We start from the raw sequence: 57671 nt of genomic DNA on the forward strand, positions 1-57671 counted from the left end.
GACTGGCTACGCTGGATCGAGGAAATCGGCTTCTTCGAGACGAAGAACTACGTCCAGCGCGTGATCGAGAACGCGGTGGTTTACGAACAGCTCTACCCAGAGCGCGCCACGACCGGTCGTAGCCGCAATGTGACTGAATTCCTGCGGTGATCCGCAGGTTTTTCGGGGCGACGCTTTCGCTTGCGGCAGCTTCCGCGCTGGCAGCATGCGAGGGCGGCGCGCCCGAAGGACGGAATTCGCAATCCCAGCACCTCATCTATCTCCACGGTCGGATCGTGGAAGATGGTCTGCCCGCCGTTAGCGAGCGATATGGCGAATATCGGTTTGACGATATTGTCTCGACCTTTCGCGATGAGGGGTTCGAGGTCACCGCGCCTTTGCGCGAGGCTGATGCTGATCCTTACGCGCATGCCGACGAGATCAGCGAGCTAGTCCTCGAATTTCTCGATCGCGGCGTGCCGCCTGAAAACATTACGATAATCGGCGCATCGAAGGGCGCATTTATCGCCAGCCTCGTGTCCGACACGATGGTCGGCCCGCAATTGCGCTACGTCTTGCTCGCAGGATGCTCATCCGGGGTGAATGAGACTTTCTTGAGTGACGGCCGTGAGTTCAATGGCCATGTGCTCTCCATTCGCGACAGCAGCGATACAAGGCTGGCCGGGACTTGCGCCCCAGTGGCCGAGCAGTCCGAGCGGCTCGCATCCTTTGAAGAGATTGTGACCGAAACAGGCCTCGAGCACGGATTGATCTTCACCCCGCATGAGGCCTGGGTCCAGCCCAGCCTCGATTGGGCCAACCGCCCCATTTGATCTGCATCAATGTAGCCCGGCATCCTTTCGCGCATTACGCTGGTGGGAGGATTGCACAATGCACGAGACCGGCGCGGGGCCAGCTGTCCGAATAGCTAAGGACCTCAGCTTTTCTGACTTGCACGCAGCACTCGTTGCGGGATGGCGCGATTTTGCTGCAGCGCCTCTTTTCGGGCTGTTCTTTGCTGCGATCTATGTCGCAACTGGCGTGTTCCTGTACCTCGCGGTGTATAGCGAAGGTGAAGTCGTTTGGTGGATCGCGGCGATTGCGGGCTTTCCTCTCGTGGCGCCGTTTACCGCCGTGGGCCTTTACGAAGTCAGCCGCCGCCGAGAACAATCCCTGCCCATGCGCTGGAGCGCCGTGCTTGGCGCGCTCAACGGAAGAGGCGATCAGCAATTGTTGCTGATGGGCGGGATATTGTTCGTCGCCTTCAGTTTCTGGGTCATCATCGCGCATGGGATTTTCGCAATCTTCATGGCCGAGAGCGGAATGGGCGGGGAAAGCCTGACCGCACTAGCGACACCGGTGGGACTGGCGATGCTGGCGGTCGGAAGCGTGGTCGGCGCACTCATCTGCCTGTTCTTCTACGTCATCACCGTCATCAGCCTACCCATGCTGGTAGACCGGGATGTCGATTTCATCAGTGCGATCATCGCGAGCATGACTGCGTTCAGGGACAATCGCACCGTACTGATCGGCTGGGCGATCACTATTGCGGGCCTGTTGTTTCTGGCGATGGTGCCCGCTTTCCTCGGCCTGTTTATCGCCCTGCCTGTGCTGGGGTATGCAACATGGCACCTCTATCGCCGGACGGTAAGCTGAGCTAATCGCTGCGGGATATGTCCCAAGGCACTAATCCCATAACTCCCGCCGGTCTCGCAGCACTGAAGGCGCGCTACGATCACCTCCTCGGCACCGAACGGCCAGAAATCACCGAGATTGTCAGCTGGGCGGCGGGCAATGGCGATCGCAGCGAAAACGGCGATTACCTCTATGGCCGCAAGCGCATGCGCGAAATCGACCGGGAGCTGTCCTTCCTCGCCAAGGTCATGAAGCACGCCAAGGTCGTCGATCCTCGCCAGCAGCCGGACAAGAGCCGCGTCTTCTTCGGCGCGACGGTGACAATCGCCGACGAGGACGATGAAGAGCGTAACGTCACACTGGTGGGCGATCACGAACAGGATGCAGGCGAAGGCAAGCTTGGCTGGTCCAGCCCCATGGCGAAGGCCCTGCGCGGTGCGGAAGTGGGGGATTTGCGCACGGTAAGGCTTCCCGGCGGATCAAAAGAATGGGAAGTTATCGCAATCACTTATCCGGAGGAATGATGCGCTTCTACCTGCTTTTTTTGCTGGCCGCCCTTTGTGCCGCCCCTGCCTCTGCACAGATGCAAGTGATGGAACGACTGGGCGGCGAACCCCGTCCCCATGCCACGATTTCCGTAGAGCCCGATGGCGAAGATCTGCTGGTGACCATGCAGCTTTCGCGCGAAGTTGACACTCTGCGTCTCCTCGATCCTACTGTCGTCGAGACGGGAGCGTTGCAGGTGCTTACACAAGGCGTGCGCTTCACACGTGGCGCTTTGGCAAGTGACCAGCCGTTCAGCGAAGTACGCTTCCGATTAGTGCAGATCCCCCCTGTGGCGGCGTTTCAACACCAGTTCTATTTCCGTCTGGGCGAAGGCCGCATGCTGTTTGCTCCTGCAATTTATCCAGACATGCGGGCCTGGGACGCGTCACTCGAGTTCGCGGGAGAGTCTTCCGACTGGGCACGCTTGCCCACGCGAGAGTTGCCTCGCGGCTATCTCTTTATCGGCCCTCCAGAGATGATCATCGAGCAAAACGGCGTGCGGTTTGCGCGTGATCCGGAGATCAACCCCGAACTCGATGCGTTTATTCTCGATGCGGCTGCGCGATCATTCGAGTGGCTCGACCAGACTCTTGGTCCGGCAGATGATCTGGTGCGGAGCGAACCTTTCTATGTTGCGAGCAGGCATGGCGAACAGGACCAACAGCTACTTGCAAATGTGACCGCTGACGGGATGGTGTCGCTTCGTTTTTCCAATGCTCAATTCGATCCTGCCGCGCCCGGCGCGGCCTCCTACACGCGTTCCCTGGTCCTGCATGAAGGGGTGCATTTCTGGCAAAGCGGCATTGTTCAACCCGGACCCAATACGCCGATCTGGTTTTATGAGGGTGGCGCCGAATATCTGGGCGCTATTGGGGCGCTTGAGCTCGGCTGGACGGATCAGGAAGAATTCGGACTGCGACTGACCGACTGGCTCAACCGATGCCGCGCGTCCTTGGCTGAGGTGGGCGGAGTTGCTCTGGCCGAGCTGGCAACGCTCGACTGGTCGCAGAGGTATGATTGCGGCGCCCTGCTTCAAACCCTGACCGAGCTCTATCTTGCCGACGCGGAACGTGCCTCTTCTGTGGCCGCGGGATGGCGTGAGACGATCCGCCTGGCCGACGAAGAATATGAAGGCACTTACGACCACCAGACATTTGCGGAAGCAATTGGCATGGCCGATCTGTGGGAGCGCCCTGCCATTGCAGCGATCGTCGCCGAGAGTGGATCGCGGCGATGGACCGTCGTGATGTCGGAATTGGAGCGGATGGGTGTCGGTATCGCAGAACGCTCGACGCCCCATCTTCGCGCGCGCAGCTTGCTGATGCCGCTTCTCGATTCGGCGTGTGCGGACAGGACAAATGGCGAGCCGTTCGGCTTCTACTGGTACGGACCGATCTTCCAGTTGGATACGCCTGCAGGCTGCGGCGCGCTGGCGGGTAGTCCGCAAATCGCGGCAGTGGCGGGCCACCCGATCGCGACGCTGGATGATGCGGCATACGCGGATTTACAGGCAATCTGCACCGCTGGCGGGAATATCACCATCGGTCTGCTGGACGGGACGGAGCGGCAAATGCCCTGCGACTTCACACTGGGCGAGCCGCTGACTGAACGCGGTGTGGTATCCCTTCCACAGGTCCCCGCGTTTAATCCGCAGTAGAGAGCCCTTGGCACCATCGCTCTGCCCAGCAGAGGGAGCGTTTATTTGGCCGCTTCGCTCTCCGCGAAAATCTGCACCCCGTCCGGTCCGCGCATGCGCGCGCCGTCGGGATTGGTGCAGTCATAGGCGATAATCCCGCGATGCTCCATGTCGCGTCCCGTCCACATCGGGTGATCGAGCGAAAGCGCCATATCGGACGCGCCGCCGCTCCAGTGATCGTTCACCGTCGCGCGCGAGAATTCGTAATCCTTGGAAAAGCTTTGATGCGGCTCGCGCCGGTTGATCAAATGCATGACCCGCATGACGCCTGGCGGCTCGATCCTCGTAAGCGCGCGCAAATCCGGGTCATCGCGCAGGTCATCGGGCAGCTTCTCGCAAAGCCGCGCTGCGGCCAGTCGCAGCTCTTCCAGCTGCTGTGCAGCATCGGTGTTGTAGCGCGTGCGACTGGAATAGCGGATGTCTTTCTCCCGCTGGAGCACTTGCGATAGATCTCGCGGCAGTTCTCCGCGAGAGTGAAACAGATCGACCTGGTAGATGGTCATGTCGCAGCGTTCGGCAGTGTCGATGACGTGCTGCAGCGGCGTGTTCGAGACGAGGCCGCCGTCCCAATAGGGCTGTCCCTCGATGATCACCGGCGGAAATCCCGGAGGCAGCGCGCCGCTCGCCATGACGTGTTCCGGCTCCAGCCGCTGTTCGCGGTTGTCGAACCAGCAGAAATTGCCCGTCAGCACATTCACTGCGCCAAGGCTGACTTTCATCGGCCCGTCGTTCAGCAGGTCGAAGTCGACCAGCTCGAGTAGTGTCTCACGCAGGGGCGAGGTGTCATACATGCTGATCGTCTGCAGCAGTGCATCGGCACTCGGCGCGAAGAAATTGTGCGGCCGGAAGAACCCCGGCGCACCGATCGTTGCGACGGTACCGGCCGCAATTTCGTTGAACCAGCGGCGCGCGGGGCCATGATCGGCGGGGGCAATCCCCAGAAGTTCGGAGCTGACCTTCTCCCAGAAGGCGCGCAGCCGCTCCACGCGCTGCTCGGGAGGGTTTCCGGCGATCAGCGCGGCATTGATCGCACCGATGGATATGCCCGCAACCCAGTCAGGCTCCAGCGCCGCGCCATGCATCGCTTCATAGACGCCCGCCTGATAGGCGCCGAGCGCACCGCCGCCTTGCAGAACGAGCACTTGCCTGGATTTCGGTTCGGAGCGCCTGGTCATGGGGTCGATGTGGCCCATGCTTTGCCGCAGTGCAACAAAAAGGCCCCCGGCGCGAACCGGGGGCCTTTGCTGGATTGAGCCGAGAATAAGCTTACTCAGTCGCTTTGGCGTCCGTATCCTCAGCGTCGCCATCACCGCTTTCGGGATCGAAAAGCGAAGGCAGGTTCTCTGCATCGGTCACTTGTGCGCTCAGCTGCGTCATCGCATCCTGATCGCCCTTGGCAGCGCCTTCGACGATCTTGCCGAGCGAGGAGCCGTCGAGGCCCAGCTCTTTCATGAGCCCATCGAGAACCGGTGCCTGTGCGCGGTAGGCGAGCGCTGCTGCCACCGCATCATTGGCGAGGTTTCCCGAGCCAGCGCCCACGCCTGCGCCGCCGGTCGAGCCGGGTGCGCCAGAGCGCTGGGTGAGGCCATCGACCTGCACGATCTTGATCGAGTCGATCGCTTCCATCGGCTTGGCGCTTTCGCGGATGACTTCCGGCAGAACCTTCAGCAGGGCAAGCTTAGTCTGCAGGCTGATCTGGTCCATCGAAAGGATGTTCGCAGCTTCGTTGACGGCGCGCTGGCCCTCGGCTTCCACTTCGAACTTCACACGGTCGGCTTCGGCGCGCAGTTTCACCGCATCGGCTTCACCCTCTGCCTCGCGGCGAGCGGCTTCAGCGCGGTTGATGGCTGCATCCTTGTCGGCCTCGGCATCGACGCGGATCTTGATCGCATCACGCTCGGCCTGCTTGGCCGCTTCGATCAGCTCGATCTTCTTCTGACGCTCTGCAATCTCGCTTTCACGCGCTGTTGCGACCTGTTCTTCGGCTTGCACCGCCTTGGCACGTGCCTCGTCTGCCTCTGCCTTTGCCTGGCTTTCCTCGCGCGACTTGTTCTGGACAGCAATCTGCTGTTCCTGCCGGGCGATTTCAAGTGCGCGAACCTGGTCGATCCGTGCCTCTTCCACCAGCCGGTCAGCTTCGATCTGCTGAGCATCGACAAGTTTCTTCGCCTCGATCCGTGCCGCGTCGGCCTCACGCTGGCGCTCGGCCTGCTGGCTGGCGATTTCGGACATTTGCGATGCACGCCGGACTTCGACTTCGCGTTCCTGCTCAAGGCGCGCATATTCGGTATCACGGCTGATCTGGAAGCTGCGCTGGTCGGCTTCGAGGTTCTTGGCCTCCATCTGCACGCGCGTGTCCTGCTCGATGTCGTTACGCAGTTTCTTGCGCGCCTCGATCTGCTCGGTCAGCTTGGTGAGACCTTCGGCGTCGAAGGCGTTGTTGGCATTGAAATGCTCGATCGAGGTCTGGTCGAGACCGGTCAGCGAGACCGATTCCAGCTCAAGCCCGTTCATCGCGAGGTCGTTTGACGAGACCTGCTGCACCTTTTGCACGAAGTCGGCACGCTGCTCATGCAGCTCGTTCATCGTCATACCGGCAGCGACGGAGCGCAGCGCGTCCACGAACTTGCCTTCGACAAGGTCCTTCAGCATTTCCGGCTGCATCGTGCGCTGGCCCAGCGTCTGCGCGGCCATGGCGATGGCTTCACCATCGGGCTTCACGCGGACATAAAATTCCGCCTTCACGTCGATCCGCAAGCGGTCGAGCGTGATCAGCGCCTCGGCATCGCGGCGGATCACCGACAGCACGAGCGTGTTCATATTGACCGGCATGGTTTCGTGGAAAATCGGGAAGACAAGCGCGCCGCCATTCATGACGACTTTTTCCCCGCCGACACCGGTCCGGACAAAGGCGGTCTCCTTCGACGCCCTGCGATAAAGCTTGATGAGGAAGAGGAAGATCGCGATTACCGCAACCACCACTCCGATTATGCCGACCATTCCGGCGTCGAACAAACTATCCATTTCTTCTCCTTATTGTGAACTGGTGGACTGGCCTGAGCGTGCTCAATTCCCCATCGGGGCGAGCTTGCGCTCGGCCAGCGGCACACCGAAGAACACATTCCCCTCCCGGCGTACCAATAGAACTTCATCTCCAGCGGGGATCACGCTGGCATCCTCATGCGGCTCAACCATGACATAATGCGTCTGGCCGTGATGATCGCGCACCCGTGCGCGGGCGGCAGAGCCTTTCTCCGACGTGCCATCGGTGATGACGGCGCGCTTTCCGACCAGCGTGTTGAGGCTGACCGCGCTTGTTTCATCCTGCGGCAGCAGGCGACCGAGCGGCCGAACCAGCGTGGCGGTGACAGGGATGCTGGCACCCCCGGCAATCAGCGCGGCGAGCCAGGCAAACAGCGGCGTTCCGGTCAGGTCCGTAGCAAAGGCCTGAATGCTCATCCCGATGACGGCGAAAAGCAACAGGTAGACAATCAGCCACACGAAGAACGGCACTTTACCAAGCCCGAGCAGGGTCGTGATTGCTCCGCCAATCCCGGCAGAGGTCGGATCGGCAATTTCCCCGTCGGCGCCGGCATCGAGATCGACATCGCCGCCAAAATCGAAATCGCCCAGCCCGATCACCTGCAAAAGCGTAAGCAAAGCCATTACCCCCAGCGCGATGGCGAAGGGCAGGTTATAATCGGCAAACAGGCTCATCTCTCTCCTCGCCGCGCGGCGTTATCCCGCGGGCGTCCTTATGTTTATCGGGTTTTTAGGAGAACCCCCTCCGTCCTCATTCATATAGGGGAAATGCCGGTAAAAAGCCAGAAAAACCGGACGAATTGAGTCCGATTTTCGGGATTCACAGCCGTCGTAATATGCGCCTATATAACAGGTATGCTCCGCTGGCTTATCCCGCTCACGATTTTGGCGATTTCGCTGCCCGCAACCGCGCGCGACAGCCTTGGCGTGTTTGGCGATTGGGGCGCTTTCCGCGATCCCGAAACGCCGCGCTGTTATGCAATCGCGGCGGCAGAAGGCGGCGCGGGGCTCGACTTCGTGCCTTTCGCCAGTGTGGGCACGTGGCCTGATCGAAATGTGCGCGGGCAGGTGCATTTTCGCCTGAGCCGCGAATTGTCCGACAATCCCCGCGTGGCCCTCGCCGTGGGCGGACGGCGCTTCGTCCTCACTGCAGGCGAAGGCGATGCCTGGGCGACCGACGTGCGCGCGGATGGGGAAATCGTTTCCGCCATGCGTTCTGCCAGCCGCATGACCATCAGCGCGACAGATGCCCGCGGCAATCGGTTTACCGATCGCTACAGCCTTGATGGCGCGGCAACCGCCATGGACGCAGCACGGGTTGGCTGCGCGCAGTAGCGGCAAAGCTAGCCAAGGCGGACAAGTCGCACTATATGCGCGCCACCCATGGCAGATACGACACTCATGAGCATTCCGGGGCAGGTTGACCCCGTTCCCGTCGCGCGTGACATCACGCCGCGCGAAGATGGCCGCGTGGACCTGATCGGTCTGCCGAAGAAAGACATCGCAGCCCTGTTTGAAGGCGCCGGCCTCGATGCGCGGCAGGCGAAGCTGCGCTCCAAGCAGGTCTTCCACTGGCTCTACCATCGCGGCGTCACCGATTTCGAGGCGATGACCGATATCGCCAAGACCATGCGCCCATGGCTCACCGAACGGTTTGTGATCGGCCGGCCCGAAGTGGTCGAGGCGCAGCATTCGACCGACGGCACGCGCAAGTGGCTCCTTAAAACCGCTGATGGCCACGAATTCGAGATGGTCTTCATCCCCGATGCCGATCGCGGAACCTTGTGCGTTTCCAGCCAGGTCGGATGCACGCTCAATTGCCGCTTCTGCCACACCGGCACCATGCGCCTGGTGCGCAACCTCACGCCGGGCGAAATCGTCGGCCAGGTCATGCTCGCGCGCGATGCGCTGGGCGAATGGCCCAAGGGCAAGATGGATTTCGCCGAAGAGGAAAGCGAAGCCGAATACACCGCCGATGGCCGCCTGCTCACCAACATCGTGATGATGGGCATGGGTGAGCCGCTGTACAATTTCGACAATGTGAAAAGCGCGCTGCAGCTGGTGATGGATGGCGACGGCCTGGCCCTCTCCAAGCGCCGCATCACGCTGTCCACCAGCGGCGTTGTCCCGGCGATGGAGCGCTGCGGACAGGAGATCGGCGTGAACCTTGCCGTCTCGCTCCATGCGGTGACCAAGGACATTCGTGACGAGATCGTGCCGATCAACAAGAAATACGGCATCGAGGAATTGCTGCAGGCCTGCGCCGATTATCCGGGCGCCAGCAACGCACGCCGCATTACCTTCGAATACGTCATGCTGAAGGACAAGAACGACAGCGACGAAGATGCGCGCGAGCTTGTCCGCCTGCTGAAGGAATACAAGCTTCCCGCGAAGGTGAACCTCATTCCTTTCAACCCTTGGCCGGGTGCCGTCTACGAGTGCTCAACGCCGGAGCGGATCAAGGCCTTCTCTAACATCGTGTTCGAAGGCGGCATTAGCGCACCCGTGCGCACCCCGCGCGGACGCGATATCGATGCGGCGTGCGGCCAGCTGAAAACCGCCGCAGAGAAGAAAAGCCGTGCCCAGCGCGATCGCGAAGCGGCTGAGGATGCTCAGGCTGGCTGAGGGCGCCCTTCCGGCGGGTTCCGGATATCCGTGAACTTGCCATAGGTCAGCCCCCGCCAAAGCCATTCCAATGGCCCGAACCTGTATCGCGCCAGCCAGAGGTGGCTGAACGCTACCTGCGCAATAAAGAACAGCACGGCCGCCATAAGGGCCGTCTGCGGCTCGATGGTTCCTGCCAGCGCCATGCCGCCGTGAAAGCCGTAAAGGACAAATCCGATAAAGACGCCTTGGACCATGTAGTTGGTCAGCGCCATACGCCCAACAGGGGCGAAAGGCACCACCATGCTGCGCAGCGTTGGCGAATTGAAGAACAGGATTAGGCCGATGCCATAACCCATCGCGAGCGCATAGGAACTGCCTGCGTGCAGCAGGCCACCCAGCAGCTCGTTCTCGAAAATGTGAGCGGCATAAAGCCCTTCGAATATAAGTCCGACAAGTAGGAATACGAAGAAAGCCCTGCGCAGCTTTGGAAGCTTCTCAGGGATGTTGTCGAGCCAGCCAGACCGCACGATGCTCGCGCCGATGAGAAAGCGGCCAAGGGCGTAAAAAACCCAATTGCTGATCGCGAGGCTCTTGATGCCCCCGACCCAGAAGAGCTGCCAAGCCTCAGCAACCCATTCCGGATAGGTTCCACCCACGAACACCGCGTTACGGGCGGCAGCAGCCTCTTTCGTGAAAGCCTGTTCGCCGATAGCCTCGAACCCTCCGACCTGAGCCAGATATTCGAGCACGGGGCGCGCAAAAACCAGAAGGAGGCCAAGCCCCAACATGACCCGGAAGGGCAGATTGCGCAGCAGGAACAGCAATATCCCCGCCAAGGAATATATGAACAGGATGTCCCACGGCCAGATCAGCAGGATATTCACCAGGCCGAACGCCATCAGGATGAATAGCCGCCGCAGGTAAGTTGCCGAGAAAGCGCCACCGCGATCTTTTATCCGTTGCATCTGCACCCAGAAGCCCATGCCGAACAGAGTCGCAAAAGTGGTGTTTGCCTTGTCCGACACGAGCCAATCGACCGCAAACAGGATCGGTGCATGCACAGGATCTTCAAAAATTGCATCCATGCGCGGGACCGGCGTCGACAGTAAGACTATCGAAAACCAGAACAAGTTGGCGATCAGCACGCCGAGCAGCGCAAAGCCGCGCAGAACGTCCAATTCACCGATCCGTTCACCCGATGTGACGGGCGCGAGCCCAGCAGAATGTGATGTCATGTAAATTCCCCCCGCAGCAATCCTAAGTGCCATCTCTTGCTTTGCCCAGCCTGAAACCGCATTCACCGATTGATGACCGATCCCGCGACCATCGATTTCTACGAGAAAGCCGCTCCACGTTTCACTCTGGATCCCGGACAAGCACCAAGCCGTGATCTCGACGCCTTCCTCAGCCTGTTGGAGCCAGGCGCACGCATTCTGGAACTGGGTTGCGGAGGCGGGCGGGATGCTGCCCGGATGCTGGAGCTGGGCTTCGAGGTCGATGCGACCGATGGTGTCGCTGCCATGGTTCGCAAAGCCAACGAGCGATTTGACGTGGGTGCGCGTCTTATGCGCTTCGATGAACTCAAAGCCGAGGCCGAGTACGATGCCATCTGGGCGCATGCCTGCCTGCTGCATGTCGCACGCGCCGAGCTCCCCGATATTCTCGGCCGTATCCATCGCGCATTGCGGCCCGGCGGATGGCATTATGCGAGCTATAAACTCGGCGATGGCGAAGGACGCTGCCTGCTCGGTCGGTTGCACAATTTTCCCGATCGCGAATGGATCGTGGAACGCTATCGCGAGGCGGACTTTACGATCGCGGAGGAGCGCATCTGGGAGGGCGAAGGGGCCGATGGAACGGTGCGCGACTGGATTGCGATTACGGCACATAAGCACCACTGATCGCAGCAGAAAAACACTTCGTCTCTGAATGGAAATCCCAACGATCTGTTCATCTGCGGTTGGGTTTTACTGAACGATACATCCTTTTCACCGACACCGCACGTGTCGAATCGGAAAGGTAAATGAGGCCATGAAGAAACCATTGCTCGCTCTCGCTGCAGCCACTGCGCTGGCTCTCCCCGCAACACCCGCCATGGCGCAGGGTGGCCCGCCTGCTTGGGCCCCGGCACATGGCTATCACAACAACCACTCCGGTTATGATCGGTACGACCGCTACGACCGGTGCGACCGTTACGAGCGCCGCCGCGATCGCCGCGCCTGCCGCCGCGACCAGCGCCGGGACCGGGTGTATGACGACCGTGGACGCTATTACGAACCGCGCCGTGTGCGCCGTGGTGACCGTGTCTGGCAGGGCCGCGACGGCCGTTACTATTGCGAACGCGATAACGGCACGACCGGCCTCATCATCGGTGCCGCAGGTGGCGCCCTCATCGGCCGCGAAATCGACGGTGGGCGCGACCGCACCGTTGGCACGATCCTTGGCGCGGCTCTCGGTGGCCTGCTGGGTCGCGAGATCGACCGCGGTGAAGCACGCTGCCGTTAATTCCTAACCTCTAACGGGCCTCATGTAACAGCGCGCCCTTCCTGCGCGAAGATATGAGTGCCCCCAAAGCAACGCCGTCGCTCTCCCCCCTCCGAGCGGCGGCGTTTTGCGTTTCTAATTCCATCGACCTTGCAGAGAGTATCCTTTTCGGATACTCGCCGTCTCATGCATCTGGCAGGCCAGAAAATCCGGGCGTGGCGCGAAGCGCATGATCCGCCGCTCAGCGCGGAAGAATTCGGGCAGCGCTACGGCGAGCCGGAACCCTGGCCCAGCCGCACCGTCTATGGCTGGGAAGCCAAAGGCAAAGTGCCACGCAAACCCACACAAAAACGCCTTGCCGAGCTGGGCATATGCGAGCCTGCCGATTTTCTTGAACCTGCCGAAGACAACGCAGAAAGCGACACCGACATGAGCGAAGCCTCTTTCGACTTTCACGACATGCACGCTCATGGCTTTGTCCGTGTGGCTACCGCAACACCGCGCTGCCGGACCGCTGACGTTGCCTACAATTGTGAAGGGATCATCGAACAGGCCCGCGCCGCGCATGATCGGAATGTCGACCTGCTGCTCTATCCGGAGCTCTGCCTGTCTTCCTACGCGATAGACGATCTTCATTTGCAGGCTGCGATGCTGGAAGCGGTCGAGAAGCATATCGAGATCATTCGCGCGGCCAGCGAAACGATGACACCGGTACTGGTCATCGGTGCGCCGCTGCGCCGCAATGGCCGCATCTACAATTGCGCGGTCGTCATCGCGCATGGCGAAGTGCTCGGCGCAGTGCCCAAGAGCTACCTCCCGAACTACCGCGAATTCTACGAGAAGCGCTATTTCGCCCGGGGCAACAATTGCCGCGATCTGTGGATTCTCGTCAACGGCGCGGAAATTCCCTTCGGAACCGATGTCATTTTCTCCGCGACCAACCTGCCCGGCTTCATCTTCGGGATAGAAATCTGCGAAGATTACTGGAGCCCCAATCCGCCCGGCACCATGGCAGCGCTTGCGGGCGCGACGATCCTGCTCAACCTCTCTGCCAGCAATATCACAATCGGCAAATCGGATGAGCGCCACATGCTCTGCCGCGCCTCTTCCAGCCGCTCGGTCTGCGCCTATGCCTATTCCGCCAGCGGCTTTGGCGAGAGCACGACGGACCTCAGCTGGGATGGCCAAGGCATGGTCTATGAACTCGGCGATCTGATGGTCGAAAGCGTGCGTTTCGAGCTGGAGCCTGAGCGGTGCGTTACCGATATCGACACGCGCCGCATCCTGAATGAGCGCATGCGCATGGGCACATTCAACGATGCGGCAGAAGATGCAGGGCGGCCTGAAGACAGTTTCCGCGTGGTCGGCTTCGATCACCAATATGGGCAAGGCGATATCGGTCTGGAGCGCGCGATCCGCCGCTTCCCTTTCGTGCCCAACAGGCAGGAGAAGCTAGACGAGGATTGCTACGAAGCCTTCAATATCCAAGTCGATGCCCTCGCGCGGCGGATGAAGGCGACCAATCCCAAATCTTTGGTGATCGGCATATCGGGCGGTCTCGATTCCACCCATGCACTGATTGTGGCGGCCAAGGCATGCGACATGCTCGGCCTGCCGCGTTCCACCATCCGCGCTTACACGATGCCCGGCTTCGCCACCTCGGACGGCACCAAGTCGAACGCCTGGAAGCTGATGGAAGTCTTCGGCACCACGGCGGAGGAAATCGATATCAAGCCCGCCGCGCGGCAAATGCTCGAAGACATGAACCACCCCTTCGCCGATGGCGAGCCGGTGCATGATGTGACTTTCGAGAATGTGCAGGCGGGCCTGCGCACCGACTACCTTTTCCGCCTTGCCAATCATCACGGCGGCTTTGTGATCGGGACTGGCGATCTGTCGGAGCTGGCGCTGGGCTGGTGCACCTATGGCGTGGGCGACCAGATGAGTCATTATGCCGTGAATGCGGGCGTACCCAAGACGCTCATCCAGTATCTCATCCGCTGGTGCACGCGCACCGACCAGTTCGACAAGCAATGCGACGCGGTGCTTGAAGAGGTGCTCGGTACGGAAATCTCTCCCGAGCTTGTACCTGCTGCCGAAGACGGATCGATTCAGTCGACCGAAAGCATCATCGGGCCTTACGAACTTAACGACTTCTTCCTGCATCACACCATCCGCTGGGGCCAGAGTCCGAGCCATGTCGCATTCCTGTGCTGGCATGCGTGGAAAGATGCCAAAGCTGGCCTGTGGCCGCATGACTTCCCTGAAGCCGGAAAGAACGAATACGATTTGGGCACCATCCGCCACTGGATGGAAAACTTCGTGAAGCGCTTCTTCCAGTTCAGCCAGTTCAAGCGCAGCGCCCTACCCAACGGCCCCAAAGTAAGTGCCGGTGGTGCATTGTCCCCGCGCGGCGACTGGCGCGCCCCCAGCGACGCGGTGGCCGATGTCTGGCTGGAAGATTTGCGCAGCAAGGTGCCGGAAAGCTGATCCAAAGGTGCAGGCTTGCGCGGGCCACGCACGGCTCTAGTGTGAAGCGATGACAGCCAGATCAGTCCTCATCACCGGCGGCGCAAAACGGCTTGGAAAAGCCATGACGGAACGGTTTGCCGAGGCAGGCTGGCATGTGATCATCCACTGCAACACTTCGCGCGATGCTGCGGATGAACTCGCGGCGGATTTGCCGAGCGCCGAAGTGGTTCAATGCGATCTGTCCGACACCGATGCCGCGGTTGCGATGATCCGCGATCTGGCCGCATCGCAGGCGGATTGGCGTTGCCTGATAAACAACGCGTCAACTTTCAAAGCCGATGAAGTAACCGGATTGGATCCGGTAACGAACCATCGCAATATGATCGTCAACGCCGTCAGCCCCGCCCTTATGGCGCAAGCCTATCTCGCCAATGCGCGCAGTGCTGGTGGGCGACGCGTGATCCAATTTACCGACCAGAAGCTGGAGAATCTCAACCCCGATTTCTTCAGCTACACGATGAGCAAGGCTGCGAGTGATGTGGCGGCCAAGATGCTCGCCATGGCGAATTCGGGCGACGATCGCGTCTACACTCTTGCGCCCGGCGCAATCCTGCCGAGCCACGATCAAAGCGAAGAGGAAGCGGAACGCTCCCACACGCTCAATCTGCTGAAGCGGCGCACGCATGCGAGCGAAATCGCCGATGCCGCGCTGTTCCTTGCCGAGGGACCGCTGGCGAGCGGGCAATCCATCTTTGTAGATTCCGGGCAGCACCTGCTCGATCAGGATCGCGACGTCATTTATCTGGAGCGGGAGGGAGCTTCACAATGAGCAAGGTCAGGAAACGCCACGCGCTTAGCACGCGCATCTGGCACTGGGTGAATGCGGTCAGCGTCATCATCCTGTTCATGAGCGGGCTCAACATCTCCAACGGACATAGGCGACTATATTGGGGCGACTGGGGCTTCGCGCCTGAGCATGCCTGGCTGGAAGTGCCGCGTTTCCCCGGCTGGATGACCATCCCCGACTATTACAGCCTTGCCGCCGCGCGGGACTGGCATGTGCTTTTCTCGCTGGTTTTTGCCTTTGGTCTGCTCGCCTTCATGATTGCGGCGCTGGTGAATGGCCATCTCAAGCGGGACATTTTCGCTCGCGCGAAGGAATGGAAGCCGGCCAATATCTGGGCCGATATCACGCAGCACGCTCGCTTCAATTTCGAGCATGGCGAAGGCAAGTACAACATCCTGCAAAAGATCGCTTACGCTTCAGTCATCCTGATACTGATCCCGCTGATGATTTTTACCGGCATGGTGATGAGCCCCGGCATGGAGGCTGCATGGCCATGGATGACGGAACTGTTCGGCGGCCGTCAGAGCGCCCGCTCGCTGCATTTTATCGCCGCCTGGCTGCTCGCCGGATTTCTCGTGATGCACATCCTGCTGGTGCTCGCCGCAGGGCCGGTGAAGCACATCAGGATGATGATCACCGGTGGCCGTGAAGAGACAGGAGAGCCAGCATGAGACGCCGTAATTTCCTTGTCGCAGCAGGTTCGGCTTTTCTCGCCGGTTGCTCGAAGATCGGCGACACCGCCCTGTTTGAAAAACTCGTCGACGGTGCCGAGAACTGGCATCGCGGCCTCCACCGCGCGCTGGGCGGCGGGCGCATCACGATGGCTCCCGAGTACAGCCGCGCCGATGTGTCACCCTTCTTCCGGGGCAATGGTTCACAAACGGTCGATACGGATGAATATCGCGCGGCAGAGGCGGAAGGCTTTGCCAATTGGCAACTCGCGGTTGGTGGTCTCGTCGCCAATCCCATGAGCCTGTCGATGGAGGACATCCGTGCCCTCCCGCAGCGAACGCAAATAACCCGGCACGATTGCGTGGAAGGCTGGAGCGCAATCGGCGAATGGACCGGGCCGCAGCTCTCCGCGATCCTCGAGGCAGCGCAGCCGACCGAGGAAGCGCGTTTCATCGTGTTTCGCTGCGCGGATAGTATATCGGGCAGGGACTATTACGAAAGCTGCGACATGGATGATGCCTATCATCCGCAAACGATCATCGCTCACCAGCTCAATGGCGAAGCACTGCCCGTTCGCAATGGCGCGCCTCTACGTCTGCGACTTGAACGACAGCTCGGCTACAAACACGCCAAATACCTGACCGGGATCGAAGCGGTCGCATCGCTCGACGATATCGGCGGAGGATACGGCGGCTATTGGGAAGATCGCGGCTATCAATGGTATGCCGGAATTTGATCAGGCGGGCGGATAGACCCGGTTCATCGCATCCCAATTCACCCGGACCAGTTCTTCGAGCACGTCCAGATCAACATCGGCCAGCTTGTTGATGTATAGGCAGCTTTTGCCGCGTGAATGCTTGCCCAGCTTCGCCAGCAATTCCTCATTGCGCTTGGCCGTCACATCCTCGCAATAGCCGCCCATCAGATAGATCGAATGCTTGGCCTTGCGAGGACTGAAGCCTGTGCGCAGGAAATCGCCCTCGCGCCCGCTGTCATATTTGTAGTGATAGGTGCCATAGCCGATCATGCTCGGCCCCCACATCTGCGGCGCTTCCCCGGTTACCCGGCGAAATAGCGCATCGAGCACCTTCGCATCCTCGCGCTTGCCCGCATGGTCCACACTGTCGATGAAATCCGTAACCTCGACCTCGGTCGGTTTCGTTTTGTTATCCGCCATGCCCTCGCTCCTTCCGCAGCCCACAACTAAGGATAGCTGACAATTGACTCTGCGCAAAACGCCTCGCAAACCCGCGTTTGATCAAAACAAATTCTTTCGGGGGACTTTGAGCCTATGTGGCTGCTCGACAAATTTCTGCAAAAAGCGATCAAACGCGGCAAGATGGTCATCACGGACCATGACGGTAAGGTTTATGAATATGGCCCTGGCGTTGAAGAAGGCGTCCACGGCATGGACCGCGGCCCGGTCAAGGTTCGCCTGACGAACAAGAAGGCTGCCAATCACATCGCGCGCTATCCGCAGTGCGGCGCTGGTGAAGCATTTATGTGGGGCTGGCTCGTCGTCGAAGAGCCGCACGATATCCGCGACATGATCCTGTATGTGACGGAGAATGCGAAGAAGCTGGGCGATGCTCCGCTGAAGCCTAAGGGGCCGATCCGCACCGCGATCCAGAAAAGCATCGCCAAGATCGACAGCGTCAATCTCAAGGGTAAGGCGCGCAAGAATGCAGAGCACACCTATAACCTGACACGGCGCCTTTACGAGCTGTTCCTCGATGAGGATCGCCAATACACCATGGGCTATCACCGCGATCTGGATAACAGCCTGGAAAAGGCACAGCTCGACAAAAAGGCGCACATTGCCGCCAAGCTCAACATCACCAAGGAAAACGGCCCCAGCATGAAAGTGCTGGACATCGGCTGCGGCTGGGGCGGCCTCGCGCTGTACCTGCACCGCACCTATGGCTGCGAAGTGCTGGGCGTTGCCCTCGCACCGGACCAGATCGCCTTCTGCAAGGAGCGCGCGAAGGAAGCCGGTGTCGAGGACAAGGTAAAGTTCGCGCTGATGGATTACCGCGATGTCGAGGGCAAATTCGATCGCATCACCAGCGTCGGCCTGCTGGAACATGTCGGCACGCCGCACTACCCGCAATTTTATGAACACACGCACCGGCTGCTGAAGAAGGACGGCGTAATGTTCAGCCATTGCTGCGGCCGCGCAGGCGGCCCGGGTTTCACCGATGCCTGGACCCGCCGTTACATCTTCCCCGGCGGCTATATTCCTGCCCTGTCGGAACTGGTCACCCAGTCCGAGAAATTCGGATGGCAGGTGATGGATGTGGAGGCGATGCGCTTCCACTACTGCCACACGCTGGAAGAATGGTACAACCGCACCGTCATGCACAAGGATGAGATCATCGAGATGTATGACGAGGTCTTCTACCGCATGTGGCTGTTCTACCTCGCGGGCGCCGAGCAAAGCTTCCGCAACGGCAAGATGGTGAACTGGCAGATCCTCTACGTGAAGGAGCGCGACGCCATCCCGATGACGCGCGACTACATGTACGAAGAATCGGAGCGCCTGCGCGGACTTGAAGAACCGCCCGCATGGCACCTCGACCCGGCGTTAAAGGAAGCGGCGGAGTAGGCCCACCCCCAGCCCCTCCCGCATGCGGGAGGGGAGCGAGACTTGCCGAACCAGAGGTGAGGCTTAGTCGCAGCGGGGTGGGCTTCCGCACTCTATCATGAACTCCACCCGCCCCCTCACCCGCGCATCTGTCTTCGCGCAGTCGTGGCCGATCATGCTGGGGCAGGCGTCTGTACCGCTGGTCGGCATTGTCGATACGGCTGTGATCGGGCGCACCGGCGATGCTGTGGCGCTTGCTGGCGTCGCGCTTGGGGCGACGATTATCAACCTTGTGTTCTGGACGTTCGGCTTCCTGCGCATGGGCATGACGGGCCTCACCGCGCAGGCCAATGGTTCGGATGACCGCCGCGAGGTCGAGGCGCTGCTTTTGCGGTCGCTCGGCATCGGTTTTGCGCTGGGGCTGCTGATTCTCGCGCTCAGCATTCCGATCAGCCAGCTGGCCTTTACTGTGCTGTCCGGATCGGACGCAGTTCAGGGCGATGCGGGCGATTACATGCAGGGTCGCTTTTACGGAGCGCCCGCTGCACTGGCGGTCTATGCGATGAATGGCTGGCTGCTTGGGCTTGGCCGGACACGCGATGCGCTGGCTCTGCAGATCGTCATGAATCTTGCCAATATCGCGCTCGATATATGGTTCGTCTGGGGGCTCGAGATGGGTGCCTATGGCGTGGGCCTTGGCACCGCCTGCGCGGAGTGGATCGCGCTGGTTCTGGGTATCATCATCGTGGGCCGGGTAGCTGGGACGAACGTGCTCAGCCTCGCCCGCACCATACCGCGTCCACTGCTGCTCGACCGTGAGCGATTACTCCAACTCTTCGCGGTCAATCGCGACATCATGATCCGCACCATTGCGCTGCTCATCCTGTTCACCTGGTTCGCCAATGCGGGGGCGCGGATCGGGGCAGAGGCGCTCGCCGCCAATCATGTGCTGCTGCAATTCATCAATGTCGCCGCTTTCGTGCTCGACGCTTTCGCCTTCACCGCGGAAGAGCGCGTCGGACAAGCCTACGGCGCAAGGGACCGCTCGCGCTTCCTCAAATCCATCCGGCTGACCGGAGAATTCGCCCTGCTGAGCGGCCTCGCCTTTACCGCCCTGTTCTACTTTGCCGGCGGCGCGGTGATCGACCTGCTCACCACCGATGCTGCCGTGCGCGAAGAGGCACGCCGTTTCCTGCCATTGGCCGCGCTGGTCCCCCTCCTAGGCATGCCGAGCTGGATGCTGGACGGCATTTTCATCGGCACAACGCGCGGCCGGGCGCTGCGCAATGCGGGTGTCGCCTCCACCATTCTGTACATCGCGCTCGATTACGCGTTGCGGCCCAACGGCAATCTGGGTGTTTGGATCGCAATTTCTGCAAGCTACCTGTTGCGCGCAGGGGGACTTGCGCTGTATTTCCCCGGACTTCTCAAAGACGTTTCGTCTGCCGACCAGAAAGCCGAAGAGCCAACATGACCATAAATCCGCTTCGCAAATTGATGACCCGGATCCTCGCCGCGATCCTGCTGGCGCTCGCTGCACTTGGTGTTGCCACGCCAGCGCTGGCGCAGGTGAATGTGCACTTCCACAGCTTCAACGGCAGCGTGCTGTGGGGCCGCTATCCGCACACATTCGTGGTCTTTGAAGGCACGCTGTCGAACGGCACGCGTGTGAATGAGAATTACGGTTTCTCCGCGCGCAGCAGTGCAGAGGCGATCACTTCCGGCCCTGCCGAGCACATGATCCTCTCCGAAACGCAGAGCACGATCGAGAACACCAACCGCCATTTCTCCGTGACGGTGACGGACGCACAATACCGCCGCCTGCGCGCCGAAGTCATCGCCTGGCGGGATTATCCGGGCGATTACTACGATCTGGACGAGAACAATTGCATCCATTTCGTCGCCCGCATGGCGCAGCTGGTTGGGCTCCGCGCCGATGTGCCCGAAGACTATTTGCGCCGTCCCAAAGCCTGGCTCAATTACATCACCCGCCGCAATCCGCAGCTGGGCGCGAGCGAAGTACCCTGATCGCAGTTTAGCTGCGCAGCCACTTTGCCACCGGACCAAAACCGACCAGCGCCGCGCCCACGAGAGGCAGCGCGACGACCCAGAGCCGGACCCCGCTGACCCCTTCCGGACTGGCGATGCTGATCGCTGCCGTCATGGCCAGGCCGAGCGAGATCAGGACAAGTCCCAATACCAATTGCCAATGCGGCAGTGGCTTGCCGTCGAGCGCAGAACCACGCTCATACCGCGCGAAGATGGCGATCAGCGGCAGTAGCGTGGCGATATAAAGCGCAAACCAGACGGGGCGCGCCAACCACCACTCGCCAGTGCCGGGATAGGCATCCAGTCCTATCCCGCCCAGCAGCCACGCGGCCACCAGAACGGCCACAAAGGCGGTGAGGTGCCACAAGTAAACGGTCATGATCATACCGTTCATCAGCACAACGCCGGTCCATATCTGGATATTATCGAGCATCCGCCGGCCGGCTTTCTCCAGGCCCAGCGCCAGCCCCGCTTGCGCGAAACCGAGCGAGAGCAAGGCCAGCGTCGGCGGCATCGAATTCGAAAGGTCCGCGCCGGGCACACCGATCATGGCGATGGGATAAGGCAGCGCTGTCACAAGCGCGATCAGTACCGATAGCCAAGTGGCGAGAAACAGCCATGGGCGATTGCCGCGATTGAGCTCGCCGTTACCCCAGGCAAAGCCGAGCTGGTGCACCGCAAGCCACACGAAAGCGAAATTGGCCCAACCGATGAATGCTACCGCGTAGCCGATCCGGGCAATATCGACCGCTACTGCCGCCAGCACCAGCGCTGCGATACTACCCCAGCCAAAGCGTTGCCATGCGGCATGCGCGATCGGCGTCAGCGCGGTGATGAACAGGTAGACGGCAAGAAACCAGACCGGGATAAGCGCAAGCTGCGCTGCCATGTTTACCACATCGCGGTCCAGGCCTGCCTGCGTGCCGACAAAAGTCAGCGCGGCCCAGAATAGCAGGACGGGGAAGACCGGGTTGATCAAACGCTGGATGCGGCTTGCGAACCATGCGGAATAGGGTTTTCCGTCGCGCTTTTGCGCGGCCCAGCTGACGCCGTTGGAAAAGCCGCCGACAAGGAAGAACAGCGGCATCACTTGGAAACCCCATGTGAGCCACTGGCTCCACGGCAAAATGCCGAGCAGGTGCCCGCCCACCACTTCGCCGCTGGCATCTATGTATGGTGCGGCGACCAGCCAGTGGCCGATAACAACAGCCAGGATGGAAAAGGCGCGCAGGAAATCGACGTAGCGATTGCGTTCCGGCGGAGCTTTCTCTGCAAGGCTCCTCGCCTTTGCCCATATGCTCACGACTGCATTCTCCCGACCATGTCCCAAATCCCGATATAGGTATCGCAAAAGCAAATCCATCGCCGGGGCATACGCATTCACATTGCGCCCCGCTGCCGCCGCTGGTAACTGCGCCCCCGACTGACGGAGAAGAATGCGAATGTCCGAGATGAAACGTGTTGTCCTCGCCTATTCGGGCGGCCTCGATACTAGCGTCATCGCCAAGTGGCTGATGAAGGAGCGCGGGCTCGAGGTGGTCACCTTCACCGCCGATCTTGGCCAGGGTGAGGAAATCGAACCTGCGCGCGCCAAGGCACAGGCGATGGGTATTCCGGACGAGCACATTTATATCGAGGACCTGCGCGAGGAATTCGTGCGCGATTTCGTTTTCCCGATGATGCGCGCCAATGCGCGATATGAAGGCGATTACCTGCTCGGCACCAGCATCGCTCGCCCGCTGATTTCCAAGCGCCTTGTCGAGATTGCGCATGAAACCGGTGCCGATGCCATCGCCCATGGCGCGACCGGCAAAGGCAATGATCAGGTACGTTTTGAACTCTCCGCCTATGCGCTCGATCCAGACATTACCGTCATCGCCCCGTGGCGCGAATGGGACCTCACCAGCCGGACCGCCCTGATCGACTGGGCCGAAAAGCACCAGATTCAGGTGCCCAAGGACAAGCGCGGCGAGAGCCCGTTCTCCACCGATGCGAACCTCCTCCACACCTCTTCCGAAGGCAAAGTGCTGGAAGACCCGTGGGAAGAGACGCCCGACTATGTCTATTCGCGCACCGACCACCCGGAAGATGCGCCCGATACGCCCGAATACATCACGATCGACTTTGAAAAGGGCGATGGCGTGGCGCTGAATGGCGAAGCGATGAGCCCCGCGACCCTGCTGACCGCACTCAACGATCTGGGCCGCAGGCACGGCATAGGCCGCCTCGATCTGGTCGAAAACCGCTTCGTCGGCATGAAGAGCCGCGGCATGTATGAAACGCCGGGCGGCGAAATCTACGCCCGCGCCCATCGCGGTATAGAACAGATCACACTCGATCGCGGCGCTGCTCACCTGAAGGATGAGCTGATGCCGAAATATGCGGAGCTCATATACAACGGCTTCTGGTTCGCGCCGGAGCGCGAGATGCTGCAGGCGGCTATCGACCTGAGCCAAGAGAAGGTGAACGGCACCGTCCGGCTGAAGCTGTACAAGGGCAATGCGATGGTGGTGGGGCGCAAGTCACCCAACTCGCTCTATTCGGAAGCGCATGTCACGTTTGAGGACGATGCCGGCGCATACGATCAGGCCGATGCAGCGGGCTTCATCAAGCTGAACGCCCTGCGTTTGCGGCTGCTCGCCCAAAGAGACCATAGGCGCGATCGCTGAGAATCGAGTCGCGCCTGCGCGTCAAATATGAGTCTTTTGAGTCACTTCGAACCGCAATTCGTCGCAAAAACGGGGATAGTTTCGCCAGAAACGCCGAGCCGTTGACTTATCCACCCTTGTCCACTGGCATTCCTGCCAAAAGTGGATAAGTCGACGCTCGCGCCCTTGCCCGACTCGGCTGCCGCGCGCATTCTCCAAACATCGAAGACGGAAACAGACCGCCACGAAGAACCGCCTGCCGGTTCGGATACAGGGGAAAGCGGAAAGCTTCGACGCGATGATTAGCTTGTCGCGGAAGAGGAAAGGAAGATGGAAGGTCTCATTCGTGAGATTGGACACCAACCGGACTGTTGACACCGAGAGAAGCAATCATTGGATAGGCCGGAGGAGAAATCCGGTGTCGAGGTTCTGGAAGGGCACTTCGGTGCACGAAGGAACCGCCTGAGACACCAGATCACAATGTCGGCCTCGGAACGGTGGAAAGCGCGGCTGAGACTCCTTGTGAGGCTCGCCAAGTGGAAAACCGAGCTCCGGCACCGGCGCGAGCGCCGGGCGACATATTCGGAAGCGAAGCGGCACTTTGTGCAGTGGAGCGGAAGAAGACACGCCAGGCGCCAAGTATCCCTTCGGGGGTCCACACGCCGGTGAGAGTGGGGTCGGCAGCAATGCCGGCCCCATTTCTCTTTTGCGCTACCCGAATTTTCGCTGTCCTACAGGATCCTTCCTCTGCAAGCGCTGCCAATTTCGCTCGCAAACAGGCGCTCTGGCCTAGTTTTGCCGGCGCAAAAGGACTCCGTTCGTCGCAGTTGCAGGGCGTTTGGCGGTGGATTGGGGCCGATTTGCGCCCGTTAACCCGCCCGAAACTGTCAATTGCGCGCGAGTTTCGCTATCTGCGCCGCCATGACTGGAGGCAAACTCTCGCGCATCTTGCCGCGTTCAGCCATCGCGCTGACGATATTTGCGATGCTCGGCACCTCGGCTTCGGGCCTGGCGCAAGAGCGCGCCAATATGGCTGCCGAGAGCGCGATCGAGGCGCCTTCTGCCCCATCTTTCGTCCGCAACGAAGAACCTGCACTCGAAGCGGTCTTCGCGCCTTTCGACGAGCCGGTCGAACCCGAGCTCGTTGACGGCGCCGTCGACATCACGACAATTGTGCCCGCAGCACCGGCCGCCACCTCGCTCGGCGATGGGGTCGCCAGCTATTACGGACGCCGCTTTCACGGTCGTCCTACGGCGAGTGGAGAGCGCTTCGACATGAACGCCTACACCGCTGCGCATCGCACCTTGCCTTTCGGCAGCCGGGTGCGCGTTACCAATCCGCGCAATGGCCAGTCGGTCATCGTGCGCATCAATGATCGCGGGCCCTTTGTGGGCGGTCGCACGATCGACCTGTCCCGCGCCGCCGCGAGCGAGATCGGCATGATCAGCCGCGGCCATGCGCGCGTCGAACTCGAGCTGCTCGACTAATCGCTCGTTAGAGCGTCAACTCACTCACATCACGGAAGCTGCCGATCGTCCCGCGCACGAAGGTGTTGAAGGCGATCGAGTGACGGTTCCGGTTCGAGGTGTTCTGCTCGACATAGTGGTGCACCGCGCTGCTGAAGAGCACCAGGTCACCCTCTTTCGGCACGATAGCATTGCGCGGCGCGTTGTAGATGTTGGTCTTCTCCGCCTGCACCGCGAGATCCAGCTGGCGATAGTGGTTGTGCCTTTCGAACACCATGTTGCCCGGCGGATCGGGCATCGGCGCGTAATAGAGCGAGCCTGACACGATCGAGTTCGAATGCGTGTGCCCGTGCATCCCGACACCGGGCGGGTTCATCAGCGTCCAGCTCTGCGTCACTTCCAGCTTGTGGGCGATCCCCATGACTTCGCGGGCATAGGTCGCAAGCGCCTCGTCCACCGCCTTCTTGATGCTCTTCATCTCGGGCCGGTCGAACAGGTACAGCTCTTCCGAGATGTGGTTCACCTGGTTCTCGATCATCGTGATGCCCTTGAGGTACTCGACCTGCTTCGGCGTGATCGCATCCTTGATGTTGGTCACGAAGTAGGGCTCTGCGAAGAGCGGTTTGACGGTGAAGTCGCGCGCCTTCGTGCCCGAGGCGGCTTTTGCTGTGGTGGCCATGTCCGGTAGTCCCCTCCGCTTGGCAATGTCGCGCCTGTCATAAGCCGCACACATCGCTCATCGCAAGGGGGCCGCGGCCCCATTTCACAAGACCGCCTCCAGGCCCTCACTCAAGGCCGCCGGCAGTCAGTCGATCAGCTGCCCGCGTATCGCGCCATTGTCTCGCATGGGTGCGGTGACGACCATGTAGTGCCCCTCCCGGTCTGCCAGTATGGCGCGCTGCACATCGGCTTCCACCGCCACGCATTCCTCCTCCAGCGGATCGGCGGGCAAGCGCAGCCGCGCCACCATCGGGCCGTTCTCCCCGCGCTCTCCGCTGTGGATGGCGAGGCCCGTGGCACCCGTCACTCCGTCGAGATCGAGGTAGTAGCAGATCTGCCCGCCAGCCATGTCGAACTCCCCGTCGAAGTCGCCGAGCGCGTCCTCCTCACCCTCCCCCTGCGGGACATACTCCCCGAACATGGCGATACCGACGAACTCACTGTCTTGCGCAAAGGCTGGCGCGGCGGTTCCGGCGATGGCGAGTGCAAGCGCGACTGGCGCGTAACGAAGCATAGTCCCTCTCCTTCAGAGGTCCGCTGCGCCGGTTTGCCCGGTCTGTGCGGACCGAATGGGCATCACCCTACGCCTGCGCGCGAGTCGGGGGAAGACCCTCCGCCCTCCCCTCCCTCGGCACCCCCGCCGCTCCCATCGCTCGCTCCATCGACCGCCGCAAAGCCCGCCTCCAGCGCCTCCTCGCTGTCGATCAGCCACCACTCCGCCAGCTCCGCCTCGAAGGCGCAGAGCTGCAGCACCTCGATCATGCACTTGCCGTCGAAATCGCCGCCCGCCAGCGCGTCGACTGACGGAGCACCCTCCGGCCGCGCCCGCGCCATCCGGTCGAGCCGGTGCCCCTGCCACATGCAGTCCCGATCGGTGAGAACCACCGCATCATCCTCCTCCGCATCCACGCAATAGCCCCCGCAATCGGGGCACGGATCAGTGGGGGGTGTGACAGGTGTGACAGTGTCCTGATCACAATTCCCGGCTCCCTCTTTCGGCCCAGCCTGAGCGCCCCCAATCCGTTCGTCCTGAGCTTGTCGAAGGGCGATTAAACCATCCGCGGCGAGTGACGCATCCAGAGACCTGATGTCCTCCCCCCGCTCCAGCGCCTCGATCTGGTCATCCAGCAGCTCCGCCGCCGCGACCAGTTCGGCATCCTGCGCCATCCGGTCGAGCCGCGCGAGATGGGCGAGCAGCAGCCTGTCCGAATAGCGCCGCCGCATCCCCACCTCCTCGCCATGGTAATAGACGCTCTCCTCCACCCCGTTGATGGCGCGATCCGCCAGCTCCGTCTCCGCCACCACCCGCGCCGCGAGCAGCGCCGCATCCCAGGCGCGCGCAAACCCCGCATACCGCCGCCGCGCGCGATAGGCCGTCTGCCGAGCAACCCCCGCCCGCTTGCACGCGATGGAGACATTGCCCATCACCTGCATGGACTTGAGAAACAACGCCATCCGCACGGGGGTGAGAGCTTCGGTATTGCCGAAGGTGGGGGTGTGTTCTCCGGCAGCTTGCCCACCCCCAACCCCTCCCGTCTGCGGGAGGGGAGCGAGACTTGCTGAGCCTTCAGCGAAGCTAGTCGCAGCGGGGTGGGCCTGTGCAGCGTCGATAGTGGTCAGAGAATTCATTCGGTGCGTCCTCGCATGGGTTCGTGTGAACCGCGCAGGGAGGCACAGTGCTGGGGCTGTAGGAAAGGGGAAATCAGTCCCCTCGTCCATTCGTCCTGAGCTTGTCGAAGGGCGACAGCGCCAACGCCGTTGGCCTCTGGCCCTCTACGAGTCCAACAAGCTCAGGACGAACGGAGGTTGTCGCGGTCAAAGCATAGTCGCCACCCCCGCGAAGGCGGGGGTCCAGCTACTTTTGACAACGCGAAGCATGCCCACCCCGCTGCGACTAAGCCAGCAAGCTGGCAAGTCTCACTCCCCTCCCGCAAGCGGGAGGGGTCGGGAGTGAGCCACTCAAAGAGCCGCCACCGCCACCCGCGCCGCTTTTCTCCGCCGACTGCTGGCGAAGTGGTACATTTTTACCCTCCTACATGAGCCCAGTGCAAATAATGGACTTATTATTTCAATCAAATTCTTCGCGGCTTTCGCTTGCAACCCATAAGCGAAGGCAACTAAGGTCTTTTATAGTATGAGAAAATGCGGGGGAGTGGATTGCCAAAAATTCAAGCCGATGAACCGGAGAGCCTCAGTGAGCTTTTGACTTCTGTCGAAGCCTATCAAGCTGAGCGTGAAGTCGTGTGGTATCGCGGCGTAAACAATGTCGCTCATGACCTTACCCCATCGATTATCCGGCTCACTAAGAAGCCCACCGAAAAAGAAGTTGTCGAACTAGAAAGTGCTATTTTCTCGGCATTTTCGCAGCGATCCCCTCCGTTTGTCGAAAAAGACTTCCCGACGTCTTGGCGAACGCTGTTCTTTATGCAGCATTATGGCATTCCTACGAGACTTTTGGATTGGTCAGAGAGTCCCTTCGTCGCGTTATATTTTGCGCTTTCAAATGTTGAGCGCACAAATGCTGGTGTCCCAAAGAAAGATGTGGCGGTTTGGATGTGCGATCCGATCGGTTGGAATCGGGGTGCGCTGAGCCACATCAGTTATCAAGGTGGTATTCTTGATGAACAGTGCGAAGAGGTAAAGAGCTACGAACCGAGCGTGAAACACGATCACCGTTGGACGATGCCGGTAATGCTTCACGGTACCCACAATTCTGCGAGAATCGTAGCGCAGAGAGGCGTCTTTGCGCTATTTGGCAAGGGTTTGAAGTCGATGGAGGATGTCAGCAAAAGCGACGCATTTGCCGATGATGTCCTTCGCAAAGCGATCATTAGAAAGGATCGGGTCGATGCCTTTCTGAATTCACTTTTTCAGAAAGGAATCACCGAAAGCGTGATATACCCTGATCTTCAAGGCCTAGCATTAGAGATAAGGCGAAAGTTCGGATATCTATGAGTAGCGTTCTCAAAATTGACCAACACCAAACGCGCACGCTCAAATGGTGGAATTCAAGGCGGGAAAAAATCGACTTCGATCCGCCATATCAGCGGAAGGGGCGACTTTGGTCCGACCAAGATAAAGCGTACCTCATCGACTCGATCTTGAATGGATTTGATATTCCAAAGCTTTATTTGGCCGATTTTCAATTTGGCGAGTCTGATTTGAACGCCAGCCGACTGCCTTACGCGATTATTGATGGAAAACAGCGTCTCGAGGCAGTCTTTGATTTTTTCGACAATCAACTTGTATTGGCGAAAGATTTTGTTTGGAGAGAGAACCCAGAATTAAATTTAGCCGGACTAAGCCTGAAGGATTTATACGCAAAATATCCTGACGTCGCAGAAGAGTTTGAGAACGCTAATCTCACGATTATGAGCGTCTTTACCAACGACGAAAGGTTGGTGAATGATCTGTTTGTTCGCTTGAATAGAAGTAAGTCCTTGACCGGTGCGGAAGTTCGGAATGCTATGGTCGGACCAGTCACCGACGTGATCAGAGAGCTTACTACCCATTCGATCTTCAAGGAGACGATCCGGTTCAGTACAAAACGTGCTGGAGACCACAACGCGGCGGCCAAAGTCCTGCTATTTGAATATGAGAAGGGTTTGACAAGCACGAAAAAGAAAGACTTAGACTCCTTCGCAGCAATTAGTGATGCCGACAAAGAACGATTAGAGTTAGCTGCCCGGCGAGTTATCGATACCTTCGACGAGATGTCGGAAGTGTTCATTCCAAACGATACATTGCTCGGTTCGGCGGGTGTGTTTCCAGTTTATTACTGGTTTGTCAGAAGTGTGACGTCTCTCTATCAAGACGAGATCCGAACATTTCTCCTAAATTTCGAAGAAAAACGGAAAGAAAATAGGGAGAAGGAACGCAAGCTGGGTGAAGGCAGAGGCGTCAGTGCTACCTATTCCCGATATGATACACTTAACAGAAGCACAAACGATCTAGGAAGCCATCGTGGCCGACTGGCAATTCTGCAGCGTGAATTTGCAATGTCAATGGAAGAACAATACGACGACTTCGATCAAGATGAAGCGTTTCGTTTTCAAATCGCAGAACGCAAGATGAAATGACCAGCTAAGACTGGTTCATCTCGTCTTACCCGCACTCTCGATCTAATCCACAGCCTTCCGCGCCCTCTCAAGCATCGGTTTGAGATATTGGCCGGTGTAGCTCTTTGTTACCTTGGACACTTCTTCGGGGGTGCCCTCGGCAACAATCTCACCGCCGCGCACACCGCCATCGGGGCCGAGGTCCAGAATCCAGTCCGCTGTCTTGATCACATCCAGATTGTGCTCGATCACCACGACCGAATTGCCCTGGTCCACCAGCCGGTGGAGTACTTCGAGGAGTTTGCGCACATCTTCGAAATGCAGGCCGGTGGTGGGCTCGTCGAGGATGTAGAGCGTCTGGCCGGTGCTGCGTTTGCTGAGTTCCTTGGCGAGTTTTACGCGCTGCGCCTCTCCGCCCGATAGCGTCGTCGCCTGCTGGCCGACTTTCACATAGCCCAGCCCCACTTCGTTCAGCATGTGCATCTTGTCGCGGATGGGGGGCACGGCCTTGAAGAAGCCCTCTGCGTCCTCGATCGTCATGTCGAGCACGTCGGCAATCGAGTGGCCTTTGAACTTCACTTCAAGCGTTTCGCGGTTGTAGCGTTTGCCGCCGCATTCCTCGCACGTCACGTAGACATCGGGCAGGAAGTGCATTTCGATCTTGATCAGGCCATCGCCCGTGCATGCCTCGCACCGGCCGCCCTTCACGTTGAAGCTGAAGCGGCCCGGCTTGTAGCCGCGCGCCTGGCTTTCGGGCAGGCCGGCGAACCAGTCGCGGATCTGGGTGAAGGCGCCGGTATAGGTCGCGGGGTTGGAGCGCGGAGTGCGGCCGATGGGCGACTGGTCGATCTCAATCACCTTGTCGCAATATTCGAGGCCGGTGACCTTGTCGTGCGCGCCCGCCACCACGCGGGCATTGTTGAGCGTGCGCGCGGCGGAGGCATAGAGCGTGTCGATGGTGAAGCTGGACTTGCCGCTGCCCGAAACGCCGGTGATGCAGGTGAAGGTGCCCAATGGAATGCTGGCGGTGACATTGTTGAGGTTGTTCGCCCGCGCGCCATGAACCGTCAGCTTGTGGCCATTGCCCTTGCGCCGCTCTGCCGGGACCGCGATTTCGCGCCGCCCGGTGAGGTAATCGGCGGTGAGGCTCTTGCGGCTTTTCAGGATCTGCTTGAGCGTGCCCTGCGCCACCACTTCGCCGCCGCGCACACCCGCGCCGGGGCCGAGATCGACGATATGGTCCGCCTGGCGGATGGCGTCCTCGTCATGCTCGACGACGATGACGGTGTTGCCGAGGTCGCGCAGGCGCTTCAATGTTTCGAGCAGGCGATCGTTGTCGCGCTGGTGGAGGCCGATGGAGGGCTCGTCCAGCACGTAGAGCACGCCGGAAAGGCCGCTGCCGATCTGCGAGGCGAGGCGGATGCGCTGGCTCTCGCCCCCGGACAGCGTGCCGCTGGTGCGATCGAGGTTGAGGTAATCGAGCCCGACATTGTTGAGGAAGCCCAGCCGCTCGACGATTTCCTTGAGGATGGCGCGGGCGATCTGGTTCTGCGTGTCGGTGAGTTTTTCGGGCAGGTTCTCGAACCATTCCAGCGCGTCCGACACCGAATAGCGCGTGGGCTGGCTGATGTCGGTGCTGTCGATCTTCACCGCCCGTGCCTTCTCGTTGAGGCGGGCGCCGTGGCACGTCTCGCACGGCTGCGCGGTCTGAAACTTGGCCAGCTCCTCCTGCATCCACGCGCTCTCGGTCTGCGCCATGCGGCGGTTGAGATTGCCGATCACGCCCTCGAACGGCTTCTGCACCGTGTACTGCTTGCGCCCGTCCTTGAAGGTGAGCGGCACGCGCTTGCCCTTGGTGCCGTAGAGGATGATGTCCTGATGCTCGCGCGAGAGGTCCTTCCATGCGGTTTCCAGCGTGAAGCCGAATTCCTTCGCAAGGCTGCCGAGCACCTGCATGTAATAGGGCGACGGCGGGTTGGACTTGGCCCACGGCACAACCGCGCCCTTCTTCAGCGTGAGATCCTCGTTCGGGACCACCAGCTGCTCGTCGAACAGCTGCTTTTCGCCGATGCCGTCACACGTCGGGCAGGCCCCCTGCGGCGCGTTGAAGGAGAACAGCCGCGGCTCGATCTCCTCGATGGTGAAGCCGGAAACGGGGCAGGCGAATTTCTCGGAGAACACGATGCGGTTGGGCGGCAGGCCTGCGCCTTTCATCGCGCCGCCACCCTCGGCCTCGTCCTCGCGCCCCGGCACCACGCCATCGGCGAGGTCGACATAGGCCAGCCCCTCGGCGAGCTTGAGCGCAGTCTCGAAGCTGTCGGCAAGGCGCGTTTCCAAGCCTTCCTTCACCGCAAGGCGGTCCACGACCACTTCGATGTCGTGCTTGAACTTCTTGTCGAGCGCGGGGGCCTCTTCGATCGCGTACATCTCGCCATCGATGCGCACCCGGGTAAAGCCCGCCTTCTGCCACTCGGCCAGCTCCTTGCGGTATTCGCCCTTGCGACCGCGCACCACCGGGGCGAGCAAATACAGCCGCGTGCCCTCGGGCAAAGCCATCACCCGGTCGACCATGTTGGAGACCGTCTGCGCCTCGATCGGCAGCCCGGTGGCGGGCGAATACGGCACGCCCACTCGCGCCCACAACAGGCGCATGTAGTCGTAAATCTCGGTGACGGTCGCCACAGTCGAGCGCGGATTGCGGCTCGTCGTCTTCTGTTCGATGGAAATCGCGGGAGACAGTCCATCGATATGCTCGACATCGGGCTTCTGCATCATCTCGAGGAACTGCCGCGCATAGGCGGACAGGCTCTCGACATAACGCCGCTGCCCCTCGGCATAGATCGTATCGAAAGCGAGCGACGACTTGCCCGAGCCGGAAAGCCCGGTGATGACGATCAGCGCATCGCGCGGCAGGTCGATATCGACACCCTTGAGGTTATGCTCACGGGCGCCTTTGACGGAGATTTTGGTAAGAGCCATGGCGGTCCAAGTGGGGGCTGTCTGGCACTAAGTCCAGAGGGGCTGATGGACGTAGCGCGATAGGCGCCGACGGGGGCGCAATGTTCCCTAAATGTTCGCGCGGGTCAAGAGAGATAGCTTCCCTTCACAGACCGAGGGCCAGCACCTCGGCCCGCTCCCTCGCGATATGTGCCCTGATCGGGTCGAGCACGGCGCGCACCTCCGGCAGTTCGCGCACTCTGTCATACAGCGGATCGTCAACCAGCAGGCCGAGCGCCTGGTTATCCATGTGGCTCAGTTGCAGCGGCCAACCGTAATCGGGCAGCTGGCGAACGATTGCGATGGCAGATGGCTCGTCATTCTCGATGGCCGCCAGTTCCAATTGGGCAAGCAGCGAGAAAACCGTCGTCGTCCCCGTCTCGCGCCAGCGCTCGTTGTATCGGCGTGCGAGGGCAATGTGCTCGCGCGCTTCCCCATCGCGCCCCAGCCGCTGCATGGCGAGCGCCATGTAGGGAGACATTTGGGGGATGATCTGGAACGGCACACCAAGGCCTTCGGCCCATTGAATGAAATCCTCCGTGCCGGCGAACCTCGCGTCGTAGAATTGCAGCAATTCGGCCTCGCGTCCCTCGCGCAGCAGCATGGGAGTGGCTTCCGAGACGATATGCCCTTCCCCCCAGAAATCCGCGCCGTCCAAGCCTGCCTCGCGAAATTCTGCCAGCGTCGGCAGCTCATTCTGTCGCAGTTTCTCCACAAAGGCGTCCCGCGGATATACGACGCGCGCCTGCTCTGCCGGGAGGCCGAGTAGGAAACGGGTAAAGCGCAGCTGCGCGTAGTATCCCCAGCGCTGTTCTGCCTCACTTAAATCCGGTGTGACATCGCGCACCATGCGAAGGAATTCAGACAGATCTCCGTCAAGTCGCACCAGCCGAGCCCGGGCGAGCTCGCGCTGGGGCTCGGTAGCCGAGGCAGCGATGATGCGCTCTTCAAGATCGCGTGCAAGCGCAAAATCACCGAATTCGACTGCGCCATCCGATGCCCTCCAACTTGCGGGCCAGAGAGGGTCAACCGCGACCATGCGTCGCGACGTTTCCATGAAATCACCACCGAAGGGAATGGCCTGCCTTTGAACGATTCCTAGCCAAAACCAGCCTTCGGCATCACCGGGGTCGATCTCCGTTGCCCGATGCAGGCGCGCCAATCGTTCCTCTGAATCGGTCAGCAGCATTCCAGAGACTTTCAGCGCGTCGACGGATCGCGGATCGAGGGCAAGCGCCTCTTCGGCGAGCTCCAAAGCAGTTTCCCGTCGCTCGACCGAAATGGCGCTATCCGTAGTCGGGTAAAGAAAATTGGCCTTCGCCAGCCCGGCCAGGCCATCGGCGAATCTCGGGTTTCGGGCGACAACCTGCTCGAGAATATCGACAGCCGCCAGCCTTTGCTCGGTCCCGCGACCGCGGATCAGGCCCATGGCAGTCAGGTAGAGCGCGTAATCCTCGCTGCTGACAGTTGGCTGGCGGGCCTCCGGGTTGGGTGCGCGACCCAACGCCTCCAGCATTGCACGAACCGCCCGAGTGGGCAGGAATTGCGCGGAATTGGGAGCGGATTGCAGGCTTTCCTGCCAAACCTCCTCGCCATCGGCGGCAGCGACCAGCCTTACGTCGAGCACGACGCTGTTGGCCGAATTGCTGATCTCACCTTGCCAGACGAGATCCACATTGAGCGCTTCACCTATCTGCTGCGGACTGCGCCCCTGTTCCACCAGCTGGCCCGCACTATCGCCGGTGCGCACTTCCATGTTCACGCTGCGCCCGAGTTGCGATCGGATTTCAGCCTCCATGCCGCTGGCATAGAGCGGGTCTATGCCCTCGCTCGCTTCGATAGGAAGCATGACCACGGTAAGTGGCGCGGTATTGGGCCGCGAAGCCCAGAACCAGCCGAGCGCGACCACCAGCAACACGGCCAGCACGATCCCGGCCAGCGCAAGAGGCCGCGATCGCAGCGAACGGGCCTTAATAGCTGCTGGACTGGCCTCTCCATGCCGCTCCTCTTCCACAGTGGCCTTGGTCACCAGTACGCGGTAGCCAACCTTCGGCAATGTCTCGATGGTCACAGCCTCATCGGCCAGCTCGCGAAGGACGGAACGAAGCAGACTCATCACCCTGTTTACCGAAGCGTCACCAACGATGCGCCCCTCCCAGCAGCAATCGATGAGATCGTCGCGCGAGAGTATGGCACCCGGGTCGCGCCCCAGCGCCACCAGCACCTGCATGACCTTGGGTTCGACGGTTTCCTCATCCGAGCCCGCCGTCAGTTTGCGCAATGCAGGCTCCACCAGCACCGGGCCGAGAGTGAAGGGCTGCTCATGCGCAAGGTCGATGCGCGGCGATGACAAGCTGCCCGTGCCTTCGATGTTCATCACTGCCCCCCACATTCGCGCCTGCCAAAGCGCTGCATCCGTGATGCAACATTTTCCATGAAGAATCACGCCCTGAGGGCAACAATCGACTGATTTCGGCAAAAATCACGAAACCATAAGCTAAAAATCAGGCCGATTTGGTAGCACCATAAGCCTCAAATCCCGCATCCCTCTGATCGTCCGATCCGGACTTCACAAACGGAGGAATGAACCATGACCAAGACTTTTGCTTTTGCCGCCCTCGCCGCTTTCTCGGCTCTCACGATCGCACCGGGCGCCAATGCCCAGGATTCGCACGAAACGGCTCACAGTGGCCCCAGCGCGACAGTCGTGTTCGCCGATCTTAATTTGCAGAGCGATGCAGGCGTCGACCTGCTCGACAGCCGCATTCGTGCTGCAGCCCAGCGGGTTTGCGGCCGCGCAGAACCCAATGCCCTTTTCGGTGGACCGGTGCGCCAGTGCATGCGCGAAACCATCGCTTCGGTTCAGCAGACCCGCAACACCGTAATCGCTGCTGCTCGCAGCGAAGACGGAACGCGCCTCGCCTACACTTCTTTCAGCGTCCAGCGCGGCAGCTGAGCCGAAGTTCAGACCGGATCGCGTGGTAAGGCGATCCGGACAGGAAGGGCCCGGGGAACTACCTCCCCGGGCCCTTTTTGCTGTGTCGCGACGACTTGTGCCGAGCGCGCGACGGATGGCGCGTTAAGCCTGTTTCGTCGGGTTGCGGTTAATCTTCGGGACGTATTATCGCATTGGACAGGAAGGGGTCGCACCTAATGAAACTATTGCTTGTTACCGCCGCGCTTGGACTTGGCGCGGTTTCGCTTCATGCGCCGGCAGAGGCCTGCATGCAGGATCGTGATTGTATCGATCGTCGCAGCGCTAAGGAGCGTGAAGCCGATGCGGCGGAGATCCGTCGGCTGAATCTCGAGCAGGCGCGCTATGTGCGCGAACGCGATGCGCGCAACGCGCCGCGGGTTCGCGCTTACGACGAGCAGTTCGAGCGGCAGGACCAGTATCGCGAAGACATGGCGGATTACGAACGTGACCGCGCCGATTACGAGGCCGATCTGGCAGCGTGGCGGCGTGCTGTTCGCCTGTGCCGGGCGGGCCATTACGAATATTGCGATTGATCGCTCTGGCAGGCCGGAGCGCCTAGCCATAAAAGCGACCGCGTGGCATGGGGCGAGCCATGTCCAGCCGCCGCCTGTTCGTTGCTTTGCGCCCTCCTGAAGAGGTCTGCGACATCCTTCTCGACACGATGGAAGGCGTCGCGGGAGCGCGCTGGCAGGATGCCGACAACCTCCACATTACCCTTCGCTTCATCGGCGAGGTGGATCGGCACATGTTCGACGATGTTGTGACGGCGCTGGACAGTGTGCCCATCGCGCCTTTCGACGTCAGGATTGCAGGTGTCGGGCAATTCGAGACAAAGCGCAGGCCGACTGCGATCTGGGCGCGAGTGGAGCCATCCGATGGGCTCCGCAATTTGCAGCATTCGGTTGAAATGGCCTGTCGCCGCGCGGCGCTGGAGCCGGTGACCCGCAAATTCGTGCCTCACATCACCCTTGCGCGGCTCAGCTCAGGAAGTGCACCAATCGCGGGCTGGATCGCGCAGCATAGTGATCTGGCAATTGGCCCATGGCGGGCAGAGGGCTTTGCGCTTTACGAGAGCAATTTGACGCCTCAGGGCGCAATTTACGAGCAAATTGAGACATTTGGCTGACCGCAGAATGCGCTTCGCAGCGCCGGAACAGCGCAAGCGCTAAGGCCAGACCGTGGGCTCAATCGGACGAAGCGTGGACCGAGCGCGGCTCTCAGCCGTTGATAGGTTGAAGACGCACACTAACGGGCATGTTTTAGCATTCGAAATCCGCGCATCGCCCAGAAAGAAAACAAAACCGTCATGTCCGACGACAAAACAGGGCCGATCATTGCTAAGCGACTGCCTGCAGAAGGCACCGAAGGGGCGACGCATCCACCACCCTCGCCGCCCGAGAAGCCGCGCACGCCTGAGCAAAAAGAAATGAGCAAACTCGCGCGCTGGATGCGTGGCGAGATGGTTCGTGAACTCGTTCGCCGAATGCGCCGGAAGAGCAAGTCTTTGGACAATCGCCGGGGTAAGCGTAAAACCGCTCTCGCGCTGTCCGCCGGTATTATGGCCTTGAGCCCCGGCGCAGTCGAATATGGTCGCCAGGCTCCCACACATACGGTCGCTGAAGCGGCGATTGACGCCATGAAATACCGCGTAGATGCCGATCAGCTATCCGTCAGCGAGGCGATGAAGGAAGCTTTGGCCGAGGAAGAGGGTGTCATGCTTACGGTCTATCGTGACGTCGCGGGCTATCCCACTGTCGGGGTCGGCCACCTTGTCCGTCCTGCAGACAATCTGAAGGTCGGAGATACCATAACTTATGAGCAGGCCATCGCATTCCTCGAAAAGGATATCCGGCACGCCGAAGAGGCTGTGAAAAGGCTGGTCGGTGACCTGCCGCTTTATCAGTACGAATTCGACGCTTTGGTGGACCTCGTTTACAATGTCGGCGAAGGCAATGTTTCGGAAGACAAGAGCCCGAAGCTCAACGTCGCGATCAAGGCAGGCGATTATCAGGGTATTGCAGATGAATTGCGGTACCACACAGCAGCGGGATCGAAGGCGAATGGCCTGATCTATCGCTCGGAGCGTCGTCAGGCCATTTTCACTGATGCTGCATACGGCGACCCGCGCCCGATCGAAATCAGTGTATCGGGCGAAGTGTCCGCCTGATAAAGCCGATTTCCAATCGAAACACGCATGAAGTGAAGAGCGGTATGCCCGGTGCTTCCCTCACAACCAATGGTAGAACGTCAGCGCGCCTCGGCGCGTTGGCGGCGCTGCTCATGCTCGGCGCGTGCGGATTTATCACGGACGGGGCTGACGTCCCGCCAGAGAGTGAAACCTCGAGCACCGCTGCCCTGCCCGATTATGTGACTCAAGCTCAGGCGAATAACCAAGCGGATTGCCTGACTGATCTGTGGGCGGAAAAACCAAATCCCGATCGCGAATTCGATCTCGCCAATGATCGTGTCGAGGGCGGCTCGATATCCTGCGCCACAGGGACAACACCCAGCGAATTCGAAGCCATGCTGGCAGACATAAGGCAAGCAGCATCAGCGCAGGATCGCGCCGCCCTGCTCGGCGAAATCGAGGTGCCGCTCCTATTCATCGACCATGCCGGCGAGCGACGCGATATGCCGGAGGCGGTGGAGATCGAGGCACATTTCGATGAAATCTTCCCGCCCGAGATGCTCGAGCTGCTGCAGCGGATCGAACTGGGCGACATGACTGTCGTCCCCGATCAGGGCGGCTTTTTCGAACTGGGTTCGGTGTGGCTGGTAGCGACCGAACGTGGGGGCAGGCCGCGTCTGCGCACGGTCAACCGGCAGGCGCTCAACGAAGCAATCATCGCCGCGGCCAATGAAGAGGCCGAAACGCTCCCGCCTGCCGAATTGACGCCTGCCGAGTAGGGTGAGCGTAACCCCCACCCCTCGTTCAGCACCTTGGCAGCTTGGCCTGCTATGAGTAGATGTTCGTTTCAATGGAAACCGGGCGAGTCCTTCGCCCGGCCCGCCACAACCAGAAGAAAGATGAGAGGCCGCCCGAATATGAAATCGCGCCTGTTAGCCACCACAATGATTATCGCCGCAACCACTGCGTGCGCCACCCCGCAGGAGACCGAAATGGCATCCTTGCCCGGAACCGCAACTGTCGATTACGACCCCGAAATTCCTCAAGCGACCAGCATCTTTGCCGAGCTGTCTCCGCTTTACATGCACGCCCCGCAATTCGACCAGATCGAAGACAGCGAGTGGCAGGGCATTATCGAAGAAGCGATCGCGATCCAGCTCGCCGAAGTGGAAGCCATCGCCAACAACCCGAACCCGCCGACGATGACAAACACCCTCGTCGCCATGGAGCGTTCGGGACAGGTCTTCTCGCGCAGCTATGGCGCGTTCAGCCAGATCGTTTCGGCGAACATCAACGACACGATAGCCGAAACCGATGCCGCCCTTGCCCCGCAGATCGCGGCGATGAGCGACAGCATCTACCTGAACCCCGAACTCTTCGACCGCGTCCGCACGATTTACGACAACCGCGCAGCGATGGCGATGACGCCCGAAGATGCGATGCTGCTGGAAGTCTATTACAACCGCTTCGTGCATGGCGGCGCGCTGCTGGGCGATGCCGAGCAGGCCGAACTGCGCACGATCAATGAGCGGCTTTCCTCGCTCTCGTCCGAGATTTCCCAGCTGATCACGCGCGGCCAGAACGATGCTGCCATCGTCGTGGAATCGCGTGAAGAGCTTGCCGGTCTTTCCGATGGCCAGATCGCCGCTGCCGCCGCGCTTGCTGCGGATCGCGGGCATGACGGGCATTATATGCTCACCGTCAGCAACACGACTGGCGTTCCGATCATCTCGCAGCTCGACAATCGCGATGTGCGTGAGCGCATCTATCGCGCCAGCGTCGATCGCAACCAGTCGGGCGAGAATTCGACCCTGCCGCTGATCCAGGAAGTGATCACCCTGCGCAATCGCCGCGCCCAGCTGTTCGGCGAGCCGACGCATGCCAATTGGCAGATGTACGATCGCATGGTGTCCGATCCGGCAACGGCCATCGGTTTCATGACCGACATGGTCCCGGCCCTGCGCGCTACGCAGGAACGCGAGGCTGCCGTACTGCAGGATCGCATCGAACAGGACGGCCACGACTTTAATCTCGCCCCGTGGGATTGGGAATATTACGCTGAGATCGTCCGCCAGGAACGCTACGCCCTCGATAATGAAGAGATCAAACAGTACTTCGTCGTCGACCGCGTGCTGGAAGATGGCATCTTCTACATGGCGGGCGAGCTTTACGGCCTGACCTTTGAAGAGCGTAACGACATCCCGACCTACCATCCGGATGTCAGCGTCTACACCGTCTTCCACGATGGTGAGCCGATTGCGCTGTTCTATTTCGACCCGATGCAGCGTGACAGCAAGCGTGGCGGTGCGTGGATGAGCAATTTCGTGGAACAGAGCCATCTGCTTGGCCTGCGCCCTGTCGTCACCAATACGCAGAATGTCGCGCCGCCCGCTCCGGGTGAACCGGCACTCGCCACGTGGGACGATGTGCAAACGATGTTCCACGAATTCGGCCATGCGCTGCACGGCATCTTTGCCGATCAGCAGTATCCCTCGCTTTCGGGCACGAACACGGCGCGCGACTGGGTGGAATTCCCCAGCCAGTTCCATGAGAATTTCGCGGCCCTGCCCGAAGTCCTCCAGCGCTATGCACGCCATCACGAAACGGGCGAAGTCATTCCGATGGAACTGGTCGAAGCGATCAATCGCGCCGGCCGGTTCAACCAGGGCCACAGCTTTGGCGAGGTGATCGCCGCATCGCTGCTGGACATGGAATGGCACTCGATGGACCCGAACACCCGTGTCGACGATGTGATGGGCTTCGAAGCCGCCGCGCTTGAGCGGATCGGCCTGCGCAGCGACCTCGTGCCGCCGCGCTACAAGACGCCGTACTACCGTCACATCTTCGAGCACGGCTATGATGCGGGCTATTACGCCTACACCTGGACGGAAATGCTGCATCACGATGCGTACAGCTATGTCGAGGCCAATGGCGGCATGACCCGCGAAATGGGCGACCACATCGTGGACAGCTTCCTCGGCCAGGGCCACTCGAAGACTTACGAACAGATGTTCCGTGACTTCACTGGCCGCGACCCGCGCGTCGAGCCGCTGCTCGAAGCGCGTGGACTGATCCCGGGCGACACCGAGCCTGCCGGGGCCGAGGGCGTTCAGTAAGTTTCTTAAGACGCACAAGAAGAAGGGCCGTCGGAGCGATCCGGCGGCCCTTTCTTCGTCCGGAACTACAGCTTCCCGCGCAGCCGCAGGGACGTGCGATTGAGCTCGGTAAGGTCCTCATCACCCGCGAGTGCTCGTTCGCCCAATGCGATTGCCTGTTCGAGCAGCTTTCGATCGGCATTGCGATAGGCGGGTGCTGCGATCACTTCACGCCATGGCTGGCCGCAGGCGTTATCGAGCAGGATGCGCTGGAAGCAATGGTCGAAGCGAACGGGCCAGTCCTTCTCCGGCGCGGCGGCGGGCATTTGCTCGCGCGTCAGGGCAAACCAGCGCTGTTCCAGAGGCTCATGATCGCTCACCCGTGAACGACGATTGCCTTTTCGCCCGGTTCCCCGATCCAGCGGCTTTGCACACCCCAAACGCGGTCGACGACATCCGAGGCGAGCGCAATTTCAGGCCTGTCATCCGCTACGCATCGGCCCTCGCTCAATACCAGCACCCGGTCCGCATGGTTTATCGCGAGCGACAGATCGTGCAGCACCAGAACGACGCCGCAGCCCGCATCGGCTTCGTCGCGCAGCACCTTCAGCATGGTGTGCTGGTGGGCGATATCCAGCGCGGCGAGCGGTTCATCGGCGAGGATCCATTGCGGGGTCCCGGCGAGCACGCGAGCGAGCAAGGCGCGGGCTTTCTCTCCGCCCGACAGTGTCGAGACGGGGCGATCCGCGAAGGCGTCGAGATCGCAGACACCCATCGCCTGACGGATCTCCGCATCGCCTGCATCGCCGTGCGGCAGGCGGCCCAGCGCGATAAGGTTGGCGACGGACACATCCCACGCCACCTGCGCCAATTGCGGCAGATAGCCGATATTGCGCGCGCGGGTGAGCGGATGCATCGCTGCGATGTCGCGTTCGCTCAGCTTCACTGATCCAGATGACGCCTCGACCAAATTCGCCATCGCCGACAGCAACGTGGATTTGCCCGCGCCATTGGGACCGCAAATCGCGGTGATATCGCCTGGCATCAGAGCGCAACTGATATCGTCGAGCACGCGCTTGTTGCCGCGCTCAACGGATAGGTTTTCGCAGGCGAGCATCATGCCAGTCCTCTGCGCATTCGTAGCAACAGATAGAGGAAGAACGGCGCGCCGATCAGGCTTAGCGCTATACCGAGCCGCAGTTCTGTCACCAGCGGCAATATGCGGCACACGACATCCGCCACCAGCACCAGCAGGGCGCCTGCGAGTGCGCTCGGCACGATCAGGCTGGACGGGCGCTTGTCGGTCAGCGGGCGCACGAGGTGCGGCACGATCAGGCCGACAAAGCCGATGATCCCGGCCACGGCCACGCCGCTGCCCACGGTGAGGCCGGTGCCGAGCACCATCGCCCACATCAGCCTGCGCGGATTGACGCCGAGCGAGCGCGCGGCCTCTTCTCCCAGTGTCAGGGCATCGAGAGATTTACCGGCGCGCCACAGTACGAGAACTCCAGCGAGGATCAGCGGTGCGGCGAGTGTCACATCATCCCAGCTGCGGTCGGTGAGCGCCCCCATCAGCCAGGTGACGATGCTGCTCATGGCAAAGGCATTGGGCGCAAGGCTGATCGCAAGGCTTGTCAGCGCGCCTGCAAGGCTGGCGATCATCATCCCGGCGAGCGTGAAAAGCGCAATACCATGGGCCGGATTGGCGGTGCGCCCGGCTATCAGTGCGAGCAGCGCCATCGCTCCGCAAGCCCCGGCAAGCGCGGAGCCGGTGAGGATGACGGTCGATGCCGTGCCCAGCCAGATTGCCATCACCGCACCGAAGGCCGCGCCCGGAGCAATCCCGAACAGGCCCGGATCGGCGAGCGGATTGCGCAGATAGCCCTGCATCGCCGCGCCCGCCGCGCCCAGTCCTCCGCCAATCACCACCGCCAATACCGCGCGCGGCAACCGCAGCTCGGCGAGGATCAGTGCCGCATTGCCAGTGCCGCCCGCCGGATCGATCCACACCCGCCCTGCGAGAAGGGAAAGCGGTATGGCGATGAGCAACAGCACGCCAAAGGTGAGCGATGCGCGGGTCATCCCACTTGTCGCCTGATTTCGAGCAGGCGCTGCAGCGCGCGGGGAATTGTCGGGCCACCGCAATAGAGGAGCGAGGAATCCAGGCTGTGCCGCTCCACTCCGCCAACCTCACTCAGCACCGGGTGCTCCAGCATCCGAGTATCGCCCGCTGCAATCACCACCTGCGGCGGATCGGCAAGCACTTGCTCCAGCGGCAGATAGGCCCCCTGCCCTAGACCGCGCGCGGCGGAGAGACTGGAAAAACCTGCGTTCTCAAGCATCGCATGGGCAAGCGATTGCTCACCGGGCACAATATCGCCCTGCTGTATCAGCAGCGCCCGAATGCGCTCTCCCTGCCAGCCGAGGCCTTCCCATTGGTCTTGCAATCGCACAGACATGATCGCAGCGGAGTGATCATTCCCTGTGGCCGCACCCAGCGCCTCTATCTGCGCGGCGCTTTCTTCGACGCTTGAAACAATGCCGATCGTCTCCACGCGAATGCCCGCCTGCTCGAAAGCGCGGCGCGTGGCAGGGGCCATGAAGATATCGCCCACCACCATGTCGGGCGAGAGAGCGATCACTTCCTCTGCCGTTCCGCCGGTGCTGGCATAGCGCGCCGCGTCCTCTGCCAGCATGGAGCTGGCGGAGGGATCGTGGCTGTAATGCGATATCGCCAGAAGCTGCCCCGGCGCGGTGATCTCGGCAAGGATCGCATCCGCGCAGGGATTTAGGCTGACAATGGTGGGATGTTCGGCACTCGCCCGCTCAGTCCCGAGCTGGGAACACCCCGCCAGCGTCAGCAGCAAGGCGACGGCCAGTCTCACAGCGCCAGCCGCGCCCCGATGAAGACGGCCCGACCGCGCGTGCCATATCCGGCGACGGTCTGGTAATCCTCATCCCAGACATTCTCGATCCGGCCGTAAAGCTGGACCTGCTCGGTCACATCATAGGCAGCGCGCAGCGTGAGCACTTCATACGGATCGAGGCGCGTGAAATTACCTGCATCATCGAAACTCGCGCCGACAATCCGGAGGTCCGCACCGAGCGAGAACGCTTCAAGCGGAGCCCACTCGGCAGTGAAGGTCGCAGCATGGCGCGGGCGGCGGGCGAGGCGATTGCCGGTGTCGCGGTTCTCGGTATCGGTGAATGCGTAGGCTGCAGCCAGCTGCAGGGATTCTCCGATTTGGCCACGCAGTTCGGCCTCGACACCCTCGGCGCGCGTGCGGGCGATGTTGTCGTAAGTGCCGAAAGGCCGATTGTCGCAGATCGGGTCGGTGTTGCCGAAGCAGCCGATAAAGCCGATCTGGTCCTGCGTATCGCGGCGGAACAAGGTGACCGCAGCGTAGAACGGCGTATCGTCCAGCGCGCGACCGCCATAGGCGAGGCCGAGGTCGAAAGTCGTCGATTGCTCGGGCGTCAGCAGTTGGTTGCCGAAATCGGAATATAGCTGGAACAGGCTCGGCGCCTTGAATCCTTCCCCCACGCTGGCGCGCAGGCGCACATTATCAGCCACCGCATAGCTCGCATCCGCACCGAAGCTCACTTCGCTGCCGAATTCGCTGTGATCATCCACCCGCGCGCCGATGTGGCCGGAGATACCGCGCCATTCGATCCCGGCCTGTGTGTAGGCACCGAAGAGCCGCGCCGAATTGCCGTCATCGAACAGCGTTTCGTAGCGCGTCCACTCGTTCTCCGCTCCGAAATTGACGATGATCGGGCCGATGGGCCGCCACTCACCGCGCAGGGACAGGCGATCGGACTGGCCTTCGCTGGTGAAGGTCTCCACGCCGCTGCCATCCAGATTGTCGCGCGCGGTGTCGGCAAAGCTGTAGGCGGCCTGCACATAGAGCGGGCCGTTATCGAGGATCAGACCAGCCGAACCGAAGGTCTGCCGCGTGTCCTGCACATCGTCCGTATCGGCGAGAGTGAAATTCGGCGCGGGGAAGCCGTCGATCTCCAGCTCGCCCTCGGCATGGCGGATGCGGGCGAACGCTTCGACTGCCCACGAAATATAATAGCGGCCATAGCCTTCCACCGCCCACTGCTCGAAACCGTCCGCCTCGGTCCCATTGGCCGCGGCGGAGAAACCATCGGTGCGTGCATAGCTGGCGGATGCGCCGAGATAGCCGGTCTCGGCGTCGGCAATGCCTCCTGCCGCCGACGCTGTCAGGCTGTCATTCGCGCCATATTCCAAGGCTCCATCGAGGCCGGTCTCGGCGCAGGTCGAAGCGACGATCACCCCGCCCAGCGCGTCCGATCCCCAGATTGTGGAGTTGGAGCCGCGCAGCACTTCCACCTTGGCGAGGTTGCTGCTGAGCAGATTGCCGAAATCGAAACCGCCCGCAGGCGATGCCGGATCGGCGACGCGCACTCCGTCAAGCACGACAAGCACCTGTTCGGCCTCGGCACCGCGCAAGCGAACGCTTGTCTGGCTGCCAAGGCTGCCGCTGCGGCTGTAAGTGAGGCCCGGGACGCGTTCGAGGACGCGGGTGAGGTCCGGTCCCTGAAGCGACGCGATCTCATCCGCACCGAGCACGGTGATCGCCTGGCCGGACGCCTCTACCGGGCTGCGCGTGCCGGTGGCGGTAACAGTGATGGTGTCTTCATTGTCGCGCTCCACCTCGCTGGCGAGCACAATCTCATCATCGGCATCCTGCGCCATGGTGGGCGCCGCCAGAGCTGAAAGAGAAACACCAACAAACAGTAATTTACGCACAATACCTCCTATCAAAAGCGAACTTGCCGCTTGTGACGGAGGGAGCGCAGAACACGCTCTCCCGTTTGCTTTCGGTACACCCCGCCCGACCGCAAAAGCGACCATCGCAGGCAGGTCTCCTGGCTCCCGGATCAGCGGTCCATCTTCGCCTTCCCACGCCCGGCAAGCCCGCGCGCAGTGGCATACAGAAGATGTCCCTCCCCGGTCACAGTTGCGGGGGCAGCGCGGGATCCTCACCCGCTTCCCTCTTAGGCCAGCCTTCGCTGGCAACCCGTGACGTCGAATGCCCCTTTAAACGCCGCAATTTCGGTCCGCAAGGCCAAGCTTTGCGCGGCCCGTCGTCCCGCGCTGGAACGCGGGGGAAATCGCAAGTGTTTGGCAAGGCTTTTGCGCCTATGGGATAATCGTGGACATGTCCCCCGCCTTCCCTGCCCAGCCGCGGCGCGATTTCCGCACCAAGCGTGTGCCGGCAAAAGTGCGTGCGCAGAGCTTTGCCAAGAAGCTCGGCGTGCTGGCATTTGCCGTGGCCATTCCTACGCTTGCCGCGCCTGCCACACTGGAAGCATTGCAGAGCGAGCCGGAGCAGCCGCAAGTGGACCTGATGCCGTTCGAAACACCGGGGCAGAGCTTTCCGGGGTCGGCATTTTATTATCTCGAACAATCGCCAGAGCTTGTCGAAATGGCGGGTTTTGCAGGTCCGGTCGAAGTCATCGGTGACCCGGCCTTCGTCCGCGCGGACGATGGCGATACCATGCCGCTCGCCGCGCCAGTGCTACGGATCACCGGCAGCGACCGTGACCATGTTCGCGCGCAACAATGCATGACGCAGGCGATCTATTACGAGGCGGCGAGCGAAAGCGAATCCGGCCAGCGTGCTGTGGCGCAGGTGGTGCTCAACCGTGTGGCGCACCCCGCCTATCCGCGCAGCGTGTGCGGCGTTGTCTATCAGGGCAGCGAGCGGCGGACGGGTTGCCAGTTCACCTTTACCTGCGACGGATCGCTCGCGCGCCAGCCATCGCAAAGCGGTTGGAACCGCGCCAGCCGCATTGCAAGGGAAGCGCTTTCGGGCGTGGTATATGCCCGCGTCGGCACGGCCACACACTACCACACACTCGCGGTCAGCCCCTATTGGGCCCCGAGCCTTGAAACCGTCGGCATTATCGGCGCGCATATCTTCTATCGCTGGCCCGGGCGCGCGGGCCAGCCCGATGCTTTCTCCGCCCGCTATGCAGGGGCAGAACCTGCACCCGGCCGCGCGAGAGCAGTAACGCAGGATGCCCCCGACCCGGTCAATCCCGGCAGCATCGAACAGTTTGCAGCCACGCCCGCGCCCAACACAACTCCCGCAGCACCGACCGAGGCCCCGCAGCCCGCGGCAAGCGCTCCGGCAGGAGAAGCCCAGGAAGGCAGCGGCAGCGTGCGGCCCGAATTCCGCAACAGTGGACGATGGATTGAACGGTCCTGAGGATAGCTCCCTGAATTACCGCTAAGATTCCGGAAACCATCCTGCCACACCCTTGATTAGACAGTCCGTTTTACAAAGCTGACACGCGCCGCGCCGCGCCTGTTATGAACTGAACGGATTGACTCCACCCATGCCCATTCGATTTGCCGCCCCTGCCACGTCCATGCCTGCCCGCATGACGCGAGACCGGGTGCGCGCTGCACATCGCATGCCTGCCAATGACAATGGCGATATGGTCGATCCGGCGCATATGCATGCAGCGCTGCGCCACTTTGCCAAGCATGGGCTGGCCGCAGCCCAGCACGCTCGCGAGCAAGCGATAATTGCGGCGCGCGCAGGCGACCGGCCAACATTCGAATGGTGGCTCGAGATCTGCCGCGCGCTCGATCGGCGGATGGCGCGCAAGCTCGATCGCAGCCACGCCTGTGCCGGCGAGACCGCCATCTAATCTCTTTGCGAGAAATCAAATTCTTACCGAAATCTGACACGCGACTACGCATCCATAGCGTAAGGCGCTGCTTAACCATTGAGTGACCCGAGCGACATAAAGTGCTTTCTCAATGGCTTGGCTCAAATCCCCCACGGCTTTTTCGCATATGATGCGCCGGATCGGTATCGATGCGGATAATCGGCGCGGAACCTCGTGGGGACCCACCTTCCTTTTGGCAACACCGCCGCTGGTCGCAGGTGTTTTTCTCCTTCCGGTGCATTGGCTGTTCAAACTGGCGGGCGTCGCGCTGGTGACGCTTTGCAGCGTATACGCGGCAGTGCACACAGCGCGTCAGCTTCGCCACCGGATCGCAGAAGCCGAGATGCATCGGGAATATGCGCGCGAGATGGAAGCGCGCTCTCGCGTGGATCCTGTCACCGGCCTATCCAATCGCGTCGGCTTTGAACACGATCTTGCGTGCATGATGGAGGACCTTCCGCTCGGCACGAAGCTCACCGTGATGTGGATCGACCTGCATCGTTTTATCGAAACGAACAATTCACTCGGCCATGCTGTCGGTGACAGGGTTCTGCAGGAAGCGGCAGAGCGCCTGCGCGCGAATGTGCCCGATGGCGCCGCCATCAGCCGCTTTTCTAGCGACGAATTTGTGGTCGCCGCCAAGCTGGCCTCCGCGGTCAAGGCGCAGGAAATCGCCAGTGCCCTGCGCGATGCGCTGGCCCAGCCCTATCGCGTGAAAGGGCATCGCATAGAAAGCGGATCGATGATTGGCGTCGCTGCCATGCCCGATGATGCAATCACGCAATCGGGCCTGCTGCAGGCCGCCGATCTCGCGCTTTATCACGCCAAGGCGAGCGGGCCGAATGAAGTGCGCTTCTTCCACGATTCCATGACGCGGGCACTGGCGCGAAAGAAAGAAATCGAAGCCGAGCTGCGCGCCGCCATCCAGCGCGACGAGCTGTCGATTTTCTTCCAGCCGATTTTCGACCTGCGCACCGGGCGGATTCGCTGTTTCGAGGCGCTGGTGCGCTGGTTTCACCCCGAAAAGGGTGAGCTCTACCCTGACGAGTTCATTCCCGTAGCAGAGGATACCGGCCTCATCATCACGCTGGGCAATTGGATCACGCGCCAGGCGGCCAAGGCGGCAACCAGCTGGCCGGAGCACGTGACGCTAGCGGTCAATCTGTCGCCTGTGCAGATCAAGGCGCCGGGTGCCGCGCTGGGCATTCTGGCGGCGGTGCGCGATGCTGGGCTTGCCCCGTCACGGCTCGAACTGGAGCTGACCGAGAATCTTTTCCTCGAAGATGATGAGAACACCGCGGCTTTCATCGACATGCTGTCGGCTGAAGGCATTCACTTCTCGCTCGACGATTTCGGTACGGGCTATTCCTCGCTTTCCTACATAAACCGGCATCCGTTCCGCACGATCAAGGTGGATCGCAGCTTCGTATCGGGCGTGAACGCGGCCACCTGCAGCGAAGCCATCATTCGCGCTGTTGCCGAGATGGGCCGCACGCTCGACATGGAAATCGTTGCCGAGGGGCTGGAGACGATCGACCAGGTCCACAGCGTACGCGCGGCAGGCTGCACGCTGGGCCAGGGCTATTATTTCAGCCGCGCTGTACCCGATTTCACAGCGGCAATGCTGCTCGCGCAGGAACAAAGCCGCCTGGACCGTGTTCAATCCAGCGTAGTGCATCCTATCGGGCCTGAGCCCATGCACAAAAAGGCTGGCTGAGGGCCAAAACAGCAGCCATCGCAGGCACCTTATTGCTATTGCGAACTCTTATCAAAAACTAATCCCGATAGACGGTTGCCAAGCCGTTTCCAGCGTCCTAGGGCGGGCAGCGAAATCAGACTTTCGTCCCGCTGGGCGCTTGCGGCGAAGTCTGGCAGTTCGATTGGCACGCGCCCGCACGTACTGAAGGACTCAAGGCTTACCCATGGCACGCAAGAAAATCGCCCTCATCGGTTCCGGCATGATTGGCGGCACCCTCGCCCACCTCGCAGCGAAGAAGGAAATGGGCGATATCGTCCTGTTCGACATTGCCGAGGGCATGCCGCAGGGCAAGGCGCTGGACCTTTCGCAGTGCGGCCCGATCGAAGGTTTCGACGCGAAGATCACCGGCTCGAACGACTATGCCGATATCGCTGGCGCCGACGTCGTGATCGTCACCGCAGGCGTGCCGCGCAAGCCCGGCATGAGCCGCGATGACCTCCTTGGCATCAACCTCAAGGTGATGAAATCGGTCGGTGAAGGCATCAAGAACAACTGCCCCGACGCTTTCGTAATCTGCATCACCAACCCGCTTGACGCGATGGTGTGGGCGCTGCGCGAATTCTCCGGCCTGCCGCATAACAAGGTCGTGGGCATGGCGGGCGTGCTCGACAGCGCGCGCTTCGCCACTTTCCTCGCATGGGAATTCGATTGCAGCGTGAAGGACGTGAACGCCTTCGTCCTCGGCGGCCACGGCGACACGATGGTGCCGGTGAAGAGCTACACCACGATCAACGGCATCCCGGTTGACGATTACGCCAAGATCAAGGGCGTGTCCGAAAGCCGCATCGACGAAATCGTCGATCGCACCCGCAAGGGCGGCGGCGAAATCGTCGGCTTGCTCGGCAATGGCTCGGCCTATTATGCTCCCGCGACCAGCGCGATCAGCATGGCCGAAGCCTATCTGGGCGACCAGAAGCGCATCCTGCCCTGCGCCAGCTATGTCGAAGGCAAGTATGGCCTCGACGGGCTTTACGTCGGCGTCCCGACTGTGATCGGCGCAAGCGGCACCGAAGAAGTGATCGAGATCGAACTGTCCGACGAAGAGAAGAGCAACCTCAAGGTCAGCACCGACGCGGTCGAAGAGCTGCTCGAGGCTTGCAAGGGTCTGGATAGCTCGCTGGCGTGATGCACCGTCCGGCTTCTCTACTTCTGTTAATCGGCCTCCTTGGATGTTCCAGCGAGCCGACGGAGGAGCAGATGGCGGCTTTAAACGGCTGCACGGGCGTATGGCGAGCGGAGTTCTCCAACCTTTATGGGGACCGGGACGAAGCGACTCACCAGCATACGATGGCCGTTATGAGAGCCGAAGAGATTGCGTTCGAAGCTGATGGCACTTTCACCTTCAGCCAGCCGCCTGAGGATCTTGCAGATCAGTACGACATGAAGTTTGATTGCCAAGGCAACATCGACGAGCGAAAAATTGAATTCGTCCGAGTTGGAGAGCGCGAAGCTCGACCTCCTCAGGGCCAAATCTGGAGTTTTTAATGTCCATCCTCGTAAACAAAGACACCAAGGTCATCACCCAGGGGATGACCGGCAACACCGGTACTTTTCACACGCAGCAGGCGCTCGATTACGGGACGCAGATGGTTGCGGGTGTGACACCGGGCAAAGGCGGCACCGAGCATCTCGGCCTGCCGCAGTTCAACACTGTGCGTGAAGCCAAGGAAGCCACCGGCGCGACCGCGAGCTGCATCTACGTGCCGCCGCCCTTCGCTGCCGACGCGATCCTCGAGGCGATCGAGGCCGAGGTCGAGCTGATCATCACGATCACCGAAGGCGTTCCGGTCATGGACATGATCACCGTGAAGCGCGCGCTCACCGGCTCCAAGTCGCGCCTGATCGGCCCCAACTGCCCCGGTGTCCTGACCCCGGAAGAATGCAAGATCGGCATCATGCCGGGCAAGATCTTCAAGAAGGGCAGCGTCGGTGTCGTCTCGCGCTCGGGCACGCTCACCTATGAAGCCGTGCACCAGACCACCGCCGTCGGCCTCGGCCAGACGACCGCTGTCGGCATTGGCGGTGACCCGGTCAACGGCACCAACTTTATCGACGTGCTCGACATGTTCCTCGACGATGAGGAAACCAAATCGATCATCATGATCGGCGAAATCGGCGGCAGCGCCGAAGAAGAAGCCGCCGAATTCATCAAGCAGGAAGCAGCCAAGGGCCGGAGCAAGCCGATGGTCGGCTTCATCGCCGGTCGCACTGCGCCTCCGGGCCGCCGGATGGGCCACGCAGGGGCTATCGTTTCGGGCGGCAAAGGCGGCGCTGAAGACAAGATCGCGGCGATGGAAGATGCGGGCATCCGCGTCTCCCCCTCCCCCAGCGAACTTGGCACGACGCTCGACGCGCTGCTCAAAGAACTGGCGTAACGCTAACGCGCCTTCGCGGCGTTCAAAGGTGCCCCATGGGTAAAGAACCGGACAATTTTCTCCCCGAAATGCCTGACCAGGAAGGCCCCCAAAAGGGGCCGAGCTGGGGCAATCCGCGCTGGCCGCTGACCGACGCCGCGCCCGATCTCGATGCGGCGATGGACCCGACCGAGATGATGGCCGCAGTCAAGGAAGCAGCCGCCAAGGCGGGCAAGCCGACAGACACGGCGAGCGTGGAGGAAGCATGCCGGGATTCGATCCAGGCGATGCTGCTGATCCGGCTTTACCGTGTGCGCGGGCACATGGCGGCCAATCTCGATCCACTGGGCCTGACCCACCGCGAAGAGCCGGCCGACCTGTCGCTCAAATGGCACGGCTTCGATGGCAAGGAAGACAAGGAAGTCTTCGTTGGCGGCGTGTTCGGATATGAATGGGTCACCATCGGCAAGCTGTATGAAACGCTGCGCGCCACGTACTGTGGCCACGTCGGCCTCGAATACATGCACATCGCCGACACGACCGAGCGGCGTTTCCTGCAGGACAAGTTCGAAAGCCCCGAAGAGACGATCCAGTTCACGCCCGAAGGTAAGGAAGCGATCCTGAAGGCTGTGGTTCGCGGTGAGGAATACGAGAAGTATCTCGCCAAGAAATACGTCGGCACGAAGCGTTTCGGCCTCGACGGCGGTGAAGCCATGATCCCGGCGCTGGAAGCGGTCATCAAATATGGCGGCAGCTCCGGCGTGCGCGAAATCATTTACGGCATGGCCCACCGCGGTCGGTTGAACGTGCTCGCCAATGTGATGGCCAAGCCATACCGCGTGATCTTCCACGAATTCTCCGGCGGTTCCGCCAATCCGGAGGATGTCGGCGGATCGGGCGATGTGAAATACCACCTCGGCACCAGCACCGACCGCGAATTCGACGGCATCAAGGTGCACATGTCGCTGGTCCCCAATCCCAGCCATCTCGAAGCGGTGAATCCGGTTGTCCTCGGCAAGACCCGCGCACAGCAGGCCATGCATGATGACCTTGCCGCACATGAAAAGGTGCTGCCCGTTCTGATCCATGGCGATGCGGCCTTCGCGGGACAGGGCGTGGTATGGGAAAGCCTCAGCCTGTCGGGCGTGCAGGGCTATGACACGGGCGGCTGCCTGCACTTCATCATCAATAACCAGATCGGTTTTACGACCAGCCCCAAATTCGCCAGATCGTCCCCCTACCCATCGGACGTGGCCAAGGGCATCCAGGCCCCGATCCTGCACGTAAACGGTGACGATCCCGAAGCGGTGACGTTCGCCTGCAAGCTCGCGGTCGAATACCGCCAGACTTTCAAGCGCGATATCGTGATCGACATGTGGTGCTATCGCCGCTTCGGCCACAATGAAGGCGATGAGCCGAGCTTCACCCAGCCGCTGATGTACAAGGAAATCCGCAAGCACACGCGCGTGTCGGAAATCTATTCCAGCCGATTGAAAGAAGAAGGCGTCATCGGTGACGAGGCGCTGGCCGATGCGCGGCAGGAATTCATCTCGCACCTCGATGAGGAATTCGAGAAGGCGAAGGATTACAAGCCCAACGAAGTCGATTGGTTCGCCGGGCGCTGGAGCGGACTGCACAAGCCCGTCGACCCGGAAACCGCGCGCCGCAATGTCGACACCGCCCTGCCTAAGAAGTTGTTCGACAGCCTTGGCCGTACGCTGACCACGGTCCCTGAGGATCATACGGTCCACAAGACGCTCAACCGCGTGCTCGATGCCAAGCGCGAAATGTTCAGCAGCGGCGAAGGCTTCGACTGGGCAACGGCAGAAGCGCTGGCCTTTGGCAGTCTGGTGACAGAAGGTTTCGGCGTGCGCCTGTCCGGCCAGGATTCGGGCCGCGGCACATTCAGCCAGCGCCATGCCATCTGGGTCGACCAGGATAGCGAGGACAAATACATCCCGCTCGCCACGCTGCCGCACGGCAAGTTTGAAGTCTACGATTCCACGCTCAGCGAATTCGGCGTGCTCGGCTTCGAATATGGCTTTGCCATGGCGGACCCGAAAACGCTGGTGATGTGGGAAGCGCAGTTCGGCGATTTCGCCAACGGTGCGCAGATCATGATCGACCAGTTCATCGCTGCCGGTGAAGTGAAGTGGATGCGCGCCAACGGCCTCGTGCTGCTGCTGCCGCATGGCTATGAAGGCCAGGGTCCGGAGCACTCCTCTGCCCGCCTCGAGCGCTTCCTGCAGCTGTGCGCGAATGACAACATCCAGGTGCTGAACATCACCAGCCCGGCGAATTACTTCCACGTGCTTCGCCGCCAGATGCTGCGCCCGTTCCGCAAGCCGATGGTCATCATGACGCCCAAGAGCCTGCTGCGGCATCCGGATGCCAAATCCGATGCCTCGCAATTCATGGGCAAGAGCCATTTCATGCGCATCCTGTCGGATCGCAAGGAAGTGGCCGACACCAAGGTGAAACGCCTCGTCCTGTGCAGCGGCAAGGTCTCTTACGATTTGATGGACAAGCGCGATGAGGAAAAGATCGACGATGTATCGGTCGTCCGTATCGAGCAGCTCTACCCCTTCCCCGGCGAACCGCTGGCCGTGCGCCTGAAGCGTATGACCAATCTGGAAGAAGTCGTCTGGTGCCAGGAAGAACCGCACAACAATGGCGCATGGTTCTTCGTGCAGAACCGCATCGAAGAAGCGCTGACTGCCGCCGGACACAAGGGCATGCGCCCGACCTATGCCGGGCGTGAGGAAGCTGCATCGCCCGCAACCGGCTTTGCCAGCCGCCACCAGGCGCAGCAGGAAGCCCTCGTCTCCGTCGCGCTCGGCCTGTCCGAACGCGGTGCCACCAATGCCAAGCGCAAAGCGCGCAAGTCCTGATCAGGAAGCCAAGGGAAAATACACATGGCAACCGAAGTTAAAGTTCCGACACTGGGTGAATCGGTCACCGAAGCCACCGTTGGCGAATTTCTGAAGCAGCCCGGCGATGCCGTGGCAGCCGACGAGCCGATCATGAGCCTCGAGACCGACAAGGTCGCAGTGGAGGCCCCTTCGCCCGTCGCGGGCGTGATCGAAAGCTTCAAGGTCGAAGTCGGTGACACCGTCGAAGTCGGCGCCGTGATTGCTGTCATCGCCGAAGGTGCCGCGCCCGCCGCCACCAATGGCGAACAGGCTGGCCGCGCCAAGCAAGAGCGTGAAGAGGGAAACGAGAAGCGCGACAATGGTGGCAACGCCTCTTCCGATGATGGCTCCGTCACCATGTCCCCTGCCGTGCGCCGTGCGGTGATCGAACACGGTGTCGATCCCACCACCATCAAGGGCTCCGGCAAGGATGGCCGCCTGACGAAGGAAGACGTGGTCGCTGCGGCCAAGGCCAAGGGCAGCGATAGTGGCGCGTCCACTTCTACCGAAGCTCCGGCTGCGGCGCCGGCTCCATCCGCCAGGGGTGAGCGCCGCGAAGAACGCGTCAAGATGACGCGCATGCGCCAGACCATCGCCAAGCGTCTGAAAGGCGCGCAGGAAGAGGCGGCGCTGCTCACCACCTTCAACGATTGCGACATGACTGCCGTGATCGAAGCGCGCGAAGCCTACAAGGAAGTCTTCGCCAAGAAGCACGGTATCAAACTCGGCTTCATGAGCTTCTTCGCCAAGGCTGCGGCGCTGGCGCTGAAGGATGTTCCCGCGGTGAATGCGCAGATCGACGGCGATGAAATCGTCTATCACGACTATGTCGACCTGTCGGTTGCCGTCAGCGCGCCGAACGGTCTCGTTGTGCCGGTGGTGCGCAGCATCGACCAGATGAGCTTTGCCGAAATCGAACTCGCCATCGCCGATTACGGCAAGCGCGCCAAGGAAGGCTCGCTCAAGATGGAAGACATGCAGGGCGGCACGTTCACCATTTCCAATGGCGGCGTTTTCGGATCGCTGATGTCGACTCCGATCATCAATCCGCCGCAGAGCGCCGTGCTGGGTCTCCACCGCATCGAAGATCGCCCGGTGGCCGTGAATGGCGAAGTCGTCATCCGCCCGATGATGTACCTCGCCCTGTCATACGACCACCGCATTATCGACGGGCGCGAAGCTGTGACCGCGCTGAAAATCATGAAAGAGGCAATCGAAGATCCCATGCGGATGCTGATTGATCTTTGAGGAAAGACTGATGGCTGAATACGATTACGACGTCCTTGTTATTGGTGCTGGCCCAGGCGGCTATGTCGCCGCGATCCGTGCGGCGCAGCTCGGGCTGAAGACCGCTTGTGCGGAAAGCCGCGAGACGCTTGGCGGCACTTGCCTCAACGTCGGCTGCATCCCTTCCAAGGCGATGCTGCATGCGTCCGAATATTTCGACGCGGCGACCAATGGCACGATGGCCGAAATGGGCATCGACGTTACGCCGAAGCTCAACATGGAAAAGATGCACGGCCAGCGCCTCGACGCGGTCGAAGGACTGACGAAGGGCGTCGCGTTCCTGTTCAAGAAGAACAAGGTCGACTGGAAGAAGGGCCATGCCACATTCCAGGATGCACACACCGTCAAGGTAGGTGACGAGACGGTGACAGCAAAGGAAGTGGTGATCGCCACAGGTTCCAGCGTCACCCCGTTGGGCGGCATCGAAATCGACAATTCCAAGCACGTTGTGGTGGATTCCACCGGCGCGCTTGAATTGCCGAAAGTGCCCAAGGAAATGGTCGTCATCGGCGGCGGCGTGATCGGTCTGGAGCTTGGTTCCGTCTGGCGTCGCCTTGGCGCGAAAGTCACCTGCATTGAATTCCTCGACGAGATCCTGCCCGGCATGGACGCCGATATCCGCAAGGAATCGCGCAAGATCTTCAAGAAGCAGGGCATCGAATTCAAGCTCGGCACCAAGGTCACCGGCTGCACCGTCAAAGGCAAGAAAGCCACGCTGACGATGGAGCCTGCCAAGGGCGGCGATGAGGAGACGATGACCGTCGATTGCGTGCTGGTGTCGATCGGTCGCAAGCCCAATACCGATGGCCTGGGCCTCGAAAACATCGGCCTTGAAACCAATGAACGCGGCCAGATCGAAGTCGATCACGAATTCCGCACTGCTGTCGACGGCGTGCGCGCCATCGGCGACTGCGTGCCTGGCCCGATGCTCGCCCACAAGGCAGAGGATGAGGGCATCGCCGTGGCTGAGTGGATTGCCGGACAGACTGGCATCGTGAACCACGATGTGATCCCCAGCGTCGTCTACACCCTCCCCGAAATCGCCGGTGTCGGCCTGACTGAAGAGCAGGCGATCGAAAAGATGGGCGGCGACAAGAAGGCCATCAAGACGAGCAAGTTCCCCATGATGGCGAACAGCCGCGCGAAGACCAATCATGAGCCCGACGGCCTGGTGAAAGTCATCGCCGAAGCTGAAAGCGACCGGGTGCTCGGCATCTGGGCCATCGCCAGCGTCGCCGGAACGATGATCGCCGAAGCCGCGCTCGCCATGGAATTCGGCGCGACGAGCGAAGACATCGCCTACACCTGTCACGCGCACCCGACCCATGCCGAAGCGTTGAAGGAAGCCGCGATGGGCGTGCAAGGCAAGCCAATCCACATCTGATGCCGCTGCTGCGGCCCCTGTTGCGGGATCGCCTCCCTGCCCTCGCGGCATTGGCGATACCCGTTGTGGTGGGTGCAGCATGGATGACACTGGCCGGAGCGCCCGCGCATTACGCGCTGACCAATCTCGGCGTATTGGCGATAATGCTGGTGTGGGTTGCGATAGGCCGCGGCCCGCATACTTCGCTCAGCCGCCATATGCTTCTCGCTGCGTTGCTGGTGATCCTTGTCAGCCCCATCTGGGTGGGTCCGGAGATGACATCGGTGACCGGAGACCGCGTCGCCCGATGGTTCCCGCTCGGCTCGCTCAATCTGCATACCGGAATGATCGCCGCACCGCCCCTTGCAGTGCTGGCCGCGCGGCATCGTTATGGGGCCGCCTTCCTGCTGCTTGGCGTGGTCGCCGCTTTCCTGCAGCCCGATGCGGCGACCGGCTTCGCGCTTACCATCGCTGCGGTAGGCATCCATCACGTCAAGCGTGACTGGAAATATGCCGTCGCGGCAATCCTCGGCTTCCTTGCGTCGATCCAGATGACGCTGCGCGGTGAATTGCCCCCGCAAC

52 protein-coding genes and 1 riboswitch (2 of these 53 cut by a window edge) are annotated in these 57671 nt (G+C 61.0%); of the genes, 36 read left to right on the forward strand and 16 right to left on the reverse strand.

The features are described 5' to 3' along the window. The 5 genes in view from O2N64_RS13975 to O2N64_RS13995 are tightly spaced (at most 59 nt apart) and all read left to right on the forward strand, a layout consistent with a single transcriptional unit that may run on beyond the window. Positions 1-150: the 3' portion of a lytic transglycosylase domain-containing protein gene (locus O2N64_RS13975; RefSeq protein WP_271078185.1), read on the forward strand. The gene continues 1815 nt to the left of window position 1, outside the view; 150 of the gene's 1965 nt are visible here — the last part of the coding sequence; its start codon lies off the left edge, out of view; the stop codon is at positions 148-150. Further along, entirely contained in the window at positions 147-812 is a 666-nt protein-coding gene (locus O2N64_RS13980) for a hypothetical protein (RefSeq protein ID WP_271078186.1), read from the forward strand. Before O2N64_RS13975 ends, O2N64_RS13980 begins: the two co-directional genes overlap by 4 nt. Positions 813-870: 58 nt before the next feature. Further along, positions 871-1635, forward strand: coding sequence for a DUF2189 domain-containing protein (locus O2N64_RS13985; protein WP_271078187.1), 765 nt, complete (start codon positions 871-873; stop codon positions 1633-1635). Positions 1636-1652: 17 nt separating this feature from the next. Then, positions 1653-2138, forward strand: coding sequence for a transcription elongation factor GreB (gene greB, locus O2N64_RS13990; protein WP_271078188.1), 486 nt, complete (start codon positions 1653-1655; stop codon positions 2136-2138). Between the two features lie 59 nt (positions 2139-2197). After that, positions 2198-3817 (forward strand): hypothetical protein, encoded by a 1620-nt coding sequence (locus O2N64_RS13995; protein ID WP_271078189.1) that lies wholly within the window; start codon positions 2198-2200, stop codon positions 3815-3817. Positions 3818-3858: 41 nt separating this feature from the next. On the opposite strand, the gene O2N64_RS14000 is transcribed toward O2N64_RS13995, so the two are convergent. The 3 genes from O2N64_RS14000 to O2N64_RS14010 all read right to left on the reverse strand — a co-directional run bounded on the left by O2N64_RS14000 (position 3859) and on the right by O2N64_RS14010 (position 7573). Then, positions 3859-5031 carry a patatin-like phospholipase family protein gene (locus tag O2N64_RS14000; protein WP_271078190.1) on the reverse strand — a complete coding sequence of 391 codons (1173 nt, stop codon included), beginning with the start codon at positions 5029-5031 and terminating at the stop codon, positions 3859-3861. Positions 5032-5122: 91 nt separating this feature from the next. After that, a complete protein-coding gene (locus tag O2N64_RS14005; RefSeq protein ID WP_442866759.1) occupies positions 5123-6856 on the reverse strand; it encodes a flotillin family protein in 1734 nt (577 codons plus the stop codon). A gap of 66 nt (positions 6857-6922) precedes the next feature. Next, on the reverse strand, positions 6923-7573 hold the full coding sequence (locus tag O2N64_RS14010; RefSeq protein WP_271078192.1) for a YqiJ family protein: 651 nt from the start codon (positions 7571-7573) through the stop codon (positions 6923-6925). A 180-nt stretch (positions 7574-7753) separates the two neighbouring features. Here O2N64_RS14010 and O2N64_RS14015 point away from each other — a divergent pair, with 180 nt between their 5' ends. Then, the gene (locus O2N64_RS14015; protein WP_271078193.1) at positions 7754-8233 is read left to right on the forward strand and encodes an invasion associated locus B family protein; all 480 of its coding nucleotides are present in this window, start codon (positions 7754-7756) and stop codon (positions 8231-8233) included. A 48-nt stretch (positions 8234-8281) separates the two neighbouring features. Further along, positions 8282-9523 carry a 23S rRNA (adenine(2503)-C(2))-methyltransferase RlmN gene (rlmN, locus tag O2N64_RS14020; protein ID WP_271078194.1) on the forward strand — a complete coding sequence of 414 codons (1242 nt, stop codon included), beginning with the start codon at positions 8282-8284 and terminating at the stop codon, positions 9521-9523. On the opposite strand, the gene O2N64_RS14025 is transcribed toward rlmN, so the two are convergent. Beyond that, entirely contained in the window at positions 9511-10740 is a 1230-nt protein-coding gene (locus O2N64_RS14025) for a DUF418 domain-containing protein (RefSeq protein WP_271078195.1), read from the reverse strand. The two genes, rlmN and O2N64_RS14025, sit on opposite strands and share 13 nt — an antisense overlap. 72 nt (positions 10741-10812) lie before the next feature. Between O2N64_RS14025 and O2N64_RS14030 the strand changes: the two genes are divergently transcribed. The 6 genes from O2N64_RS14030 (at position 10813) to O2N64_RS14055 (ending at position 16716) form a co-directional block, all read left to right on the forward strand. Then, positions 10813-11406 carry a class I SAM-dependent methyltransferase gene (locus O2N64_RS14030; protein ID WP_271078196.1) on the forward strand — a complete coding sequence of 198 codons (594 nt, stop codon included), beginning with the start codon at positions 10813-10815 and terminating at the stop codon, positions 11404-11406. A 130-nt stretch (positions 11407-11536) separates the two neighbouring features. After that, a complete protein-coding gene (locus O2N64_RS14035; protein ID WP_271078197.1) occupies positions 11537-12010 on the forward strand; it encodes a glycine zipper 2TM domain-containing protein in 474 nt (157 codons plus the stop codon). 408 nt (positions 12011-12418) lie between these two features. Further along, positions 12419-14479 carry an NAD(+) synthase gene (locus tag O2N64_RS14040; RefSeq protein ID WP_271079675.1) on the forward strand — a complete coding sequence of 687 codons (2061 nt, stop codon included), beginning with the start codon at positions 12419-12421 and terminating at the stop codon, positions 14477-14479. A gap of 49 nt (positions 14480-14528) precedes the next feature. Further along, the gene (locus O2N64_RS14045) at positions 14529-15290 is read left to right on the forward strand and encodes an SDR family oxidoreductase (RefSeq protein ID WP_271078198.1); all 762 of its coding nucleotides are present in this window, start codon (positions 14529-14531) and stop codon (positions 15288-15290) included. Next, complete coding sequence (locus O2N64_RS14050) at positions 15287-15979, forward strand: cytochrome b/b6 domain-containing protein (protein ID WP_271078199.1); 693 nt, start codon at positions 15287-15289, stop codon at positions 15977-15979. The genes O2N64_RS14045 and O2N64_RS14050 overlap by 4 nt, the downstream gene beginning before the upstream one ends. Then, entirely contained in the window at positions 15976-16716 is a 741-nt protein-coding gene (locus O2N64_RS14055) for a molybdopterin-dependent oxidoreductase (RefSeq protein ID WP_271078200.1), read from the forward strand. Before O2N64_RS14050 ends, O2N64_RS14055 begins: the two co-directional genes overlap by 4 nt. Here O2N64_RS14055 and O2N64_RS14060 read toward each other — a convergent pair whose 3' ends face one another. Continuing rightward, a complete protein-coding gene (locus O2N64_RS14060; RefSeq protein ID WP_271078201.1) occupies positions 16717-17157 on the reverse strand; it encodes a DUF1801 domain-containing protein in 441 nt (146 codons plus the stop codon). A gap of 114 nt (positions 17158-17271) precedes the next feature. Between O2N64_RS14060 and O2N64_RS14065 the strand changes: the two genes are divergently transcribed. The 3 genes from O2N64_RS14065 to O2N64_RS14075 all read left to right on the forward strand — a co-directional run bounded on the left by O2N64_RS14065 (position 17272) and on the right by O2N64_RS14075 (position 20592). Next, the gene (locus O2N64_RS14065; protein ID WP_271078202.1) at positions 17272-18585 is read left to right on the forward strand and encodes an SAM-dependent methyltransferase; all 1314 of its coding nucleotides are present in this window, start codon (positions 17272-17274) and stop codon (positions 18583-18585) included. Positions 18586-18682: 97 nt separating this feature from the next. Beyond that, on the forward strand, positions 18683-20038 hold the full coding sequence (locus O2N64_RS14070) for an MATE family efflux transporter (RefSeq protein WP_271078203.1): 1356 nt from the start codon (positions 18683-18685) through the stop codon (positions 20036-20038). Further along, positions 20035-20592, forward strand: a complete 558-nt coding sequence (locus tag O2N64_RS14075) for a hypothetical protein (protein ID WP_271078204.1) — start codon at positions 20035-20037, stop codon at positions 20590-20592. The genes O2N64_RS14070 and O2N64_RS14075 overlap by 4 nt, the downstream gene beginning before the upstream one ends. 7 nt (positions 20593-20599) lie before the next feature. Here the strand turns inward: O2N64_RS14075 and O2N64_RS14080 are convergent, their stop codons facing one another. Then, positions 20600-21916: an acyltransferase family protein gene (locus O2N64_RS14080; protein ID WP_271078205.1), complete on the reverse strand. Its 1317-nt coding sequence runs from the start codon at positions 21914-21916 to the stop codon at positions 20600-20602. A 139-nt stretch (positions 21917-22055) separates the two neighbouring features. Here O2N64_RS14080 and O2N64_RS14085 point away from each other — a divergent pair, with 139 nt between their 5' ends. Beyond that, positions 22056-23282 carry an argininosuccinate synthase gene (locus O2N64_RS14085; RefSeq protein ID WP_271078206.1) on the forward strand — a complete coding sequence of 409 codons (1227 nt, stop codon included), beginning with the start codon at positions 22056-22058 and terminating at the stop codon, positions 23280-23282. A gap of 900 nt (positions 23283-24182) precedes the next feature. Next, complete coding sequence (locus O2N64_RS14090; protein WP_271078207.1) at positions 24183-24749, forward strand: septal ring lytic transglycosylase RlpA family protein; 567 nt, start codon at positions 24183-24185, stop codon at positions 24747-24749. A gap of 7 nt (positions 24750-24756) precedes the next feature. On the opposite strand, the gene O2N64_RS14095 is transcribed toward O2N64_RS14090, so the two are convergent. The 3 genes from O2N64_RS14095 to O2N64_RS14105 all read right to left on the reverse strand — a co-directional run bounded on the left by O2N64_RS14095 (position 24757) and on the right by O2N64_RS14105 (position 27077). After that, positions 24757-25407 carry a TIGR02466 family protein gene (locus O2N64_RS14095; RefSeq protein WP_271078208.1) on the reverse strand — a complete coding sequence of 217 codons (651 nt, stop codon included), beginning with the start codon at positions 25405-25407 and terminating at the stop codon, positions 24757-24759. Positions 25408-25533: 126 nt separating this feature from the next. Beyond that, on the reverse strand, positions 25534-25962 hold the full coding sequence (locus O2N64_RS14100) for a CHRD domain-containing protein (protein WP_271078209.1): 429 nt from the start codon (positions 25960-25962) through the stop codon (positions 25534-25536). 62 nt (positions 25963-26024) lie between these two features. Beyond that, complete coding sequence (locus O2N64_RS14105) at positions 26025-27077, reverse strand: hypothetical protein (RefSeq protein WP_271078210.1); 1053 nt, start codon at positions 27075-27077, stop codon at positions 26025-26027. A 528-nt stretch (positions 27078-27605) separates the two neighbouring features. Here O2N64_RS14105 and O2N64_RS14110 point away from each other — a divergent pair. Together O2N64_RS14110 and O2N64_RS14115 are read left to right on the forward strand one after the other, a co-directional pair. Further along, entirely contained in the window at positions 27606-28403 is a 798-nt protein-coding gene (locus O2N64_RS14110) for an FRG domain-containing protein (protein WP_271078211.1), read from the forward strand. Then, positions 28400-29527, forward strand: a complete 1128-nt coding sequence (locus tag O2N64_RS14115; RefSeq protein WP_271078212.1) for a DUF262 domain-containing protein — start codon at positions 28400-28402, stop codon at positions 29525-29527. The genes O2N64_RS14110 and O2N64_RS14115 overlap by 4 nt, the downstream gene beginning before the upstream one ends. A 42-nt stretch (positions 29528-29569) precedes the next feature. Here the strand turns inward: O2N64_RS14115 and uvrA are convergent, their stop codons facing one another. Beyond that, positions 29570-32485: an excinuclease ABC subunit UvrA gene (gene uvrA / locus O2N64_RS14120; RefSeq protein WP_271078213.1), complete on the reverse strand. Its 2916-nt coding sequence runs from the start codon at positions 32483-32485 to the stop codon at positions 29570-29572. Positions 32486-32609: 124 nt separating this feature from the next. After that, a complete protein-coding gene (locus O2N64_RS14125; RefSeq protein ID WP_271078214.1) occupies positions 32610-34880 on the reverse strand; it encodes a winged helix-turn-helix domain-containing protein in 2271 nt (756 codons plus the stop codon). Between the two features lie 213 nt (positions 34881-35093). On the opposite strand from O2N64_RS14125, the gene O2N64_RS14130 reads away from it, so the two are divergent. The 6 genes from O2N64_RS14130 to O2N64_RS14155 all read left to right on the forward strand — a co-directional run bounded on the left by O2N64_RS14130 (position 35094) and on the right by O2N64_RS14155 (position 40724). Further along, the gene (locus O2N64_RS14130) at positions 35094-35459 is read left to right on the forward strand and encodes a UrcA family protein (protein WP_271078215.1); all 366 of its coding nucleotides are present in this window, start codon (positions 35094-35096) and stop codon (positions 35457-35459) included. A gap of 197 nt (positions 35460-35656) precedes the next feature. Continuing rightward, on the forward strand, positions 35657-36013 hold the full coding sequence (locus O2N64_RS14135; protein WP_271078216.1) for a hypothetical protein: 357 nt from the start codon (positions 35657-35659) through the stop codon (positions 36011-36013). Positions 36014-36072: 59 nt separating this feature from the next. Then, positions 36073-36606, forward strand: coding sequence for an RNA 2',3'-cyclic phosphodiesterase (thpR, locus tag O2N64_RS14140; protein ID WP_271078217.1), 534 nt, complete (start codon positions 36073-36075; stop codon positions 36604-36606). 300 nt (positions 36607-36906) lie between these two features. Then, positions 36907-37647: a lysozyme gene (locus tag O2N64_RS14145; protein ID WP_271078218.1), complete on the forward strand. Its 741-nt coding sequence runs from the start codon at positions 36907-36909 to the stop codon at positions 37645-37647. Positions 37648-37691: 44 nt separating this feature from the next. Then, positions 37692-38387, forward strand: a complete 696-nt coding sequence (locus O2N64_RS14150) for a hypothetical protein (protein ID WP_271078219.1) — start codon at positions 37692-37694, stop codon at positions 38385-38387. A gap of 213 nt (positions 38388-38600) precedes the next feature. Further along, positions 38601-40724, forward strand: coding sequence for a M3 family metallopeptidase (locus O2N64_RS14155; RefSeq protein WP_271078220.1), 2124 nt, complete (start codon positions 38601-38603; stop codon positions 40722-40724). Positions 40725-40789: 65 nt separating this feature from the next. On the opposite strand, the gene O2N64_RS14160 is transcribed toward O2N64_RS14155, so the two are convergent. From O2N64_RS14160 to O2N64_RS14180, 5 genes are read right to left on the reverse strand one after another with little or no spacing between them, the layout of a single operon-like run. Next, the gene (locus O2N64_RS14160) at positions 40790-41083 is read right to left on the reverse strand and encodes a GCN5-related N-acetyltransferase (protein WP_271078221.1); all 294 of its coding nucleotides are present in this window, start codon (positions 41081-41083) and stop codon (positions 40790-40792) included. Further along, positions 41080-41823 (reverse strand): ABC transporter ATP-binding protein, encoded by a 744-nt coding sequence (locus tag O2N64_RS14165; RefSeq protein WP_271078222.1) that lies wholly within the window; start codon positions 41821-41823, stop codon positions 41080-41082. Before O2N64_RS14165 ends, O2N64_RS14160 begins: the two co-directional genes overlap by 4 nt. Next, entirely contained in the window at positions 41820-42785 is a 966-nt protein-coding gene (locus tag O2N64_RS14170; RefSeq protein ID WP_271078223.1) for a FecCD family ABC transporter permease, read from the reverse strand. Before O2N64_RS14170 ends, O2N64_RS14165 begins: the two co-directional genes overlap by 4 nt. After that, positions 42782-43588, reverse strand: a complete 807-nt coding sequence (locus O2N64_RS14175; protein WP_271078224.1) for an ABC transporter substrate-binding protein — start codon at positions 43586-43588, stop codon at positions 42782-42784. The genes O2N64_RS14170 and O2N64_RS14175 overlap by 4 nt, the downstream gene beginning before the upstream one ends. After that, a complete protein-coding gene (locus tag O2N64_RS14180; RefSeq protein ID WP_271078225.1) occupies positions 43585-45480 on the reverse strand; it encodes a TonB-dependent receptor plug domain-containing protein in 1896 nt (631 codons plus the stop codon). The genes O2N64_RS14175 and O2N64_RS14180 overlap by 4 nt, the downstream gene beginning before the upstream one ends. A 92-nt stretch (positions 45481-45572) precedes the next feature. Further along, positions 45573-45770: riboswitch (cobalamin riboswitch) on the reverse strand. Positions 45771-45892: 122 nt separating this feature from the next. On the opposite strand from O2N64_RS14180, the gene O2N64_RS14185 reads away from it, so the two are divergent. The 10 genes from O2N64_RS14185 to O2N64_RS14230 all read left to right on the forward strand — a co-directional run. Then, positions 45893-46945 carry a cell wall hydrolase gene (locus tag O2N64_RS14185; RefSeq protein ID WP_271078226.1) on the forward strand — a complete coding sequence of 351 codons (1053 nt, stop codon included), beginning with the start codon at positions 45893-45895 and terminating at the stop codon, positions 46943-46945. Between the two features lie 130 nt (positions 46946-47075). Beyond that, a complete protein-coding gene (locus tag O2N64_RS14190) occupies positions 47076-47393 on the forward strand; it encodes a hypothetical protein (protein WP_271078227.1) in 318 nt (105 codons plus the stop codon). A 112-nt stretch (positions 47394-47505) separates the two neighbouring features. Beyond that, positions 47506-49131, forward strand: a complete 1626-nt coding sequence (locus tag O2N64_RS14195; RefSeq protein WP_271078228.1) for a putative bifunctional diguanylate cyclase/phosphodiesterase — start codon at positions 47506-47508, stop codon at positions 49129-49131. Positions 49132-49336: 205 nt separating this feature from the next. Further along, complete coding sequence (gene mdh, locus O2N64_RS14200; RefSeq protein ID WP_271078229.1) at positions 49337-50299, forward strand: malate dehydrogenase; 963 nt, start codon at positions 49337-49339, stop codon at positions 50297-50299. A gap of 71 nt (positions 50300-50370) precedes the next feature. Beyond that, positions 50371-50658 (forward strand): hypothetical protein, encoded by a 288-nt coding sequence (locus tag O2N64_RS14205; protein ID WP_271078230.1) that lies wholly within the window; start codon positions 50371-50373, stop codon positions 50656-50658. Further along, entirely contained in the window at positions 50658-51548 is an 891-nt protein-coding gene (gene sucD, locus O2N64_RS14210) for a succinate--CoA ligase subunit alpha (protein WP_271078231.1), read from the forward strand. Before O2N64_RS14205 ends, sucD begins: the two co-directional genes overlap by 1 nt. Before the next feature lie 35 nt (positions 51549-51583). Next, entirely contained in the window at positions 51584-54418 is a 2835-nt protein-coding gene (locus tag O2N64_RS14215; RefSeq protein WP_271078232.1) for a 2-oxoglutarate dehydrogenase E1 component, read from the forward strand. Positions 54419-54442: 24 nt separating this feature from the next. Then, a complete protein-coding gene (odhB, locus tag O2N64_RS14220; RefSeq protein WP_271078233.1) occupies positions 54443-55687 on the forward strand; it encodes a 2-oxoglutarate dehydrogenase complex dihydrolipoyllysine-residue succinyltransferase in 1245 nt (414 codons plus the stop codon). A gap of 10 nt (positions 55688-55697) precedes the next feature. Further along, positions 55698-57110 (forward strand): dihydrolipoyl dehydrogenase, encoded by a 1413-nt coding sequence (gene lpdA / locus O2N64_RS14225; protein WP_271078234.1) that lies wholly within the window; start codon positions 55698-55700, stop codon positions 57108-57110. Positions 57111-57160: 50 nt separating this feature from the next. Beyond that, positions 57161-57671: the 5' portion of a hypothetical protein gene (locus O2N64_RS14230; RefSeq protein WP_271078235.1), read on the forward strand. It continues 269 nt past the right edge of the window; only the first 511 of its 780 coding nucleotides appear in the window; its start codon is at positions 57161-57163; its stop codon lies beyond the right edge, outside the window.

Source organism: Aurantiacibacter sp. MUD61, from assembly GCF_027912455.1.
GTDB lineage: Bacteria > Pseudomonadota > Alphaproteobacteria > Sphingomonadales > Sphingomonadaceae > Alteraurantiacibacter.

Excerpts from the sequence above, each read along its gene's own strand:
- O2N64_RS13985 (WP_271078187.1), top strand. The coding sequence starts at position 871 with ATGCACGAGACCGGCGCGGGGCCAGCTGTCCGAATAGCTAAGGACCTC.
- greB (WP_271078188.1), top strand. The coding sequence starts at position 1,653 with ATGTCCCAAGGCACTAATCCCATAACTCCCGCCGGTCTCGCAGCACTG.
- O2N64_RS13995 (WP_271078189.1), top strand. The coding sequence starts at position 2,198 with ATGCAAGTGATGGAACGACTGGGCGGCGAACCCCGTCCCCATGCCACG.
- O2N64_RS14000 (WP_271078190.1), bottom strand. The coding sequence starts at position 5,031 with ATGACCAGGCGCTCCGAACCGAAATCCAGGCAAGTGCTCGTTCTGCAA.
- O2N64_RS14005 (WP_442866759.1), bottom strand. The coding sequence starts at position 6,856 with ATGGTCGGCATAATCGGAGTGGTGGTTGCGGTAATCGCGATCTTCCTC.
- O2N64_RS14010 (WP_271078192.1), bottom strand. The coding sequence starts at position 7,573 with ATGAGCCTGTTTGCCGATTATAACCTGCCCTTCGCCATCGCGCTGGGG.
- O2N64_RS14015 (WP_271078193.1), top strand. The coding sequence starts at position 7,754 with ATGCTCCGCTGGCTTATCCCGCTCACGATTTTGGCGATTTCGCTGCCC.
- rlmN (WP_271078194.1), top strand. The coding sequence starts at position 8,282 with ATGGCAGATACGACACTCATGAGCATTCCGGGGCAGGTTGACCCCGTT.
- O2N64_RS14025 (WP_271078195.1), bottom strand. The coding sequence starts at position 10,740 with ATGACATCACATTCTGCTGGGCTCGCGCCCGTCACATCGGGTGAACGG.
- O2N64_RS14030 (WP_271078196.1), top strand. The coding sequence starts at position 10,813 with ATGACCGATCCCGCGACCATCGATTTCTACGAGAAAGCCGCTCCACGT.
- O2N64_RS14035 (WP_271078197.1), top strand. The coding sequence starts at position 11,537 with ATGAAGAAACCATTGCTCGCTCTCGCTGCAGCCACTGCGCTGGCTCTC.
- O2N64_RS14040 (WP_271079675.1), top strand. The coding sequence starts at position 12,419 with ATGAGCGAAGCCTCTTTCGACTTTCACGACATGCACGCTCATGGCTTT.
- O2N64_RS14045 (WP_271078198.1), top strand. The coding sequence starts at position 14,529 with ATGACAGCCAGATCAGTCCTCATCACCGGCGGCGCAAAACGGCTTGGA.
- O2N64_RS14050 (WP_271078199.1), top strand. The coding sequence starts at position 15,287 with ATGAGCAAGGTCAGGAAACGCCACGCGCTTAGCACGCGCATCTGGCAC.
- O2N64_RS14055 (WP_271078200.1), top strand. The coding sequence starts at position 15,976 with ATGAGACGCCGTAATTTCCTTGTCGCAGCAGGTTCGGCTTTTCTCGCC.
- O2N64_RS14060 (WP_271078201.1), bottom strand. The coding sequence starts at position 17,157 with ATGGCGGATAACAAAACGAAACCGACCGAGGTCGAGGTTACGGATTTC.
- O2N64_RS14065 (WP_271078202.1), top strand. The coding sequence starts at position 17,272 with ATGTGGCTGCTCGACAAATTTCTGCAAAAAGCGATCAAACGCGGCAAG.
- O2N64_RS14070 (WP_271078203.1), top strand. The coding sequence starts at position 18,683 with ATGAACTCCACCCGCCCCCTCACCCGCGCATCTGTCTTCGCGCAGTCG.
- O2N64_RS14075 (WP_271078204.1), top strand. The coding sequence starts at position 20,035 with ATGACCATAAATCCGCTTCGCAAATTGATGACCCGGATCCTCGCCGCG.
- O2N64_RS14085 (WP_271078206.1), top strand. The coding sequence starts at position 22,056 with ATGTCCGAGATGAAACGTGTTGTCCTCGCCTATTCGGGCGGCCTCGAT.
- O2N64_RS14090 (WP_271078207.1), top strand. The coding sequence starts at position 24,183 with ATGACTGGAGGCAAACTCTCGCGCATCTTGCCGCGTTCAGCCATCGCG.
- O2N64_RS14095 (WP_271078208.1), bottom strand. The coding sequence starts at position 25,407 with ATGGCCACCACAGCAAAAGCCGCCTCGGGCACGAAGGCGCGCGACTTC.
- O2N64_RS14100 (WP_271078209.1), bottom strand. The coding sequence starts at position 25,962 with ATGCTTCGTTACGCGCCAGTCGCGCTTGCACTCGCCATCGCCGGAACC.
- O2N64_RS14105 (WP_271078210.1), bottom strand. The coding sequence starts at position 27,077 with ATGAATTCTCTGACCACTATCGACGCTGCACAGGCCCACCCCGCTGCG.
- O2N64_RS14115 (WP_271078212.1), top strand. The coding sequence starts at position 28,400 with ATGAGTAGCGTTCTCAAAATTGACCAACACCAAACGCGCACGCTCAAA.
- uvrA (WP_271078213.1), bottom strand. The coding sequence starts at position 32,485 with ATGGCTCTTACCAAAATCTCCGTCAAAGGCGCCCGTGAGCATAACCTC.
- O2N64_RS14125 (WP_271078214.1), bottom strand. The coding sequence starts at position 34,880 with ATGAACATCGAAGGCACGGGCAGCTTGTCATCGCCGCGCATCGACCTT.
- O2N64_RS14130 (WP_271078215.1), top strand. The coding sequence starts at position 35,094 with ATGACCAAGACTTTTGCTTTTGCCGCCCTCGCCGCTTTCTCGGCTCTC.
- O2N64_RS14135 (WP_271078216.1), top strand. The coding sequence starts at position 35,657 with ATGAAACTATTGCTTGTTACCGCCGCGCTTGGACTTGGCGCGGTTTCG.
- thpR (WP_271078217.1), top strand. The coding sequence starts at position 36,073 with ATGTCCAGCCGCCGCCTGTTCGTTGCTTTGCGCCCTCCTGAAGAGGTC.
- O2N64_RS14145 (WP_271078218.1), top strand. The coding sequence starts at position 36,907 with ATGAGCAAACTCGCGCGCTGGATGCGTGGCGAGATGGTTCGTGAACTC.
- O2N64_RS14150 (WP_271078219.1), top strand. The coding sequence starts at position 37,692 with ATGCCCGGTGCTTCCCTCACAACCAATGGTAGAACGTCAGCGCGCCTC.
- O2N64_RS14155 (WP_271078220.1), top strand. The coding sequence starts at position 38,601 with ATGGCATCCTTGCCCGGAACCGCAACTGTCGATTACGACCCCGAAATT.
- O2N64_RS14165 (WP_271078222.1), bottom strand. The coding sequence starts at position 41,823 with ATGATGCTCGCCTGCGAAAACCTATCCGTTGAGCGCGGCAACAAGCGC.
- O2N64_RS14170 (WP_271078223.1), bottom strand. The coding sequence starts at position 42,785 with ATGACCCGCGCATCGCTCACCTTTGGCGTGCTGTTGCTCATCGCCATA.
- O2N64_RS14185 (WP_271078226.1), top strand. The coding sequence starts at position 45,893 with ATGTCCCCCGCCTTCCCTGCCCAGCCGCGGCGCGATTTCCGCACCAAG.
- O2N64_RS14190 (WP_271078227.1), top strand. The coding sequence starts at position 47,076 with ATGCCCATTCGATTTGCCGCCCCTGCCACGTCCATGCCTGCCCGCATG.
- O2N64_RS14195 (WP_271078228.1), top strand. The coding sequence starts at position 47,506 with ATGGCTTGGCTCAAATCCCCCACGGCTTTTTCGCATATGATGCGCCGG.
- mdh (WP_271078229.1), top strand. The coding sequence starts at position 49,337 with ATGGCACGCAAGAAAATCGCCCTCATCGGTTCCGGCATGATTGGCGGC.
- O2N64_RS14205 (WP_271078230.1), top strand. The coding sequence starts at position 50,371 with ATGGCGGCTTTAAACGGCTGCACGGGCGTATGGCGAGCGGAGTTCTCC.
- sucD (WP_271078231.1), top strand. The coding sequence starts at position 50,658 with ATGTCCATCCTCGTAAACAAAGACACCAAGGTCATCACCCAGGGGATG.
- O2N64_RS14215 (WP_271078232.1), top strand. The coding sequence starts at position 51,584 with ATGGGTAAAGAACCGGACAATTTTCTCCCCGAAATGCCTGACCAGGAA.
- odhB (WP_271078233.1), top strand. The coding sequence starts at position 54,443 with ATGGCAACCGAAGTTAAAGTTCCGACACTGGGTGAATCGGTCACCGAA.
- lpdA (WP_271078234.1), top strand. The coding sequence starts at position 55,698 with ATGGCTGAATACGATTACGACGTCCTTGTTATTGGTGCTGGCCCAGGC.